Consider the following 55,020-nt stretch of genomic DNA (forward strand, 5'->3'; position numbering starts at 1 on the left):
CGACCGTGGCCAAACTGCACGGCTTCGCCGTGGCGGGCGGCAGCGACATCGCCCTGTTCGCCGATCAGATCATCTGCGCCGACGACACCAAGATCGGCTACCCGCCCACCCGGGTCTGGGGTGTCCCGGCGGCGGGCATGTGGGCGCATCGCCTCGGCGACCAGCGCGCCAAGCGTCTGCTGTTCACCGGCGACTGCCTTACGGGCAGGCAAGCGGTGGAATGGGGCCTGGCGATCGAATCCTGGCCGGCCGACGAACTCGACGCGCGCACCGAGGAATTCGTCGCGCGGATCGCGCGCATGCCGATCAACCAGCTGATGATGGCCAAACTGGCGCTGAACTCGGCGCTGTACGCCCAGGGTGTGGCGAACTCCGGCATGATCAGCACCGTCTTCGACGGGATCTCCCGGCACACCACGGAGGGTTACGCCTTCCAAACCCGCGCTGCTACCGCCGGTTTCCGCACGGCGGTCCGGGAACGCGACGAACCATTCGGCGACCACAAACGCGGCCGGCCGGAGGGATGATTCGCTTCTGAGCCGAGTGAGAATCGGCCGAATCCACCGGCGCGAACGGCGAGGGGCGGTGGTCCGGTGACCACCGCCCCTCCTCCGTACGCCGGAAAATCCGTCAGCGGACGGGCGGGACCTTCCCGGTCGCCTCGTCCTCGAGGTCGTAGCCCAGCCGCACGTCGTGGGCCATCTCGCCGCCGCTCACCGTGATCCGGCTGGTCACCGCGGGATAGCCCCGGGCGACGACCGTGTAGTCGCCTTCGGCGAGATCCGCGACGACATAGCGGCCGTTCTCGTCGGTGCGCGTCGTCGCGGTCAGCACGCCCGCCGCGTCGAGCACGCTGATCTGCACGTCCGCGACCGCCCGGCCGCCGTCCGCCCACGCCGACCCGGCCAGCACCGCCATCGGCGTGAGAACGATGTCGTGGTGCAGCAATCCGCTGTCCGGCACGGTCAGCGCGGTCGCGCTGGGACGCATGTGCTCGGCGACCGCCACGACGGTGTATGTGCCTGGCACCACGCCGTGGCAAACGTAGCCGCCGTCGCCCTCGGCGGTCGCGGATCCGACGACCTCGCCGTCCAGATCGGTCAGCGTGATGGTCGCGCCCGGCAGCGGCTCGCCCAGGGTGCTGGACCGGACCACGCCGGACACCTCGCCGGAGCCGAGCAAGGTGATGTCGAATTGCTGCGGCCGGTCTGCGACGGTCACGTTGACCGCGGCGGGCTGATGTCCCGCGGCCGACACGATCAGCACGTAGTTGCCCGCGTCGGGCACGCCGACGAGGTAACTGCCGTCCGCACCGCCGTTCGTCCGCGCGGCCTGCCGCCCCTGATGGTCGATCAGCGTGAGTGCGGCGGCGGGCACCGGCCTGCCGTCCTCGCGATGGACGTAGCCGTTGAGCGAACGGCCTTCGTGCTCGGCGCCGTCGAAATTCGCCCGCGGCTCGCGCAGGTACGCGCCGTTGGCCGCCGGTTCGCCCGAGGCGTAGCCGCCCGCGGCCGCGGCGAGCACCGGTTCCGGCTCCGACAGCGCCTGCGCGGCGCCCTCCCAGACCTGATCCGCGTCCCAGTGCGACTCGGCGGCCTCGGTCTGCTCGACCGGCGTCTGCGCGGCGGGCGCCGGAGTGTCCTGGAGCGGGATCTCTTTCATGAACATCAGCACCACGCAGGCCAGCAGCGCGACCGCGCCCGCCGCGTAGAACACCCCGTGCATGGAGTTGGTGAAGCCGGTGAGGATCGGCACCTTCAGCGCGTCGGGCAGCGCCGCGATGCCGCTGGTGTTGGACTGCATGCCGCTGAGCTGCTCGGTCCCGAACCCGGGTGGCAGCGCGCCGCCGAACGCGTCGGTGATCCGGTGCGGCAGCAGATTGAACAGAATGGTCAGGAACACCGCGACGCCGAGCGTGCCGCCCATCTGCCGGAAGAAGGTGGCCGACGCGGTGGAAACACCCATGTCGGAGCGCGGACCGGCGTTCTGCGCGGCGATGATCAGCGTCTGCATACAACAGCCGAGCCCGAGCCCGATCAGTCCGCCGATGGCCAGCGGCTGCCACAGCGGGCTGTCGTAGTGCACCTGCGCGTACAGGACCGCGCCGACCGCGACGATGAACGTGCCCGTCACCGGCAGGATCTTGTAGCGGCCCGTGCTCTTGGTGATCCGCCCCGCGGCCTGCGAGCCGATCATGATGCCGAGCACCAAGGGCAGCATCAGCAGACCGGCCTTGGTCGGCGAGTAGCCGCGCACGACCTGGAAGTACTGCGGAACCATGGTGATCGCGCCGAACATCGCGACGCCGACGATGAATCCGCCCGCGATGGTGACGCTGAAGGTCGAATTCTTGAACAGCCGCAACGGGATCAGCGCGGAGTCCTTCATGAAGAACTCGACCAGGAGGAACAGCACCAGACCCGCCGCGCCGATGCCGTAGCAGAGCAGCGAGCGGTGCGAGGACCATCCCCAGTGCCTGCCTTGTTCGGCGACGATCAGCAGCGGCACCACGCAGATGGTCAGCGTCAGCGCGCCGAACCAGTCGATCCGGTGATGCTGGCGCTGGTGCGGCACGTTGAGCACCTTGGCGACCACGAGCAGGGCGAGCACGCCGACCGGGACGTTCACCAGGAACACCCACCGCCAGCCCTCGATGCCGCCGAGCTGTTCGTAGTCGGAGAAGAAGCCGCCGAGCACCGGGCCCAGCACCGTGGCCGTGCCGAAGACCATCATGAAATAGCCCTGGTAACGCACTCGTTCGCGCGCCGGGACGATGTCGCCGATGATGGTGAACGCCAGCGACATCAGGCCGCCCGCGCCCAGGCCCTGGAACGCGCGGAACGCGGCGAGCTGGTACATCGAGGTGGCGAAGGTGCACGCCACCGAACCGATCACGAACAGGCTGATCGCCGTGAGGTAGAACGGCTTACGGCCGTAGATGTCGGCCAATTTGCCGTACAGCGGCGTGGTGATCGTGGCGGTGATCAGGTAAGCGGTGGTCGCCCAGGCCTGTTCGTCGAAACCGTGCAGGCTGTTGGCGATCTTGACGATCGCGACGCTGACGATGTTCTGGTCGAGCGCGGCCAGGAACATGCCGAGCAGCAGCCCGGACAGGATGGTCAGGATCTGCCGGTGCGACAGTGACGTGTCCGCGCCTGCGGCCGGGTTCCGCGGAGCCCGGGTGGTGGAAGTCGTCATGAATGAGCCCTATTTCGGATCGGCTGGGTGTCGGGTGGTGGTCTCTATTCCTGCGGTGAGCCGGTCGAGCAGCGCGGTCAAGGTGTCGCGGTCCGATGCGGGCCAGTCGGCCAGGATGTCGGCCAGCCACCGGTTGCGCTGGGCGCGATTCTCCTCGAAGACGCGAACGCCTTCCGCGGTGGCCGCAAGCACGCACGCCCGGCCGTCGACCGGGTCGGCCCGGCGCTCGACCAGGCCGTGTGCCACGAGTTGTCTGCTCTGTCTGCTGATGGTGGATGCCTCGGCGTGCAGCAGTTCGGCGAGCCTGCCCGCGCGCTGCGGTCCCTCGTGCACGAGGGAGAACAGCACGGCGTAGGCGAGTCGCTCCAGTCCGTCCGGACCCGGCCGGACGGGCTGCCATTTCGCCCGGTTGACCGCGCGCATGAACCGGACCAGCCGCTGACCGAGTTCGTCGGCGGCCGCGAGTTCGGCCGCCGTGATCCGGCGCTCGCGAGCGGTTGCGGACATGACACTCACCTCGATGTTCCCCACCAGCACATTGATGGCAACCACAACTAGTTGCTTTAAGCAACTATACATCCGGGTTGCCGGGGGTCTGCGAGGTGGGTCACGCGCCGGTTCCGTTGCTACCGTCGATGGCGTGTCCGAGTCGCTTGTCCGCTTCCGTGCCGCCTTGCCGTCCGATTGCCGATGGGCGCCGGTCGGCAGCGGGGAGTCCGGCGCCGAGGTGTTCCGGTCCGCCGACGGCTCCCGCTACGCCAAGTGTGCCGATCCCGGTGGGGTCGCGGACCTCGCGCTGGAGCGGGACAAGATCGTCTGGCTCGACAGCCACGATATGCCCGGCCCCCGGGTGCTGGACTGGCGGGACGGCGACGATGGCGCCTGCCTGGTGACCAGCGCGGTCCCGGGCGTGCCCGCGGACGCGGTATCCGGCGAGACACTGGGCCGCGCTTGGGAATCCATCGCGGACACGGTGCGGCGCCTGCACGAGGTGCCCACCGAGCAGTGCCCGTTCGATCGTGGCCTGGCGCGGATGTTCGCGATGGCCCAGGACGTGGTGGTCCGGGGTGCGGTGCACACCGAGTTCCTCCCCGAGGAACAGCAGGGCACTCCGCCCACCGTCCTGCTCACCAGGCTGGCCGGTGAGCTGGAGCCGAGGATGACTCAGGAGTTCGCCGAAGCCGTGGTGTGCCACGGCGATCTGTGCCTGCCCAACATCATCCTCGATCCGGAAACGCACACGGTGGCCGGTTTCGTCGACCTCGGGCGTCTCGGCATCGCCGACCCCTACGCCGATATCGCCTTGCTGCTCGCCAATTCCCGGGAGTCATGGCAAGACGAGCGGCGCGCCGAACAGGCCGACCGGACATTCGCCGCCCGCTACGGCATCGAGCTGGATGCCGATCGTCAGCGCTTCTTCCTCCATCTGGACCCGCTGACCTGGGGTTAGCTCGATCACGCAGAGGGTTTGAGCAGAACGGCGGTGCCGTACGCCGCCACCTCGCTCATCGTCCCGGCGATCTCGTTGCAGTCGAAGCGCATCGCGATGACCGCGTTCGCGCCGAACGACATGGCGTGCTGACACATCCGCATGATCGCCTCGTGCCGCGACTGGTAGAGCAGCTGGGTGTACTCGGGGATCTCTCCGCCGCCCAGCGAACGGAAACCGGCGCTGAAGTTCGAGCCGAAGCTGCGGCTGCGCACGGTCAGCCCGGCGACCTCGCCGAAGACCCGGGCGATCTCCTGTCCGGGAACGTCGTTCATGGTCGAGACCAGGATGGGGAACTGCGGTCCCGGCGGCGGGGGCGGAGGATACGGCTGCGGCGGCTGGTGCGCGGGATGTTGCGGATAGGGCGGCGGCATCGGCTGGCTCATGTGCGGGATGCTACGGCGGCAGGGCGGCCGCGTCGCTTCCGTCCGCGGCGAGATCGCCCGGAGGCCCGGAATCGCACCGACCGCCCGGTCCCGATCGGCCGGTTTCGCGTGTTCCGGGACTGTCGTGGCGGAGTTCGTCCTTGCCTGTTGAGCATTCGACCGACAGAATCCGAAGAGATATGCAATGTTGTTATTGCGCAACGGCATTGAGAGGGAACCCACGGTGGCCGAATAGGCACCGGTAAAAGGGGGTGCGGCGAGATCATGTCGTCGAACACGTCCGAGCCCGGCGGCCGACGCGCCCGCCCGGGCCAGGTCGGGGCCGGACGCGTGCCCACGTGGCCCGGGATGATCTCCGCCGACGAGCCGCCGCCGCGCCGGGAACGCGACCGGCATCGGACCCACCGCGATCGACGCCGTGCCCGGCGCGGCGCTCGGCGCGCGTGGCTGGTCGGCGGTGCCGGGCTGGCCGCCTCGCTCGCCGCGGCCGCGCTGGTCCTGGTCTACACCGACGCGGCGTCGGCTCCCCGGCAATCGGCCACGGTAGCGGACCCGGTGCTCGGCGGCGGTCCCGGCTGTGAGCCGACCCGGGGCGCACAGTTGGTGCGCGGCAACGGGACCGGCTCCACGGCCTCGGGGCCGGACGTGATCCTGGCCTTCCAGCACGCCTACTACGCGACCCGGTCCGGAGCGGTAGCGCGATCGTTGACGGCGCCCGACGCCGTGGTGCCGCCGGTCGCCGTAATCGATGCGGGCATCGCCTCCGTCCCCACCGGAACGCAGCACTGCGTCATGATCACCCCCATGCTCGACGGACGCTACGACGTGGTCATCACCGAGTTGCGCCCCGACGCCACGAGCCGCACCTACCGGCAGTTCGTCACCGTGGTCACCGCCGACGGCGGATCCACCATCGCCAAGATCACCGCACCGAACTGAGTCCGATCTCCCGTTCGAGCGCGGGGACTTTCGTTACGATGCCACTGCCGGGGCGGTCGATCGGCGCGAAATGCGGTGCATAAGCGATCGATTCCAAGGGGAGGTCGTCGGTGGTGTTCGCACGGTGGTGCGCGGTTGTCGGAACCGCTCTTTCGGTGCTGCTGGCGATACCGGGCCCGCCGTCACAGGCGGAGCCGCAACTCCCGGCGGTGGCGGATCCGGCGCCGCCGGAGCAGGACCCCTTCTATCGGCCGCCCGCCGAGCTGATCGGCGCCCAGCGGCCCGGCGGAATCCTCGCCGCGCGGCCGGTCACCATCGCGAACCAGGCGCCAGGGGCGCTGGATGCCGAGGCATGGCAGATCTCCTACCGGTCGAACAACAGCGCCGACCAGCCCATCGCCGCCGTCGCGACGCTGCTGAAACCGCCCGCGGCGAACGGGAAGCTGGTGTCGCTGCACGCCGCCGAGGATTCCACCGGACTGTTCTGCGCGCCGTCCTATACCGTGCGCCGGTCGATGGGGGCCGGTCTGCTGGACGGGCAGATCGACCCGTTGCGCAGCGCTGCGGCGCTGTTGGCGCAGGGGTGGACGGTCGTGGTGCCGGATCATCAAGGGCCGAACTCGGCGTTCGCCCACGGCCCGCTGGCCGCGCGGATCGCCCTGGACGGCATCCGCGCCGCGGAGCGGTTCGGTCCGCTGGGACTGCCTGGACCGGATACCGAGGTGGCGATGTGGGGCTATTCCGGAGGTTCGGTCCCCACGTTGCACGGCGCCGAGTCGCGCAGCTCCTACGCGCCGGAGGTGAACCTGGTCGGCGTCGTCTCCGGCGGTACCGACGTCGACCTCGAGGCGCTGTCGCTGGCGGCGAACAAGGGGCCGGGCGCGGGCCTGGTCGCGGCCGCCATCATCGGTCTGGCCCGCGAGGAGCCGGAATTGGACGCCTACCTGCGGGCGAACGCGACGCCGACGGGACGGCGGTTGCTCGACGCGAAGGACAGCGGCTGCGTGCTGTATCAGGCCGCGACGGAACCGTTCCTCGACATCGACAGCCTGGTCCAGGGCGGTCTACTGCACACGCCGGTGCTGCGCGCGGTCTTCGACCGCACCAGAATGGGCAAGTCGGTGCCCGACGCACCGGTCTTCCTCTACCACGCGACCGCGGACTGGCTCGTCCCGATCGGTCCCGCCGACGCACTCGCCGCCGCCTACTGCCGCGACCCCGCCGCTCGCGTCACCTACATCCGTGACCACGCGAGCGAACATCTGACCCTCAACACCCTTGCCGAGCAGAGCGTGGTCGCTTGGCTGCGCGACCGATTCGCCGGGATACCGGTCGCCAACGGCTGCGCCGTCGCGGATATGGGGTCCATCGCGCTCGGTCGATGACGGAGTTCGCGTGACGTGTTACTCGAGGCCCGCGACCTTCCGGCAGCGGAAATCCAGGTAGTTGATCATCTTCCAGAAATCCTTGAACGCCGGGTTCGTGGTCTGGCCGTGGTGGTAGCGGTAGTAGATCTGCTGGGCGATGACGGCCAGGCGGAACAGCCCGAAGACCTCGTAGAACGGCCAGTTCTCGGCGGAACGGCCGGTGCGCGCGCAATAGTGTTCGACGATCTGCGCGCGGGTCAGCATGCCGGGCAGGTGACTCGGCTGGCGGCGGGAGGCCCGCATGACCTCGTCGTCGTCCGCCTGCACCCAATAGGCCAGCGCGCCACCGAGATCCATCAGCGGGTCGCCCAGCGTCGCCATTTCCCAATCGAGCACACCGACGATCGCGCCGGAGCCCGACGGATCCAGCACCAGATTGTCGAGCCGGAAGTCGTTGTGGATGACAGTGGTGGCGACGTCCGCGGGCTGGTTGGCATCGAGCCAGGCCATCACCGCGGCGAAATCGCTGACATTGTCGGTGCGCGCGTTCACGAAGCGCCGCGACCACCCCGCGACTTGGCGGCCGACATAGCCCGCGCCTTTGCCGATTCCGGTGAGACCGGCCGCCTCGGGGTCGACCTGGTGCAATTCGATCAGGCAGTCGAAAGCCGTGGTGGACAACCGCTTCGCCTGATCGGGGGACAGGCTGGTGCCCTCAGGCAGATCGCCGCGCAGGATCGTCCCCGCCACCCGCTCCATCACGTAGAAATCGCTGCCGATCACGTCCGGATCGGCGCACCGGGCCACCATCCGCGGCACGTAGCGATAGTGCGGACGCAGCCGCTCCTGCACCAGGAACTCGCGGCCCATGTCGTGCGCGGAAGCCGCCTTCGTTCCGCTCGGCGGACGGCGCAGGATCAGGTCACGATCCGGGTAGCGCAGCAGATACGTCAGATTGGACGCGCCGCCGGAGAATTGGCGCACCTCGGGCGGCTGGCTCAGACCGGGAACCCGCTCGGCGAGCCAGATGTGCAGGGCGGCGACGTCGAAGGCGTCCTCCGCGCGGACGGCGGTGGCCTCCGGAGCGCTCACCGGTCGGTCCCGTATTTACGCAGCTCCTGCCGGGCGATCACGCCGAGGTGCACCTCGTCGGGGCCGTCGGCGAAGCGCAGCGAACGAATGCCGGCGAACGCGCGCGCCAGCGGGAAGTCATCGGAAAGCCCCGCCCCGCCGTGCAATTGGATCGCCATGTCCAGCACCTCTTGGGTCATCCTCGGCACGACCGCTTTGATCTGGGAGACCTCGCTGCGCGCGCCGGCCAAGCCCTTGGTGTCCAGCAGCCAGGCGGTGTGCAGGACCAGCAACCGCGCCTGATCGATCGCGACGCGCGCGTTGGCGATGCGCTCGCGGTTCCCGCCGAGGTTGGCCAGCGGCTTGCCGAACGCGGTGCGCGACAGGGCGCGGCGACAGCCCAGTTCGAGCGCGCGCTCGGCTAGGCCGATGGCGCGCATGCAGTGGTGGATGCGGCCGGGACCGAGACGGCCCTGCGCGATCTCGAAGCCACGTCCCGGCCCGGCGATCACGGCGTCCAGCGGCAGCCGCACGTCGGTGAAAGTGACCTCGCCGTGGCCGAAGGGCTCGTCCAGGTAGCCGAAGGTGGTGAGCATCCGTTCGACCCGCACGCCCGGGGTGTCCAGCGGAACCAGCACCATCGAATGCCGCTGGTAGGGGTGCGCCTCCGGGTCGGTGAGGCCCATGAAGATGACGAACTTGCAGTTCGGGTGGCCGATGCCGGTGCTCCACCATTTGCGGCCGTTGAGCACGATCTCCTCACCGTCCACCACGGCGGTCGCGGCCATATTGGTCGCGTCGGAGGAGGCCACCTCGGGTTCGGTCATGCAGAACGCCGAGCGGATCGTGCCGTCCAGCAGCGGTCGCAGCCACTGCTGCCGCTGCTCGATGCTGCCGTAGTGCAGCAGGACCTCGGCGTTGCCGGTGTCGGGTGCGTTGCAGTTGAACACTTCCGGCGCCCACCCGGAACTGCCCATCGCCTCCGCCATCGGGGCGTAGTCGACGTTGCCCAGGCCCGCGCCGAGTTCCGGATCGGGCAGGAAGAGGTTCCACAGACCCGCGTCCCGCGCCTTCTTCTTGAGCTCCTCGACCACCGGCGGAACCGCCCATGGCGATTCCCGCAGGGCGGCGGCGTGCTCCTCGTCGCGCGGCTCGATCTCGTCGCGCACGAACTGCCGCACCTGATCGGTGAGGCGGACGGCTCGATCGGAGTGCGTGAAGTCCATACCCATCCTCGAGGTCTGCTGAGCATTGCTCAACTTCCGGTCAGGTCATTGGTAGCATATTGTTGAGCATTGCTCAATAGAGGAGGGTGGATGACCGAGGTCGCCGTGGAGCCGGGCGGCCGGCGCTCGGCGGACGACCGGCGCAGGCAGCTGATCGGAATCGGCCTGGGCATGCTGATCGACCGGCCCTGGCACCGGATCACCGTCGACGCGGTCGCGCAGCAGGCGGGCATCTCGCGCGGGCTGCTGTTCCATTACTTCCCGACCAAGCAGGACTATTACGCGCAACTCGTCCGCGCCGCGTCGCAGCGATTCCTGCGCGCCACCGGCCCGGACCCCGACGCCGCGGACCCGCTCGCTTCGATGATCGCGAACTTCGTGAGCTACATGCGCAAGCGCAGCGGACCGCTGGTGGGGCTGCTGCGCGCCGCCGGGCAGGACCCGGTCCTCGAATCGATCATGGAGCGGATGCACGACGAACTGACCGATCGGGTGTTCGCCGCGCTCGGCAGGCCCGCGCGGTCGACCGCCGAGCGCCTGGTGGTGCGTTCGTGGTGGGCGATGGCCGAGGACCTGACGGTGCAGTGGTTGTCCCGCGACGACGTCGACCAGGACCGGCTGGACTCGTTGCTGTTCGACACGTTGTCGCGGGTGCTCGACTCGGTGGACGCCGAATGTCGGGCGGATCCGCCTGCGGAGTGAGCCGCCCGGTGCGAGAAGGCCTCCGCGATTCGGCGGGCCGGAATGGCCGCGCGAAATACTCGGTGCACGTAAATGGCGGAACGCGGTCGGCCCGGTGCCGCCGAGGGGCGAATCTCGACGGCACCGGCGTATCCGAACGCGCTGCGGGAGCGCACGCGCCGCCGCGAAGGGAAAGCGCGCCAGTTCAGCATAGAGCGATCAATGGTCTGGCGCGCGGGGAAGGAAGTGCCTGCGACCGCCGGGAAATCACGTCGCACAGCGTGTGTCGTCCGCGGCACGCCGAATAGTTTTGCGAGATGGCAAATGAACAGTTTCGCCGGTAGCGGTGGATCGACTATGAATGAAACGTGCCGTTGCCATACGTGATCACTTGTCTGCCATCGCGTCTCCCGTGCGGGGAGCGCTGATGGTCATCGAACATCCCATCGAGGACGAGGTTACACAGCTGGCGAGGCGGGTCGAGAAGGCCCGTGGACGGCTCGCCTACCAGTTCGATCCCGCGCTCACCGAGGCGCTGTCGGAGGACGAACTGTATGCCGAACGTGAGCTCGCCGAACGGATTCGCACCCAGGAGCGCGGACAGCGCTGGAAAGAGGCGCAGGCTGCCGCCGCGGCATCCGACCGCGCCAGGCAGACCACCGAAGCGATCGAGAAGGCCGACATGCGAGATCTCCTGCTCGCCCGCAAGGCGATTGCCGCGCAGCGACGCGAATCCAGCCCGCACGCGAAGCTGGCCTCGCTGTATCGGCATCGGTCCTGGTCGCTGCGCGCGCTGGCGGGTGTCGTCGCGGCGGGCATGTTGTGGTCGGCGGTCAACGTCCAGCACAACATCGCTCCCGGCGGCGCGACCGATCCGCTCTACTGGTTCAGCTACCTGCTCGAAGGCATGATCAGCGTCTGTCTGATCATCATCATGATCGGCACGAACAAGGTCGCCGAATGGGGTGTGATCGACAACCGCCGCCAGGTCGCGACGGCCGAAGTCGCCCTGCTGGCGCTGACCGTCAGCCTCAACACCTATCCCTACTTGCGCGCGGGCGCCTGGTACGACGCGGCCGTGCACGCCATCGCGCCGGTGATGATCGGTGTCGCGCTGCTCATCCACGACGCCGCGAGCGCTCGCTACGGCCTCGCCATCGCCAGGGCCACCGAGCAGGTCCGTGACCTGCCCGACCCGGCCGAGCAGATCCGGCTCACGCTGCCCAGATACCGCGCGCCGGTCGCGCCCGAGGCGCCGAGCGCTCCACCCGAACAGAGGCACTACGAACCGCCTCCTGTTGTCGCGGCGCCCCCGGAGGAGATCGTCGAGCAGGACGTGGTCGAGGTCGCCGAAATCCAGTTCCTGCCGGAGGTCTCCGACGAGCAGCCCGTGGCCACGGTGAAAGCCGAGAAGAAGCGGCCGCCGGTCGAGGCGCCCCGCAAGCCCGTGCTGCCCGAGTCCATCGAAGATCTCGACGCGATGGCGGCTTTCGACGCGCGCCCCACATCGCCGGTGCAGGTCAAGGACACCGACGTCATCGTCACCAATGGCGGTGCGCCCGCCGCCAACGGGAAGAAGCTCGCTGCGAACGAGCCCGCACCGGTATCGGCCGCGAAGGCCGAGTCCCGGCCGGCCGCGCGCGTGCCCGCCGAAGACTCCGCGGCGAAGGTGGTCGTCCGGCAGACGCCGCCGGCCAAGCCGCGTACGCCGGTGGCCGAGGCGGAGGTCTCGACGGCCGAGATCCCGGCCGTCACCCGGCAACCGCTGGCGGACAGCAAGAGCGACAGCTCGACGCCGGAGCCGAAGAACGGCAAGGACAGCCCCGCGCCCGACGTCGCGCAAGCGCCGACGGCTCGCCCGCCGGACATCTACGACACCGGTTCGTTCCGCGTCGCCGACATCCTCGAGCAGGAACTCGCCGAACTGCAGGCCGAACGCCGCCGCGCCCGCACCAGCAGGCAGCGTTCCGCCTCCACCGCGGGTCGCGAGTCCTAGCGAGTACGCCCCCGGTAAGGATGCCCGCCGGCGCACCACGCGCCCGGCGGGCATCGGCGTATTCCGGTCGGAATACGCTGGGATCGTCAGGATTCCGGGTCGGACAAAGGCGCTGTCTTCGCCCACTCCGCCCACTCGGCGAGGGCGTCGTACAGTCGGACCGCGGCTTCGACCGTGACACGCATCGAGCGGGTCTGCGGGGAGTCGCCGAAGTCCCCGCGGTCTTTGGCGTTCGCGTACTCGCGGTAGATTTCCGCCTTCTCCCGGTAGAACCGGGCTTCCCTGGTGAGGTGCGCCTCCAGTTCGTCGGAGTTCAACAGCCAGAAGAACAACGAGCGCAGGACCGGTTCCAGACGGATGGTGTGGTCCACATCGACGTGCACCAGCCAGCGGCGCAACTCGGCGACGCCGTCGTCGGTGATGCGGTACTCCTTGCGCCGGCGCGGGCCCTCCGCCGCCGCCTCGACCAGTCCTTCTTCCGCGAGCCTGGTCAGCTCCCCGTAGATCTGGGGATGCCTGGCGGGCCAGATCGCGCCGAGCATCTCCTCGAATCGGCGCGTCAGGTCGTAGCCACTGCCGGGCTGGTCGGCGAGAAGTCCGAGTAACCCGTGACGCAGTGACATCGACGCTCCCTATTCCGTGATCAGTGGCCCGGCTGGAGCGTACCTCTGTCGTTCTGCCGTAGTTCACCGTCTTGACTGTTCCAACATGTAGATTTATACATGTTGCAAAGAACATGTGGTTGCCTACTTATGGAGGCTGATATGACGACTCAGGGTTCGAAGGCGGTGCTGATCACCGGTGCGGGCGGCGGAATCGGTTCCGCCACCGTCGAGGCATTCGCCGCGCGGGGCTACCGCGTCTACGCCGGAGTGCGGACGCTGCGAAACGCCCCCCGGTTCGGGCACGCGAACGTCGTGCCGGTGGAACTCGATGTGACCGACAGCGCGGGCGTTCGCCATGCGCTCGACGCGGTCGCGGCCGACCGTGGCCCAGCCGGATTGCAGGTGCTGGTGAACAACGCGGGCGTCATCGTGCAGGGGCCGCTGGAGCTGGTCCCCGACGCGGAACTGCACCGGCAGTTCGACATCAACGTCTACGGCCCGCACCGGGTCCTGGTGGCCGCACTTCCGCTGTTGCGGGCTGGCGGCGGCCGGGTGATCAACATCAGCGCGGCGAGCGCTCGCACCGCGATGCCGTACCTGGGACCGATCTCGGCGAGCAAGGCCGCGCTCGAATCGTTGTCCCACGCGGCCCGCGTCGAGCTCGCGCCCTGGGGCATCCCGGTCTCTGTGGTGGAGCCGGGCGCGCTCGAGACGACGATCTTCGCCAAGGCCGAATCGGCTGCGCGCGAAGCACTCTTGCTGGCCGACGCCGACCGTGTCGAGCTCTACCGCGCACAATTGGCCGCCGTCGATAAGGCGCTGGCGGAACAGAAGACACGGCCGGTCGGCACGGTGGTCGACGCGATCGTGCGGGCAGCCGAGGCCAGGCGGCCCAAAGACTGCTACGTCGCGAGTTCGGACGCACGCATGCTGCGGATGCTCGCGTATCTGCCTTTCCGCCTGCGCGATCGGGTGATCGCCGGTGCATTGGGCTTGGGTAAATCCGACGTAGCGGCCGGAGCGGCGCGATGAGCCGGATCGTGTTCGCCGGAGCCACGTCCGGGCTGGGACGGCAAGCGGCACTGCGGCTGGCGAAGGACGGCCACGACCTCGTGCTGGTCGGCCGCGACGCGGACAAAGGCGCGCGGCTGGCTCGCGAGACCGGTGGCCGGTTCGTGCGCGCCGATCTGGCGGTCTCGACGGGTATCGACCACGTCGCGGAGCAGGTCGCCGAGCGGTTCGACGGCGTGGACATCTTGATCAACAACGCCGGTGTCATGACGCCCGAACGTCGCGTGACCGGCGAGGGAATCGAGCTGAATCTCGCCGTCCATCATCTCGCGCCGTTCTCCCTGACCGGACGACTGCTGCCGTTGCTGTGTCGCGGCGGCGGCCGGGTGGTCAACGTCAATTCCGAAGGCCACCGGCAGTCGATGTTCCGCGCGGGCCCGGTGCGCATCGACTTCGACGACTTGCCGAGCGAGCGGAACTTCGACCCGTTCGTGACCTACAGCCGTACCAAGTTGGCCAACCTGTTGTTCACCTACGAACTGCGTCGCAGGTACCCGCAATTGACTGTGGCCGCATTGCATCCCGGCTTCGTGCGCACCGACCTCGGCCGAGAATTCCCACGGGCGCGGGTGGCGATGCTGCACCTGACGGCATTGTCCGCGCGGCAAGGCGCCGCGCCGGTCGTCCACCTGGCGACGACGCGGGATCTGGTGAACGGGGCCTATTACAACCGCTTCACCGAGACGCGCAGCTCGGACGCGTCCTACGACCGGGATACCGCGCTGCGGCTGTGGGAGGTGACCGAACGGCTGCGTGGCCCGTTCGCCGCCCCGGTTCGGGATCCCTCGCTCGACTGCTGAGAGCGGATCTGCCGAGGGCAGCAGGGGAACGGTCCGGCGCCACGCGTGCGGCACCGTGGAGCCATGGCTCACGATGACAAGACTCCGATGTTCAGCTGGCGGGCACGCGAGCAACTGCTCAGTCGCCGCATCGTCGTGCTCGACGGCGCGCTCGACGACGACAACGGGACGCTGCTGATGACCCAGCTGCTCACGCTCGCCGCCGAGGATCCCGAGGCGGGTATCTCACTGTGGATCCATTCGCCGGGCGGATCGGTCCCCTCGATGCTCGCCATCCGCGACGTCATGCGGCTGGTGCCGTGCGAAGTCTCCACGCTCGCGCTCGGATTGGCTTGCAGCGCAGGACAATTTCTCTTGTCGTCGGGCACCAAGGGTAAACGTTTCGCGCTGCCGCACGCCCGGGTGCTGATGCACCAGGGATCGGCGGGCATCGGCGGCACGGCCGTCGACGTCGAGGTCCAGGCCGACGATCTGCGCTACACCGTGGACACCGTGCTCGGGATCATCGCCGAGGACACCGGCCAGCCGTTCGATCGGATCTACGAGGATTCGCTGCACGACCGATGGTTCACGGCCGCGCAGGCCAAGGAGTACGGCTTCATCGACCACATCGTCGACTCGTTCGGGCAGGTCGTCCCGCAACGCCAGCGAATCGGGATCTCGGCATGATCGGTCAGCCCCGGAGGCGGCAGCGCGGCGTGACCACGGAGGGGCCCGATCATGCCGGAAGCGGGCACAGCATGATCGGTCAGCCCCGGAGGCGGCAGCGCGGCGTGACCACGGAGGGGCCCGATCATGCCGGAAAGGACACAGCATGAGCACCTACACCATCCCGAATGTGATCGCGCAGCATCCGCGTGGCGGGGAGCGGATCACCGACATCTACTCCCACCTGCTCGCCGAGCGCATCGTCTACCTCGGCACGCCGATCGACTCCGGGGTCGCCAACGCGCTCATCGCGCAGCTGCTGCACCTGGAATCGGAGAGCCCGGAGCAGGAGATCAACCTCTACATCAACTGCGAGGGCGGCGATCTGTCCTCCATGCTCGCCGTGTACGACACCATGCAGCACATTCGTTCGCCCATCCAGACCACCTGCGTCGGCCAGGCGATCGCGGTCGGCGCGGTGCTGCTTGCGGGCGGCGAGCCGGGCCGTCGCGCCATGCTCCCGCACGCCAGGGTGGTGCTGCACCAACCCGCCGCACGTGGACAGGGCGCGATTCCCGACCTGATCCTGCAGGCCGACGAGCTGGTGCGGTTGCGGGCGGAGATCGAGTCGATCCTGTCCCGGCACACCGGGCAGTCGGTGGAGCGACTTCGGCACGACACCGACCGCGACCGGGTCTTCACCGCGTCGGCCGCGATCGAGTACGGCCTGGTCGACCAGGTCCTGGGACGGCGCGACTGATCAGGCCGCCAGCGCCATCAGCGTGGGCCCGGTGCCGGAAAGCGGCGCCGACCGCGGCAGGAGGGCGATCCTGCGGCGCGCGCGGAGTTCGTCCGCCACCTGGCCGGTGAGCTCACCCAGCGTGGTGGCGAGGGATCCGGCCAGGGCGGCGATCATCTCGCTCGACGGCTCCTTGCGTCCCCGCTCGACCTCCGACAGATACTGCGGGGAGATGCCCGCCCGCCGGGCCGTCTCGACCAGCGTCTCGCCGCGGTCCTGCCGCAGGGTGCGCAACTGTTCGCCGAGCACCTCGCGCCACAAGGGTTCCGGCGGCGTTCGCGAGTCCGGTTGAGGGGTGCGGTCATCGCGTCCACCGGGAATCGAGTGCAGTCTCGGGTGCTCGCTCATGAGCAGAGCGTACGGTTCCGGGCCGCCGGAGTGCCCGGCATTACGCTCAGGGCGGACGAGCGGCGGGTCTTCGCGAATTCGGCGTGGTCGTCGCGGTAATCGGCGCGGAGGCGAGCATGATGGGAAACCGTGCCCGAGAACTCGAAAGTCCCCGATCTGAAACCGCGCAGCCGTGACGTCACCGACGGGCTGGAGAAGACCGCCGCTCGCGGGATGTTGCGCGCGGTCGGCATGGGCGACGACGACTGGGAGAAGCCGCAGATCGGCGTGGCCTCCTCGTGGAACGAGATCACGCCCTGCAATCTGTCTCTGGAGCGACTCGCCCGGGGCTGCAAGGACGGCGTCTTCTCCGGCGGCGGCTTCCCCATGCAGTTCGGCACCATCTCGGTGTCCGACGGCATCTCCATGGGACACGAGGGGATGCACTTCTCCCTGGTCTCACGTGAGGTGATCGCCGACTCCGTCGAGACGGTGATGCAGGCCGAGCGGCTCGACGGTTCGGTGCTGCTGGCCGGCTGTGACAAATCGCTGCCCGGGATGCTGATGGCCGCGGCCCGGCTGAACCTGGCGAGCGTGTTCCTGTACGCGGGGTCGATCCTGCCCGGCATCGCGAAGCTCTCCGACGGCAGCGAGCGCGAAGTGACGATCATCGACGCCTTCGAAGCGGTCGGCGCCTGCGCCCGAGGGTTGATGAGCCGTGACGACGTCGCCGCGATCGAGCGGGCGATCTGTCCCGGCGAAGGCGCATGCGGCGGCATGTACACCGCCAACACCATGGCCAGCGCGGCCGAGGCGCTGGGCATGTCGCTGCCCGGCAGCGCGGCGCCGCCCGCGACCGACCGGCGCCGCGACGGTTACGCCCGCCGCAGCGGCGAGGCCGTGGTCGAGTTGATCCGCCAGGGCATCACCCCGTCGGACATTCTCACCAAACCCGCTTTCGAGAACGCGATCGCGGTCGTCATGGCGTTCGGCGGCTCAACCAATGCCGTGCTGCACCTATTGGCCATCGCGCACGAGGCGAATGTCGACCTGTCGCTGGACGACTTCGCGCGCATCGGTCGCCGTGTGCCGCACCTGGCGGACGTCAAGCCCTTCGGCAACCACGTGATGACCGATGTGGACCGGATCGGCGGCGTGCCGGTCATGATGAAAGCCTTGCTCGATGCCGGGTTGCTGCACGGCGACTGCCTGACCGTGACGGGACGGACGGTGGCGGAGAACCTGGCCGACATCACCCCGCCGGACCCCGACGGCAAGGTGATCCGCGCGATGGCCGCGCCGATCCATCCGACCGGTGGCATCACCATCCTCTCCGGTTCTCTCGCGCCGGATGGCGCCGTGGTCAAGTCGGCGGGTTTCGACTCCGACGTGTTCACCGGCACGGCACGGGTTTTCGATCGGGAACGGGCCGCGATGGACGCCCTCGAAGACGGCACGATCGCGGCCGGCGACGTGGTCGTCATCCGGTACGAGGGGCCGAAGGGCGGTCCCGGGATGCGCGAGATGCTGGCCATCACCGCGGCCATCAAAGGCGCGGGCCTGGGCAAGGACGTGTTGCTGCTCACCGACGGGCGGTTCTCCGGCGGCACCACGGGCCTGTGCGTCGGGCACGTCGCGCCGGAAGCCGTCGACGGCGGCCCGATCGCCTTCGTGCGTGACGGCGACCCCATTCGGCTCGATGTCGCCGAGGGCACGCTCGACCTGCTGGTCGATGCCGACGAACTCGCCCGCCGCCGCGCCGGCTGGGAACCGTTGCCGCCCCGCTACACCCGCGGCGTCCTGGCCAAGTACACGAAGCTGGTGGGCTCGGCTTCGATCGGTGCCGTCTGCGGCTGACGGATGCTCGATGCCGCGCACGACAGGGCCGAGTATCGAGGCCGCGCAGGCTGAGAACCGTTGCCGCCGATTGCATCGCAATGTCGTATCGAAGTACGCGGAGCTGGTGGCCCGGGCTCGATCAGGGCTGTGCGGCTGAGGAATTCGGTGCAGTGCAAGGCATCCGGTCTAGTACTGCGACCGCGCCTAGCTCTGTGAACTGGTTGTACGGCTCGACGGCTCGCCGCCAGTCGAGCTACGGAGGAGGGGATGGGTCGGGCCCGCGCGGGGGAATCTCCCACCGCGCGGGCCGCTTTGCGTGACCGCGCGGATCCCTAGCCGGCGGCGGCTCGGGCGATCAACTCACCGACTGCGTCGGGAGCGGACACCGAGACCGCGTGCGAGGCCGAGACCTCGACGATTTCGGCGCTCGCGCGTTCGGCCATGAACCGCTGCGCTTCCACCGGAATGTTCTTGTCCTCGCCGGTGACCAGCGCGAACGACCGGATGTCCCGCCAAGCGGTGGCGGTCGCGGGCTGTTGCAACGCGTCGAGGGCGACCGGTCGCTGGGTCGCGGCCATCAGCTCGGCCGTGGCGGCGGGCACGTCGGCGGCGAACTGCCGGTGGAATTCCGCCTGCCGGATGTAGAGCTCGGTACCGGTGCCCCCGTCGGGAAGCGGATAGGACGCGGCCCGGGTAGTGGGCCCGAGCGTCGATCCGGGGAACTTGTCGGTCAATTGCAGTGCGCTCTCGCCTACATCCGGAATGAACGCGGCGATATAGACGAGCGCTTCGACGTCGCTCCGTCCGGCGGCGGCCACCGTGATGACGCTTCCGCCGTAGGAATGGCCGACCAGAACGCTCGGCCCTTCCACGGAATCGAGTACCGACGCGACATAGGCCGCGTCACTGTCCAGACCGCGCAGTGGATTAGCGGCCGCGATCACGGGATGTCCCTGTGCGCGCAGCCGTTCGATGACCCCGTTCCAGCTGGACGAGTCGGCGAACGCGCCGTGGACCAGCACGATGGTCGGCGTGGAAGGACTGACGGGCTCGGTGCTCACAAGTGTGGTTCCTTCGAATCGGGTGGTCGGGGACCGGTCAGTCGGTGTACAGCGCGGACCGCAACGTCGCGACGGCCTGCGCCACCGCGGCTTTGGCGGCATGGGTGTCGTGCAGCGAGTTGACCATCACGAAGTCGTGGACGATCCCGCCGTAGCGCACCTGGGTGACCGGTACGCCCGCGGCGCGCAACTTGCCCGCGAAGGCCTCGCCCTCGTCGCGCAGCACGTCGGCTTCGGCGGTGATGACCAGCGCGGGCGGCAGCCCGGCCAGTTGCTCGGTGGTCGCCCGCAGCGGTGAGACGGTGATCTGCGCGCGCTCGTCGGCACTGGTGGTGTACTGATCCCAGAACCACTTCATGCCCTCGCGGGTGAGGAAGTAGCCCTCGGCGAACTGCTGGTAGGAGCCGGTGTCGAAGTTGGCGTCGGTGACCGGGTAGAACAGCACCTGCTGAACGAAGGAGACGTCGCCGCGCTCCTTGGCCATCAGGGTCAGCGCGATGGCCATGTTGCCACCGACCGAGTCACCCGCGATCGCGATCCGGGACGAGTCGAGGCCCTTCGCCGCGCCCTCCGCGGTAACCCACTGCGCCACCCGGTAGGACTGCTCGTTGGCCACGGGATACCGCACATCGGGCGACCGGTCGTATTCGGGGAAGACCACGGCGGCGTGCGTGCCGACGGCCAGGTCGCGAACCAGGCGGTCGTGGGTGTGCGCGTCGCCGAAAACCCATCCCGCGCCGTGGGTATAGATGATCACCGGCAGCGTTTCGGTGACGCCCTGCGGCTTGACGATCCGAACCCGCACCGAGCCCGTCGGGCCGCCCTCGACCGTGATCCACTCCTCGTCGACCTCGGGCTTGAAGATCGGCGCGTCCTGCACGGAGTCCACCGCCTTGCGCCCCTCTTCGGGCGGGAGCTGGCAGAGGAACGGCGGCTGCGAGGTCGCGTCGACGAACTCCTGCGCCGCCGGTTCGAGCGAGATGCCCAGCGGGTTACCTGACATGATCGTGCCTCTCGTAGAAGTGGTGGAAACTGCGGTTATTCAGGCGGATTGATCGATCGCGCCGGTGATGACGGCCACGACTTCGTCAGGGTGGGTCTGCATCACCAGGTGTGGTCCGTCGATCTCGACCACCGCGCGCATTCCGGCTCGCTGGTAGCCGAATCGTTCGACGTCGGGATTGATGGTGCGGTCGGCGCCGGACACGATGCCCCAGGCCGGTTTCGTCTTCCACGCGGCCGCCGAGGCGGGCTCGGTGAACGCGAACGCCGACAGCGGCCGCTGCGAGACCGCGAGGACCGCGGCCTTCGCCGGGTCCAGGCCCGCGGCGAAGACATCGGGGAAGGCGTCGATGGCGACCGAGACGTCCGTGCCGGGCTCGTCACCCTCGATCGGGTACGGCGCGTAGACGAGGTTGGCCGCCAGATCGGAATCCGGGAATCCGCCCTGTAATTGCCCGAGGCTCTCGCCTTCTTCCAGGGCGTAACCGGACACGTAGACCAAGCCCACCACGTTGTCGGCGACGCCTGCCACGGTGATGACGGCGCCGCCGTAGGAGTGGCCGGCCAGCAGGACGGGGCCGTCGATCCGTTCCACGAACGACTTGATGTAGGCCGCGTCCGCCGACAGGCTGCGGTTGAACACCGGCGGAACCACGACGCGATGGCCCTGGTCGAGCAGCCGTGCGGTGACGGGGGACCAGCTCGAGGCGTCGGCGAAGGCGCCGTGCACCAGAACGATGGTCGGACTTGCCGGGGCGGACATCGGTTTCCTTTCTCCAGCGCTCGGTGAGCGGCGCTGTGGCCGACTCAGTCTCGGCCGTAGGCCCCGCCGCGCGCCCCTCCCCACGGGCCACAAAAGCCTCCGTTCAGGACACGGCCTGCTCCAGCGCCGGATCGATCCGGGCGGTCGACCGGAAACGCTGCTGGTACTTGCGCGGGGAAATGCCAACGCGTGCTACGAAGGCCCTGCGCAACGCCTCGCTGGTGCCGTACCCCGCGGCCATGGCGGTCTCCGTCACGCTGTATCCGGCGTGCAGCATGTCCCTGGCCGTGCCGAAGCGGATGAACGCGACGTATTCCGCGGGCGAGCGTTCCAGTTCCGCGCGGAACAGCCGGGTCAGATGCCGGACGCTGACCCGCGCGTGGGCGGCCAGCGTCTGCACCGTATGCGGATACGCCGGGTCCGCGCAGATCAGATCCACCACCCCGCGCACCAGCGGGCTGCGCGGCGCCGGTCCGGTCAGCGACGCGGAGAACTGTGACTGACCGCCCGCGCGCTGCATGTAGACCACCAGCGCCTGCGCGACGCGCCGCGCGACGTCGGCGCCGTGGTCCTCTTCGACCAGCGCCAGCGCGAGATCGACGCCCGCGGCGACCCCGGCCGAGCTGTACAGATTGCCGTCCCGCACGAAGATCGCGTCCGGGTCCACCTCGATCGACGGATAGCGTCGCGCGAGCTCGGTCGTGAATTTCCAGTGCGTCGTCGCGCGGCGCCCGTCGAACAGGCCCAGATCGGCCAGGACGAACGCACCGCTGCAAATGGACGCCAGCCTGCGGGTGTTGCAGGAAAGATGCCGCGCGGCCGCCAAGACCTCCGGTGTCATGAACTTGCCTGGTGGCAGCTCGCTGCCCGGAATCACCACGGTGTCGAAACGACCCGCGTCGGCCGCCGCGCAGCTCACCTCCACCCGCGCGCCGATCGAGGTCTGCGCGTCCTTGCCGTCGGCCGAGACCAGCACCACCTCGTACCCCGCCACCGACTGATCGGCCTCGACGAACACCTCGGCGGGCCCGACGAAGTCGAGCATCTTCACGCCGTCGAATACCAGGATGCCCACCCGTTTGCTGGGCGAGGCGGCGAAGTTGTTGGACATGTCACCATTATTGTGGAGGCACGGCTCCAGAACAAGCGATGTGCCGCAGTTCGCACGCCGATTGGTACGGTGAGCACATGGGACGGCCGCGACGATTCGACGAGTCGAACCTGCTCGACGCCGCGACCGAGTTGTTCTGGTCGAAGGGTTTCGACAGCACTTCGGTGGAAGACGTCTCGCTCGCGACCGGCGTCGGGAACGGGAGCATCTACGCCGCCTACGGCAGCAAGCGCGGACTGTTCCTGGCCGCGTTCGAACGCTATTGCGAGGGCCGTGCGCGTCTGGTGCGCGATGCCATCGGTTCGGCGGGCGGTTCGGCGCGCTCCGCGGTGCGCGCGCTGTATCAAGCGATCATCGAAGACTGCGCGGCGCAACCGGATCGGCGCGGTTGCCTGATGATCAACAGCATCGCGCAGCTCGGCACTCGGATCCCCGAAGTCGCCACCATCGGCAGCCGCACCACCACCGAGATGGAGCGGGGCGTCGCCGACCGGCTGCGGCCCGCGATGCACGACGCGGGAGACGACGACGAAGCCACGCTCTCGGCGGTCAGCGCCGCTGTCGTGGTGGTCGCCCAGGGCCTGATCCAGCTCAGTCGTCAGGGATTTCCAGCACAGCGGCTGCACGAGATCGCCGATGTGTCGAGCGCGGCCTTACCGCGGGAATGGGCCGATCAGCTCGTGCACTGACCCGGGACGTCGATCGCCGTGCGTTCAGGGCAGTGTGCCCGCCGCGCGCCCGTTGGTGACCCGCAGGAGGTCGAGCTTCCCCGCGTCCTCGCTGCCGCCTGCCGCCGTGTAGGTGACCATGCGGAGGTCGGCGCCCGGAACGACGAGGACGTCGCAGTCGAGGGTGATGTCGCCGAGCTCGGGATGCCGGACCGTCTTCCGATCGCTGGTGTGCTGCGACGCTGTCGCCGTCGTCCACAGCTGGGCGAATGCGGCGGAGGTGTCGCGCAATTCCCGCACGAGACGATCGAGTCCCGCGTCGGCGGGATAGCGGGACACCGCGTCCCTGAGATCGGCCACGATCGACGCCGTGAAGGCGCCGTGCGCGCGGTCGGACCGGAACGGACGCATCGAGGCGCGGGCCGCGCCGGTGCCGAAAACCGCACGGGCGAGGTTGCGCTCGCCGACCGGGACCAGCGCGGGGTCACCGTGCAGCCCGCTCCACATGCCGTTCCACCACAGCAGCGTCCAGTCGGCGCCGAACACCCCGATCGGGACGTCGCCGAGGCGGGCGGTGAGCCGTTGGATGCCCGGCGGGACATGCGTGCCGATCGTCCCGTCCCGCGGGGGCAGCAATCCGGCTGCGCGATACAGCTCGTCGCGCTCGGTCCTGGACAGTTGCAGGGCCCGCGCGAGGGCGCCGACCACCTGCGCGGAGGGGTTGCGCGCGCGACCCTGCTCCAAGCGCAAGACGTAGTCGACCGAGAGTCCGGCCAGCTGCGCGAGCTCCTCACGGCGCAATCCCGGAGCACGACGGCCGCCGGTCACCGGGAACCCGGCGTCGGCGGGCGCGAGACGATCCCGCCAGGCGTGCAGGAGCGCGCCGAAAGCGGAGCGAGCGGAAGCCATGCGCTCATTCTCGCCGCCGCGCGCCGCATCAGCCTGGGTACTGTCAGTCCTGGTGACGGGCGCGGCACTGGCTGCCGAGGGCCGCGGCGGCGACCATCGAGGCGACCGACGGGCTGTCATCAAGTGAAGGAGCCGCTATGCCCTCGACCATCGTGATGACCGGGGCGAGTCGCGGGATCGGCCGCGTCGCCGCGGAGCGCATCGTGCACGCGGCGCCGCAGGCGCATCTCGTCGTCGCCGCACGCGGGTCCACCGGTGCGCGACTCGCGGCCGAACTCGGCGCGGGCGGACACCGGGTCTCGCACGTCCCGGCGGACCTCGATTCGCTGGACAGCGTGCGATCGGCCGCGGACGAGATCCGCAGCAGGCTCGACCTGGGCGAGCTGCCGCCGCTGCACGGTTTCGTGGGCAATGCGGGAATCCAGTACACGAACGCGCTCACCGAAGGGCCGGACGGATTCGAGTCCACCTTCACCGTCAATGTGCTCGCCAACCACCTGTTCATCCGCCTGCTCGAGGATCGCTTCCGCACTCCGTCGCGCATCGTGATCACCGTGAGCGACACTCACTTCGGCGACTTCCGGCACAACTTGGGCATGGTGCCAGGCCCGGTCTGGCGGTCCGCGGACGTCCTCGCCCGCCCCGGCGCGTTCTCCGAGCCGGGCACCACCGCCGCCGGGCGCACCGCGTACTCGACGAGCAAACTCGCCGCCATCCACCTCCTGCACGAGTACGCCCGCCGCCTGCCGGACGGCATCGATGCCATCGGCTTCAACCCGGGCTTCGTCCCCGGCACCGACCTCGCTCGCAACGCGGGTCGGGTCTCCCGGTTCGCGATGCGCCGCGTCCTGCCGGTATTGACCCGCACGCCGTTCGCGACCAGCCGCGCTGCCGCCGGGCGCCATCTCGCGGACGTCGTCCTCGGCGCCACCGCCGCGCCGACCGGCTCCTACGTCGACCGCGACCGGGTCGCCCGCTCGTCGGAGGAGTCGTACGATCCGCCGCGCGAAGCCGAACTCTGGGACGCTGTCGAGCGGCTCATCGCGCCTTACGCGGCCTGAGCCGGCGCAACTGCCCCTCCTGATCGGCAGAACCGGCCGGGTGGTCGGAGAGAACTCGACGCAGGTCTTCGGAGCCGGGTAGGTCGAACCGCTCCGGGTCACCGAGCGTCTCTCCGCGAGTCACCTCACAGGTAGGGGAAGCAATCGATATCGCGGTGCGTCAGGCAGGGTTGCTCGACGGGCCGCAGCCAGCGGGCGGGGACTCGCAGCGGTTCGACTTCGGGCAGGCGCACGGGCCGATCCTCGCCGTCGAACAAGGTCCCGCGCACCCGGAACACACCCATCGGCAGTCCGAGCGCGTCGGCTTGCTCGCTGGTCAGGACCACCGCGATGCGGGAGTTCGCGGTGATCCGCAGCCCTTCGACGGTGGTCGGCTCGCTGGTGTGGTCGATGCCGGTGACGGTGAGCCGGAACCGGCCGCCGCGCAGCCACGACCACGCCCACGTGAGCGAACCCGGCTGGTCGCAGTCGGGGTAGCGACTGCGTGGCAAGCGCTGCGGGACCAACACCATATAGGTGCACCCGACCTCGATATCGCGGGTCCGCATACCTTTCAGGGTGGCCGCAGCATCGGCTCATCGCAAGGAAACCAGCAAATCAGCGCTACACCGGGGCGGACCCGAAGGCGTAGGCGCAACCGGCCGCCGAAACCGCGCCGGAGTCGAGTATGAAAGCCGCCGCGCGGGGTAGGCGACAGGTGTGCGACTGGGTGTGCTGGACATCGGTTCGAATTCCGCGCAGTTTCTGGTGGACGCCTCTCGCGGGGCGCCTCCGTTGCCACTGCGCGCGTTGAAGGAGCCGGTGCTGCTCGGCGAAGACATCGACGCGGCCCGGGGTGATCACCGCGGACGGGGCGCAGCGGGTCGCCGACGCCGTCGAGCGGGTGCTGTCGGGCGGCCCTGCGCGGGGTCTCACCGGCACGCGCGAGTCAGATCCTGGCCGGAGCGATGGTGGCGGACGCGACCATGGCGGCACTGGACATCGACTGCCTGGAAGTGAGCCCGTGGGCCTTGCGAGAAGGGGTCGTCCTGGAACACATCTCCACGCGCGTCGACAGTGACCGGACGCTGCCGTTGCACGCGCTCGAGCTGCCGCGGCACGGCCCGGAGTCCCCGGCCAGCGTGCTCCCGCGACGGGTGTGATCAGGGGGATCAGCGGTTGCCGAACACTTTGCCGCCGAATCGTCCGAATGCGGCATTCATCAGTGGCGAGCGGGTGACCGTCACTTTGAGGCGGTTCAGAATGGGGGCGATGGGGCGGGGGTCGACGTCGCGAAGCGCCTCGGTGAGCAGGCGGACGGGTTCGGCGCAGGAGTCGTAGCGGTCACCGGGGGCTTTCGCGAGTGCCCGGTGCAGGATCGCGTCGACCTCGGGCGGGATCCAGCGGTGCTGCGCGGAGAGCGCCGGGGGAGGCTCCTGCAGCTGCGCTTCGGCGGTGGCCATGAGGTTCACGCGAGAGAACGGCGTGTGGCCGGTGAGCAGCTCGACGGCGGAACAGGCCAACGCGTACTGGTCGGTGGCCGGTGACACCGTCTCCGCCCGCAGCAGTTCCGGCGCGGCATACGGCACCGATACGACGACGAACCCGTTGGTGGCCAAAGGCGGTTCCGGCCGATCCAGCCACCGCGCCGAATCGAAATCCGAGATCTTCACCGTCGACTCGTCCGTCCCGACCAGCACGTTCGCCGGTTTCACGTCGAGATGGACCACTCCGTTGGCGTGCGCGAAATCCAATCCCGCCGCGACTTGCGTCAGTACGTGGAGCACCCGCCGCAGGTCCGGGTACCGATGCGGTGAACGCACCAATGTCGAACCCGTCGCGCCCGCCACGTACTCGTGTGCCGACCACAGCCTGCCGTCGGTTTCCCCGTGCGTGTACATCCGCACGATGTCGGGGTGTCGCAACGCCGACAAGATGTCGAACTCGTGCACGAATCGGGCGCGCGCCTCGGGTGACCGACTGTCCTCGGGCCCCAAGATCTTCAAGGACACCGGGCGTGACCACTCCGGATCCTCGGCCAGGTACACGTGGCTGCTGCCACCGTGTCCCAGCGGGGCCCGCACGACGAAGCCCGCGAACTGGTCACCTGGTTCTAGCAGCACCGCCTCACCATAGTGCGACGACCCCAGCCGCACGCCGGTGTTTGCCTTCGGTGTGCCCAACGGCACTGCGCCCGCCCGGTAAGCGCGATGATGCCCGCCGACGCGCGGCCTGCGGGACGCGAGACTGCTCCCGCCGGCCCGAAGGTCGTGGCACGACACATCAGGCCGACGGGCAGCACGGCGGTGGGTCAGACGAGGGTGATCTTGAGGGTGTAACCGGCCGCCGAGCCGTCGGCGGAGGTGACGAGGATCTGGTAGTCGTTGCCGTCGGCGACGAGATCGGCGTGCGGTGCCTCGTTGGCGACCTGCGGCCCGATCAGCGGGGCCACCGAGACGCGGGCATTGCCCGCGACGTCGAAGCTCAGGCGCTGCCCCGGCGCGGTGGCGATGGAGTAGCTGTCGGCCTTGCCCTGCCCGACGTTGCCGCTGATCTCGGCACTGTTCTGGCCGGGAGCGATCTGCAGGCGTTGCACGACGCCGGGAACCGAAGGAATACCGGGCGCGGCCTGGGCGGTCGCCGCCCCTCCGGCCGCGGTGAAGCTGACGACGGCGAGCACCGCGGGCACGGCACCCACCAACGAACGAATCAGTCGAGAAGCGGTCATGGGCACCATCTTTCCTCAGCGCGGGTGCGAGATCTCATGCGGCTGCGGTAAACCGATGGCTACGCCTGGGGATCACGCGTGATCACCGCACAGACGAAGGCGCCCCAGTGACCGATCACGGATGGAAACACCGGCAATGAACGGGAGATGTCGGTGCCTCATGCCACACTGGCGGTGTAGTCACCTGGCCAGAGGAGAACGAATTGGCCGACATTGATGACCGCCCCGTGGTGCGACTGGTCGCGCATTGCCGTCGCTATCACGGTTGGCTGCTGTCGCCACAATCGGTCGCACAAGGAATCGGCCCGACCTGTGCGATACGTGAGCGCGCGGAGCTGCGCGCCCAATCTACCCGAGAGCTCACTCTTTTCGATGTCGCGGCGTAGCCGGGGTTCGGTGCGTTGTCCGGCCGACCCGGAGATGCTGACCGGGCCGTCCCGCATCGAGTCCATAGCCGAGCTGTGGCATGGGGAGCGAGACGGCCCGGCGGGCCGATGCGTTCAGGTCGTCGCGATCAGAATCTGTTCCGATTCGGCCGGTCGCAGCCCGTCGGTCCGGTCGGCGAAGTAGCGGCCGGTCAGCTCCGCGGCGGGGACGTGACGGGTGGCGGCGAATCCCGCGTCTTCGGCCAGCCGCACCATTTCCTCGGGACGGAAGAAACTGATGAACGGCGTGCCGGATCGGCGGGCGCCCTCCTCGGCGAATCCGCGCATGACCTGTTCATCGGCGTCGACGAGTTCGAGCGGCAGCAGGAAGGTCGTGACCAGAGCGGAGCCCGGCGCGAGCGCCGAAAGTTGCCGCAGAGTAGCGATATTCGCCTCGCGGGTCAGGTACATCGATACACCGGTGGAGGCGACGAGCGCCGGACGGGCGGGGTCGAAACCGGCCTCGAGGAGCCGCTGCCACCACGCGTCCACTTCGAAATCGACCGGAACCAGCCGCAACCACGGCGGGATGTCGAAGCCGAGTTCGCTGAGGCGCTGCCGTTTCCATGCCTGCGGTCCGGGTTGATCGACCTCGAAGACGGTGAACCGTGCGGCCAGCTCCGGTCTGCGCTGGGCGAAGGTGTCCAGTCCCGCGCCGAGTACCACGTACTGATCCACGCCGCGCTCGGCCTGCTCGGCCAGCAGATCCTCTACGAAACGAGCCCGCGACACGATGCCCGCGCGCATCGGCGCGGTGGACCGCGGATCCATGTCCGGGCGGTCCCGCCAGCCGTCCTCGGGCGCGGCCAGGCGTAGGCCGACGCGGTCGTCGAACACGTGCGGTGCCTGGTCGTGCAGCGCGTGCACGGCTCGCCACAGCGCTACCCGGACCGCGGTGCTGTCCGGCGCGATCGTCTCGGGTGTCATTCGGCTCACTCCTCTCCCGGGGCCTGCAGGCTCCATACCCGCCCGTCCGGGTCGTGGACGGTCATCTCCCTCGTCCCGTAATGGGTCGGCTCGAAGTCGGTGCGGATCTCGACACCGTCACCCGGACGTACCTCTGGGCTCGCCACCTTCAGCACCAACCGGGTGCTCGTCTGCTGTGTCGGCGGCACCTCGGCCACGAAGACGTAAGCTCCCTCGCCGTTGCGGAACTGGCCGGAGTTGTGATCGGTCTCGAAGTCGACCGTGAAGCCCAGCCCTTGCAGGAATTTCGCCATCCGGCCCCAGTTGTGGGTCTCCAGGAACACGGCCTCGATGCCATCGGTGGTCATTGTCGATCCTCTCCTTCGTCGTCGAGGTAGGCGCGCAGCGCGGCGGTGACCAGCGCCGACAACGACATCTCCGACTCGATCGCCCGATACTTGACCTGCTTGATCAGCTCGATCGGCAGGTAGACGTTGAACTGCTTCACTTCCTCGGCCACGAGGCAATGCTAGCAAACTAGCATGCTAAGGGACAGGGTTCCAGCATCGCCCGTCGATCGGGTCATCGAACCCGAGTTCGAGCACGACGCCGGTCGCTGTGGTTAAGATGAGCGACGCTCATTTTCCGTGGACGGGCGGGAGGAAGTCATGCCGCCGAAGGCTGTCGGTCAACGTCGTCGCCCCGCGCAGGCGCGGGCCAAAGCGACCAGGGAGCACATCCTGGACACAGCGGCGCGGCTGTTCGGTGAGCGCGGTATCGCCAATACCTCCACGAACAAGATCGCGGCGGAAGCGGGCGTGAGCATCGGCACGGTCTACCGGTACTTCGCCGATCGCGGTGTCCTGGTCGAAGAACTGCTCGAGCGGTTGCTCGAAACGGTGGAGCGGCGTTTCACCCAGCGTGTCTTCGACTTGTCGGGAAAAACGATGCATCAGGTCGCCGCCGACATCCTGGGCGTGATCACCGAAGAGCTGGTGGCCAATGCGAAGTTGGTGCGCGCGCTCGTCGCAGGCGTGCAGTTCTACAGCAGTGGCATTCCCGAGTTCGAACCGCGGCTGCGCCTGCTGGTGAAAGTGATGCTGATCCAAGTGCTCGGTCCGGGCGACGATCACGAGTACGACGTGATGACCTTCGTCGTGATCAATACCGGTTTCGCGGCTGTTTTGCGCGCGTCCGCCCTGGAGGTCGACGACCCCGCGCGGGCGGAGGCGATCGACATGACAGCGCGGATGATCGGCGCCTGGGCCGAAGCCGAGGCGGCGGCGCGCGCCGCCGTTTGAGCAGCTGTGGCGCTCTGCGCAAAAAAGTGAGCACCTGACCATGTATGTGGTGCGCATGAGCTTCCCAAATCGGGCTTTCCTTCATGATCTTTGCTGGTCAGAGCTTATTTTTCCGTTACTTCCCCAGTCGCCGGAAGCGGAGTAGCAGCTGAGTCGGCCTGCGGTTTACCGTTTTTCCACGGACCGAACGGCAGATAGTGCCGCGGACACCGCGAGGTAGTCACGGTCGCCGATCGAGCGCGAACCCGACGCTCCCTCGGTTCCACGGCGACAAGGAGGTCACCAGTGACGATCGAGAGCATCGCCCACGTCGAATCCAACAAGGCGCGGCGCGTCACGCCGCATACACCGAAAACCCATCGGGCCGCCGCGAAGGTCGTCGCGCACCTCATCGATTCCGCCGCGTTGCCCGGGGGCACGGCCGAGGCGGAAGCCGCTGCCGTGGTTCGGATGTGCTTGGAGTGGTCCGTCCAGCGATTGAACGGGCAGGAATCGACCGGACGAACCGACATTCTGCAGACAGCGGCGGCGGGATGGGCCAGGAAGGGGATCCCGATCGACGGCATCCTCCATGCGATCCACGCCGGGTTCAAATTCGGATTGGGCATGCTGTTCGCCGACGAAGACGGCCGCGCCGACCTCATCGCGGGCGCCGCCGTCACGCTCGAGCTCTTGAACCTGATCACCGCGACGGTCAGTAAAGCGTATGTGCGAGAGTGCAAAGCCGTGGCGGCCGAGGACCACGCCGCGACGCACACCTTGACTTCGGCGCTGCTCGGCGGGCACGCGTCCTCGATGATGGCTCGCGAATGCGGAATACCGGTCGCCGACGAGTATTTCGTGCTCGCGGTCGCGGTGCCCGCGCATCCCGACGAAAGCCTTCCCCAGCTCGACAGCCGAGTCGTCGCCCGGCGTAAGCTGCGCCGCCTGCAGTCCGGCCTCGCCGACCTGTTCGACGGCCGGGCGCTGTCGCTGCTGTCGGTCGACGGAGGAACGATCCTCATTCCCACCACCCAGCTCAACGCCCTCGATCTCGACAGCGTGGTCGACAAGCTGTCCGCGGCGGCGCGCGTGCCGGTCACCGCCACCGTCGTGACCGCCGGTCCCCGACAGGTCTCCGTCGCCGCTGCCCAAGCCCATGAGTTGCTCGACACCGTAGAGCAACTCGGACGCGAACCCGGGTTGTACAGATTCACCGAACTGGCGCTGCAATATCAGCTCACCCGGCCCGGCATCGGCCGCGATGTGCTCGGCACCCGGGTCGCGCCGCTGATGGAACATCCGGACCTGTTGGAGACGCTGCGGATCCACATCGACAACGACCTCAACCGCCAGCGCACAGCTCGGCAACTCCATGTGCATCCGAACACGGTCGATTACCGGCTGCGCCGAATCGCGCAGCTCACCGGACTCGATCCCGCCGACGCCAGGGGACTGTGGTACCTGCGTTCAGCGCTGATCGTCTGGACCGACGACGGCACCCGGCGGCTCCCCGCCGATGCCAGGCGAATGGCCGACTCGCGGTAGTCCGCAGGCCGCCTCGCCCCCTCGACAATTCGCGATGGAGGTGCGAAGAATATCCGGACGCGCGACGCACGCGCGGATGCTCATGGAGGTGCGTGCCGTGGCCGATCGAGTGCCCGGAGGACGTCTGGTCAGGAGCGGTCGGTTGGGCAGACTGGCCGCAGGCCAAGCCGTGCGTGGGGTCGGAGCCCGGTTGTCGATGATCGGCCGGACCGAAGAGGCCCGGCGCGTACTCGCCGAACGTTCCACACTCGCGACCGCGCAGCAGGTTGTCACGGTGCTCGGCAGCATGAAAGGCGCGGCGATGAAGCTGGGCCAGATGCTGTCGGTCCTCGATGTCGACCTCGTTCCGGAATCGCATCGCGAGCTCTTTCGGACCAAGCTGGCCGAACTCCGCGATCAGGCGCCGGCCGTGCCGTTCGCGGAGATGCTGAAAGTCATCGAGGACGATCTCGGGCCGCCTGCGCGCGTATTCGCCGACTTCGACGAGACACCGATCGCCGCGGCATCGATCGGCCAGGTCTATCGGGCACGACTGCACGACGGGCGCACCGTCGCGGTCAAGGTGCAATATCCCGGCGTCGATCGAGCCGTCCACGCGGACATGCGCAATCTCGAGATGCTCAGCAAGCTGTGGAAGTCCATGTTGCCCAGCGCCGCCGACAATGCCGTGCTGGACGAGATCTCGCGCAATATCGGTAACGAACTCGACTATCCGCGGGAAGCCAGGACCCAGCATCGGGTCGCGATGCGTTATCGGGGGCATCCTTTCATCACGGTTCCCGACAGTATCGAAGAGTACTGCGCGCGCAGAGTTCTCGTAACCGAGTTCGTCGAAGGCGGCACTTTTCAGCAGATCCGGACGCTGCCCGACACCGAGCGTGACCGGCTCGGTGAGTTGATCTACCGCTTCTATATCAGTTCGCTGTTCTGCGACAACGAATTCTGCGGTGATCCGCATCCGGGAAATATCCTGTTGGCGGCCGACGGCAGGCTCGCGTTCGTCGATTTCGGACTCTACGACCGGATGGACCCCCTGCATGTCGACTTCGAACGCGCGTGTCTGCGTGCGGCCGGGGAGCACCGCGCCCAAGACCTCTACGAGGCCTGGGTCGGGCGCGGCATCATCGACCCGGATGTGGAGGTCACTGCGGAGGAATGCTTGGAATACGTATGGGCCGCGACGGGATGGCATTTGCTCGACGAGCGAATAACGATCACCCCCGAGGTCGCGACCGGTGCGGTGATTCTGGCTGTCGACCCTCGTGCCGCCCAGTTCAAAGGCATGCGGCAGCAGTTGCTTCCGCCCGAGCATGTGTTCTCGCGACGCGCGGATCTGTTCACCTTCGCCGTGCTCGGTCAGTTGCGGGCCACCAACAATTGGCATCGGCTCGCGCGTGAGTGGCTCTATCAGGAGGCCCCCGTCACCGAGATCGGGCAGGCCATCGCAAAATGGCGGGCCGACTTGTGACGGACCCCGCAATCCACTGATGCGCTGAATCCGGTGACCGACTCCGACGCCTTGCGCTTCGGATTTCGGTCCGGAAACGGGACTGCGTGACCGCGGTATCTCGTCGGCGGCCCGTGCCATGTGGTCGATCTCGGTTTCTCTCGTTCTGTGGCCGCTCATATAGGTAGCCGCAACTTCGCAGTGAGCCGCCCAGAATCCGTTGCTGACCAGCATCTTTCGCCGAATTCCGTCCTATCGTTGCTGCCGTTCGACATTGCGAGGCGCGCCTGCCGGCAAGGACAACCATGCCGAAATACGGAAAGGCATTCGATGAGATCAAGCGTCAGTCGGCGAATATTGCGCACCGCCGTATTCACCGTAACCGCGACCATGACGATGGGGTTGAGCGTGCTGACCGTGCACGCGGCCCCGGAGACGGGTCCGACGGAGCAGCAGTTGGCCGATTACATCGCGGCGGGCCGTAAGGCAGCGCCGGTTGCGGATTCGGGGAGCGCGGGGTCGGGGTCGGCGTGTACGTCGGGGAGTGGTGCGGGTTCCGGGAATGGATCCGGTGACTGCTACGGGGGTTCGGGCAGTAGTTCCGGGTCGTCGGGTGGCTATGCCAGTGACACCGTGGGATTCGGTCCGCCGATGACGTCGTGGTTGGCGGCGTTCGGGTACGGATTGACTCATCCGGATGTCGCGCCGCCGGGAGCGAACGACTGGAACTGCAAGCCGACGGCGGAGCATCCGCGTCCGGTGGTGTTGGTGCACGGGACGTGGATGAACGCCTACAACGGATTCGCGTTCATGGGGCAGCCGATCAAGGATGCGGGGTTCTGCACGTTCACGTTCAACTATGGACGGTCGAATCTGTTGGAGGGCGGCGGTCTGGGGTCGGTGTTGCCGGGGGTGATGGGCACCGGTTACATCCAGGATTCGGCCAAGCAGTTGGCGGTCTTCGTGGATCGCGTGCTGGCGGCGACGGGGGCCTCGGAGGTGGATCTCGTGGCGCATTCCCAGGGTGGGTCGATGTCGAACTGGTACACGAAGTTCGAAGGCGGCGCGGCGAAGGTGAAGAACTTGGTCACTTTCGGTGCGACGCATCATGGGACGAGTCTCGACGGGATCGGCGCGCTGGGGCGGGCGATCAACAACTTCGGAATCGACGTGCTGGGTTTCATCGAGATTTTCGTGGGGCATGCGGGAATTCAGCAGACGATCGGTTCCGACTTCGTCAACAAGCTGAACGAACACGGTGACACGATCGCGGGGGTGGACTACACCGTGGTCGGTACCCGGTATGACGAGATCACCAATCCGTATGACCTGACGTTCCTGAAGGCGGCGCCGGGGGTGTCGGTGCAGAACATCACGTTGCAGGACGGGTGTGAGCAGGATGTGTCGGATCATCTGACGATGATGTATTCGCCGCGAGCGTTGTCGATCGCGTTGCGGGCATTGGACCCGGTAGGTCATCCGAATCTGGAGTGCACGTTCAACCCGTGGCTGCTGGGCGGGGGAGGCTCGCTGTAATCACCGCGGCGAAGTGCCCATCGAGCGACCTGGATCCTCGCTCGATGGGCACACCCATGCGGTCAGTGAGCATGTCCGGCGAGCACCGGCCGACCGACCGGCTCAGACCGCCGCCTCCCAGGCGAACCCGTCCGGGTCCACGAAAGGGCCGATATTGCCGCGGATGGCGATCCGGTGCGACCCGGTGCCTTCCGGTGCGATGCCGGCGTCCTTGGCAGCGGCACGGCGCCCGTAGAGCGCCAGTTTGACCGACGCGGCCGGGGTGGCGAACTCCACGTACTTGCTGCCGAAGCTCTTCGCCACAGCCAGGCCGTGGTCGATGTAGAACTGCTTGGTCGCCTTGACGTCGTCGACCCCGAGGAGCACGACGAAATCATCGACTTCCCGGGTGGCCGGGCCGGTGTCCTTCTTCGATGACGTCGCCACCTTCCAGAGCGCGCCGTCCGGCGCCTGGACGACACCGCCGTAGCCCCAGAAGCTCTTCTTGACGGGCTTGAGCGTCGTCGCACCTGCGTCGACAGCGGTACCGACGAGGCTGTCGACGGTGCTCGGCTGAGACACCACCAGCGACAGCACATAGCCGCGGAAACCGCTGGTCGGAGCGTCGGAGGCGCGGAAGCGCAACTTGCCGCCGAGTCCGAACGCGGCGGCGTAGAAAGCCTCGGCAGCGCCCGGATCGGGCACCTCGAGCACGACGGAATCGATTGCGGCCTGATCAGTGGTGAGGTTCATGGCACCAACGCTAGGCGGCGCGCGGCGAGCGCCGCTTCTCGATTCCTGACCGGTCGGTTCCGGCGGCCCGAGATCCCGCCCGAGACCGTCCGGCGGATGTGCCACAGCTACCTGGCGGCCGCGGTGATCAGCCGCTGAATCCCTCGTCGGACCCGAGGCGGCCGTCGGGGGCGCAAGGCGCGCCTGGTCGCCAGCTGCGGCGGGGCGCAGGGATCGGCTTGCTCACGTACGCCATGGGTGTTTACTGAAGGAGCGGTTCGGTTCGCCCACCCTTCGATGGCGGTTCGAGGTGCGTATGCCGGTATGGCGGATTCGCGAGTTTCGTGACGCTGATCTGGATCAGGCGATCCAGATCTGGGAGCAGAGCCGTATGGACACCGCGGGTGAGCCGGTGTTCGCGTTGGCGGAGGTGCTTGCGTCCGCGCGGGCGGGGCAGCCGGCGGTGGTGGCCGAGGTCGGCGAAGAGATGGTGGGTATGGCCGTCGCGCAGGTCCAAGGTGAGCGGGCGTGGGTGTTGCTGGTGGCGCTCGGTGCGCAGTGGCGGCGGCGCGGTATCGGCAGTGCGTTGCTGACCGAACTGGAGAGGCGGCTGCGGGCGGATGGGGTGCGGCGGATCTGCACGCTCGTTCCCGAGGGCGCCACCGGGTCGGTCGCGTTCGAGAATTCCGGCTATCTGCGCAGGACGGGTTTGGTCTTCTACGAGCTGGTCGAACCGTTGGCGCCCGCGCAGTCCAGTCTGCTGAGCGAGTTGGGCGGTCGGCTGTTGCCACCGGGGTTGTGGGAGTCGATGGCGGGCATGGACCGAGAGAAAGAGGTCATCGAGCGGCGGATCGTGTTGCCGTTGGCGCGCCCGGATGTCGCGGAACGTTATCGGGTCAGGCCACCCAAGAGCGTGATCTTGTTCGGACCGCCGGGTACCGGCAAGACCAGTTTCGCGAAAGCGGTCGCTTCACGGCTGGGTTGGCCGTTCGTGGAGTTGTTCCCGTCTCGGCTGGCCGCGACGGCCAGCGGTGGTCTCGCGGCCTCGCTGCGTGAGGTGTTCGCGGATTTGAGCGACCTCGATGAACTGCTGTTGTTCATCGATGAGGTCGAGGAGATCGCCGGTGCGCGCGAGGGGACGGCGACCAGCCCGGCGCACGGGGTGACGAACGAGTTGCTGAAGCTGATCCCGGTTTTCCGGGAGGACTACAGCCGGTTGCTGATCTGCGCGACCAACTCGGTCCGGACTCTGGATTCGGCATTCCTGCGGCCGGGCCGCTTCGACTACGTGATACCGGTCGGCCCGCCCGACGAGCCTGCCCGCAAGGCGATCTGGCGGCGCTACCTGGGTCCGGCAGCCGAGACCATCGATCTCGCACGCCTGGTCCGCGCGACAGTCCACTTCACTCCCGCGGACATCGAGTTCGCCGCGCGTGCCGGTGCGCAGTCGGCGTTCGAACGCGCGGTCCGCGAGGAAACGAGCGAACCCGCCGACGTCGAGGACTATCTGGCCGCCGTCGCCAACACTCGCCTGACGCTGACACCGGAAATCCTGACAGCGTTCGAGCAGGACCAGGCCAACTACACCCGACTATGAGATTCGGCCACATTTGAGGCGTGCTTGCGGAGATTCAGGACTCGATACCGAGGAGTGGTCCGCAGCCTGTGGTGGACGCCTTCGCCGATCACCTCTCCGAGGCCCGCCGAAGGGAGTGCGACTCCATCAACAGTTCATAAGATCTGCGGCGGTCGCTCGGGTCGTACAGGTCGGTCTTGATCAACAACTCGTCGGCACCGGTGGCATCGAGCAGCGCTTGCAACTGCGGTAGCACCGTGGCGGCGCACCCGACGAACACACCGGTCAGCTTGTCATCGGTGTTCCGACTATCCATATACCCGTGTGCTTCAGCGGTTTGCGGGCTGGGCAGTTGTATCGGTCGGCCCTGCCGTCGCCGGGCGACCTTCATTCTCAGCGATCCGGCCAGCCACTGGGCTTGCTCGTCGCTGTCGGCGACGATAACCGCCACACTGATGACGATGCGCGGAGCGGGGCACAGCGATGACGGCTGGATGGCCACCGGCTCTATCCACCTCGAACAGCGCGAGCAGTTCTCGAACCTGATCTTCGAACGATTCGGCGGTGCGGTCGTGCTCGCTGCGCACGAGGTCGGTGATCTCGCGAGGTCCGCCGAGGGCTCGTCCGAGTCCGAGATCGATTCGCCCCGGGTGAAAAGCCTCCAAGGTGCCGAACTGTTCGGCGACCACGATCGGAGCGTGATTCGGCAACATCACCCCGCCGGCGCCGACCCGAATCCGCCGCGTCACCGAGGCCACGCGTTCGACAACGACTGCCGGTGCCGCGCAAGCCACACCCGCCATCCCGTGGTGCTCGGGCACCCAGTACCGGTAGTAACCGAGATCGTCGACGAGCTGTGCCAGCTCAACGCTATTGCGCAGCGCCATCCTCGCGTTCGATCCCTGCGTGACAGGAGCCGTGTCCAGAACCGAGATACGAACCTCACGACGGTCTTCGACCATTCAGAGCACCTTTCCGCAGCGACATCCCGCGCTTGCTCGGCTCCCGCCGGCCGTTGAGCATCCGTCGTGCTCGATGCCGCGACGGTATCCGAGCTGACGCTGTGGATATCGTTGCACTGCCTCTTGCAGTCGCACCGGGCCGCAGCGTCCCCTCCCACGAATGCGGGTTCTCGGAGAGGCCAGCGGCCGCGGTAGTTCCTCCCGGTCAGGAACCCCCGAACTCGCGTATGGAATCGCGGTCGGGGTTCCGTCGCGGGCTCTCGACAGTTCACCCGATAGGGGCGGCGACGAGTGTGCGGAGGGTCATCGGCTCGGCGAGCACGAGTTCGAGCACCTGCTCCACATGTCGGAAGTGCGCTGTCGTGAAGTGGTCGGCGAGAGACTGAGCGCTGGTCCACTCCTCGACGATCACCATCCGGCCGACGTGGTTCGGGTCGAGGTAGGGCCGGTAGGCCAGGCAGCCTGGCTCCTCCAGCGAAGGCTCGATCATCGCTTCCAGCGCGGTGCGAAGCCGATCCTCCTGTCCAGGCGCGGCCAGGCACTCGGCGATGACGGTGAGCGACATATGATCTCCTGTGCGGTAGAGGTTCTCACGGCTGAGCGGGACCGGCGCCCGCGCCGGAGGCGGTGATCGCCGCGGCGATCTCGGCCAGGTCCGACGGCGTCAACGCCACCGAGTCGGCGCCGATCCAGCCGTCGACCTGGTCGGACTTGCGCGCACCGACGATGGCTCCGGTGATACCGGGCCAGGCAAGCACCCAGGCGATGGCCACCTCGGCGACGGTCACGCCGTGTCGTGCGGCGATGGGGCGCAGCGCGTCCGCCAACTGGAGGTTGGCGGTCAGGCCGGTGGTGAAGTCGTGGTGGGCGGTCCGCCAGTCCTCTGCGGGCAGACCGGCCACACGCTCGGCGGAAAAGGCCCCGGTCAGCAGGCCGGACTGCAACGGCGAGTAGACGATCACGCCGGTTTCGTGGGCGTGTGCCCAAGCGATCTCGGCGGCGGACGACCGGTTGATCGCCGAGAACGGCGGCTGGATGACGTCGACGTGAGCGATCCGCTCGGCGGCCTCGAGCAGGTCGGGCGTGTGGTTCGACAATCCGATCGCCCGAACCTTGCCCTCGGCCTTCAGGTCGGCCATGACCTGCCAGTACTCCTCCAAGGGGGTGGCGTTGGGCGACACCGCCCCGAAGCCGCCGCCGGCGTACTCCAGCGATTCGCCGGTGTCGGGATAGTGCACCTGGTACAGGTCGATGTGGTCGACCCCCAGTCGCCGCAGGGAGTCTTCGACCTCGCGGCGCACGCTCGCGGGTTTCATGATCCGCCGAGGCGCGGCCGATGGGTTCTCCGGGTCCCAGACCAGGCCGACCTTGGTGAAGATGTACGGGCGGTCGGCCTGCGGCAGGCCGGAGATGGCCTTGCCGACCAGTTCCTCCGAATGGCCCAGGCCGTACACGGCGGCGGTATCGATCCAGTTGACGCCCGCGTCGAGCGCGTGGCGGATCGCGGCGACCGATTCGGCGTCGTCCGTGGCGCCCCAGCTGAAGGTCCAGCCCGATCCTGAAACGGCCCACGAACCGAAGCCGAGCCGGGTGATGTCCATACCGGTGGTGCCGAGGGGGACGGCGGTCAGGGTGGTCATTGCGCAGTGCTCTTTTCTTGTCGGCGTTCGTTTTCGGTGCCTCCAACCTTGGCGGCCGCGTCCCGGGCTACCCAGTGCCAGCTGGAGCCTGGGCACCGCATGACCAGGCTCGCGTCCGGCAGGCGCGGGGATACTGGCCGCATGCCATTGGACAGACGGGCGGAACTAGGCGAATTCCTGCGCTCCCGGCGGGCCCGCTTGCGGCCCGAGGAACTCGGCCTGCCGGACTACGGCGGTCGCCGCCGCGTTCCCGGGCTGCGCCGGGAGGAACTCGCGCAGCTCGCCGGGGTGAGCGTCGACCACTACGTGCGGCTGGAACAGGGGCGCACCCTGCACTTTTCCGAAGCGGTACTGGATGCGGTCGCCCGGGCGCTGCGCCTGAACGATGTCGAGCGGCAACACCTCTACCGGCTCGCACGACCTTGGTCGGAAGGCGACCGCGCGGATGCGCCGCAGCGGGTCCGGCCGGGGTTGCGGCGGCTGCTGGACTCGGCCGCCGACGTGCCCGCGTACATCGTCGGCCGCAACACCGATGTCCTGGCCTGGAACCGACTCGCCGCCGCGCTGATCACGGACTTCGGCGCACTGCCACCCGCACAGCGGAACCTGGCCCGCCTCGTCTTCCTGGACGAAGGCATGCGCAGCCTCTACGCCGACTGGCCGGAGAAGACCCGCGACGTGGCCGCCTACCTCCGACTCGACGCCGGGCGGCACCCGGACGACCCGGAAACGGCGGCGTTGCTCGACGAGCTTGCCGCGAGCAGCGCGGAATTCCGGAAAGCGTGGGCAGAGCACCAGATCAAGGACAAGACCCACGGCCGGTACGTCTACCGACACCCGGTGGTCGGCGAACTGGACCTCGGCTTCGAAACCCTGCGCTTCCCGGACGATCCGGACCAAGCGCTGATCGCGCACACCGTCGAAGACGGGTCGGCCTCGCAAACCGCCTTGCGGTTACTGGCGAGCTGGGCTGAGGAAACGCGGCCGGTGAGTTGAGACCACTCTTGCCATCGCGAGTTCCCCTCGTCGAGCAGCGCGCCACCACCGCCGTCCGGAGTCGATGGCACGCCGGATCTTGCGCACAGTGGGTATCTGTGTGAGCAGGTGTTGCTGATATCGCCACGGCATTTGTGGCCCGTGCCGAGCCGCCATCGCATAGGCGAGTTGCACGGGGCTGCGGTCGAGATACCGGTCAGCGTGTTGGAACCAGATCATGCTGGTGCGGGCGGCCGCCTGGATCGGGCGTAGCGCAGCGCGGCGCTGCGCATCGTAGTTCTCCAGCGCGTCGGTGAGCTCGGCATGCTCGTACAGGTTCTGTGCGAGCACGACGGCGTCGACAATTGCCAACCGGGTGCCGGAACCGATGGTGAAGTGCGTCGTGTGCGCCGCGTCGCCGAGCAGCACCACGTTGTCGTGATACCAGATCTTGTTGGTCACCTCGAGAAAGCGGCTCCACCTCGCCGCTTCGCCTCGTGTGGTGTTGAGCAAGGAGTGATCGTCGAGAGTGCGCGCGAATATGTTCTCCAAAACGCGCAAGTTCTCCAGATTGTCCTGGGAATCGAATCCCAGTCCACGCCAAGTCTGCGGTTGGCACTCGACGATGCAGGTGCTGATTTTCCCGGCAATCGACGGGTAGGCATGGAACCAGATCCATCCGGCCGAGGTGTGTTCGAAGGCGAAGGTGAATCGGGTGAAGACCTTGTCCGTACCGAGCCAGACATATCGATTCTCGCCGAGTGTGACGGACGTGCCGAAACGATCGTCAACCAGCCGCCGTACCCGGCTGTTCGCGCCGTCGGAGGCGACGATGAGATCGGTGTCGCCGAAGCCGGACAGATCGTGCACCTCTCGCCCATGCTGGACATCGACGCCCAGGTCGCTCGCCCGCCGGGAAAGTACGTCCAGCAATGCCGCGCGCCCCATGCTGAACCCGTAGCCCCCGAAATACGCGGCTCGGTCGTCACGCACATGAATTTCCTGCTCACGCCATAGGACCGACCCGGCCCGCACCGCCTGGGCGCTGTCGGGGTCATTCCGATACAGAATGTCGAGCAGGTCGTCCCAATACACGACGCCCCAGCCATAGGTGGACCCAGCGGGATCGCGGTCGATCACCGTGATGTCATGAGCCGGGTCGCGCCGCTTCATCGAAATCGCGAAGTACAGTCCGGCCGGCCCGCCACCGACGCACACGATCTTCATTTCGTCACCAGCTCCAGCCCGGTCGGTCGAACTCGGCTTCAGATGAGCCCTGCTCGATGCGACCGAGCCCGGCACGCTGTACGTGTCCGGGCTCGGTCACCGGCGCTAGAAGCTGCCCCAGCCACCCCAGCCGGGGTTCCACCACCCCCAGCCACCGTTACCCCAGCCACCGCCCCAACCCCAACCCCAACCGCCGCGGCCCCAGCCGCCACCGCCCCACCCCCAGCCGCCGCGGCCCCAGCCGCCGCCGCCCCAACCCCAGCCGCCGCCGTGACCCCAACCAGGGCTGTCGACGAGCTGGGTCGCAGACGTGGGCGTCGTTGCGCGGGCGGTAGGCGCTTGCGCCGCGGCTGCGACGACCGGAACTGCGGCAACTGCGGCTATACCGGCGGCGGCCGCTAACCGGGCGAACTTTGTATGTGAATTCTTTCTGTCGAACATGATAGGGCTCCAGGGACAGTCCCGACCTGCCCGAATTGTACGCGTTTTCGCGGAATTGTAGAAGTTTCCGTGTTGCCCAATTTATAATGCTCGCCGCATTCCCTACCGTTTCCTGATCCGAGGATGCCCGCGTGCCCTGTGGAGGGGGGAATCGTCAGTAAGGCCGGTGTATTCGGTGGCCGGGATCGATGAGGATCTTGCCTTCGATCCGGCCGGCGGCCAGCTGGTCCAGTGCGTCGTCCAGCTCGGCGAGCGCTATCGGGGGTCGGGCGAATTCGTTGCCCAGTTCCGGGGTGGCGGTGAGGATGTCCAATGCCGCCGGAAGGTCGGTGTCGCAGATGTGGGCCAAGGTCGTGTCGAGGGTGATCTCGCGGAAGATCATCGAGTGCAGGTCGAGTGTGGGATGTTGTTTCGGGATGCCGACGGCTTGGACTCGACCGCCGTCGGCGACCATGTCGAGGGCGGCGGCCAGTTGGCCCGGCGCGCCACTGGCTTCGATCACCACATCGGGCTTGCGGCCGCCGAGCGCGTCGCGGACGTCGGCGCTCAGCGCTGAGGAGGGCGGCAGGGTTCGGGCGGCGCCGAGCCGTCTGGCGCGTTCGAGGCGGGCGCCGGGGAAGTCGATGACGGTGATGTCGTAGTCGCCGAGATGTTTCAGGCCGGCCAGGACGAACGAGCCGATCGCTCCGGCGCCGATGACCACGACATGGTCGCCGTCGCGTACCCCGGCTCGGCGGGCGGCGTGGATGCCGACGGCCAAGGGCTGCGCGAGTGCGGCGTGGTCGAGGGGGAGGCCGGGCGGCAGTCGGCGCAATGTTCGCACCGGAACGGCGACGTATTCGGCCATGCCGCCGTCGAGGTCGAGCCCGAGGGTCTGGTATCGCGCGCACCGGTTGGTGCGGCCTTCGTGGCAGCGTCGGCAGGTGCCGCACCAGATCCCGGCTCCGCTGGCCACGAGTGTGCCGGAGGCGAGGTCTGTTCCGGTGTCGACTTCCACGATCTCGCCGACGAATTCGTGCCCGGGAATGATCGGGCCGAGGTGGCGGCTGTGGGGGTGACGGTGGTGGACGGGAAAGATCTTCGGCCCGGCTGTCCACTCGGCGGCGTCGGTTCCGCAGATGCCCGAGCGCAGCACACGCACCAGCGCTTCGGTCGCGCCCGGGGTGGGGATGGCGACGTGTCGCAGACGGATATCGCGGGCGCCGTGGTAGACGGCGGCTTGCATCGTCGATGGCACAGAAGGTCCTCTAGGTCGGGGCGTGTTGCCGGACAGCGCCGTCGGGCCGGTCGTATGACGAGCGGCCCGACGGCGTTTCATACGGTGACGGGTGCGTCGTCGCGAGGGTCGGTCATCGGTCGGATGACGACCGTGTCGTCGGTGGCGCCGGAACGGGGCAGCAGCAGGGCGACGACGGCGGCGAGTCCGAAGAAGCAGGCACACAGGATGAGTCCGCCGCTGAAACCGATGTCGGCGGCCAGTCCGGCCAAGGCGAACGGCGCGAGCGCGGAGATGCCGCGGCCGACGTTGAAGCAGAATCCGGCTCCGGTGGCGCGGGCTCGGGTGGGGAACAGTTCACCGAGGTAGGAGCCGAACAGGCCGAAGAAGGCGGTGAACGCGCCGAACAGCGGTCCCAGCCACAGCAGACTGGTTTGGTGGGTGGTCACCGCGTAGATCGGCAGTGTCAGCGAGACCCCGGCCAGGGTCAGGATGATGGTCCGGTGGCGGCCGATGTGGTCTGCGAGGAACCCGAATCCGTTGTAACCGGCGAACATTCCCAGGTTCAGGATCGTCACGAAGACCGCGACCGAACTCGAGGGCAGGTCGCGTTCGGTCGTGAGGTAGGTGGGCAGCCAGGTCGTCGCGCCCCAGTAGCCGAACAGCGCGAGGGCCGCCATCAGGGTGCCGAGCAGGGTCGTGCGGCGCAGGCCGGGGCCGAGGACATCGCGCACGGAGACGACCTCGCCGGTGTCGGCGGCCTTGTGCACCGCCCAACCCGCGGATTCGGTGAAGAAGATCAGAACCACGACGACGGGGAGTGCGACCGCGGCGCCCGCCACGAGGAACATCAGTCGCCAGTCCGGCAGGAACCAGCCGGAGATGGTGGCGGCCATCGCGCCACCGGCGGGGAAGGCGCTGATGACGAAGGCGGCGGCGCGGCCTCTGCTGTGTTCGGGCCAGGTCTCCACGACGTAGGCCGAGACCACGCTCCACACCGCGCCCAGGCCGATGCCGGCGAGGAACCGCAGCAGCAGGACGGTCTCGAAGTTCGGGGCGACGGCGATCACGGCGGTGAAGACACCGAAGGTGACCAGCGACGCGATCAGTGCCTTCTTACGTCCGAAGTTGTCGGCGACGTAACCGCCCAGGACGCTGCTGACGCCGATGCCTATCAAGGTGGCGGTGGCCAGCAGTCCGCCCTGGGTGACCGACAGCCCCATTTCCTTGCGGATGGTTGGCAGGGCCATGGACAGCAGCACTATCTCGAGCGCGTCGAACAGGTAGGCGAGAAAACACCCGCCGAGCACGATCCAACGACTACGTCGCATCGCGACACCTCCAAAGTGGCCTGCCGCGGACATGACTGCGCGGCAGGGAAAATCGTGTTCGCAGGGAATGAAGCCCGCCCTGCCGGGCAGATCCGGGATCCGCGTGCGCGGACGGCGCGGTGTGCGGCCCGCGATAGCCGGCTAGGAGCCGTCGTGGGCGGCCAGGACGAGGTCGAAGTCGATGCTCGTCCAGCCGCGTTCGGAACGGGTGCCATCGGGCGTGGGGTCGACGGCGTCGTGGCTCACGACGTCGACCACAAGGTTCTGCTTCACCCCGAACACCGCGTCACTGTCCAGGTACGGGTCGCCGGCGACGAAGATGTGGGTGATCAGGGTCCGGTATCCGGGTGCGGTGACCATGAAGTGCAGGTGGGCGGGCCGCATGGGGCCGCGGGCAGTGGCCGCGAGCAGGTCGCCGACCGGGCCGTCGTGCGGGATCGGATACGGCGCGGGGAGAATCGAGCGGAAACGGTATTCGCCGTCGTGGCCGGACCGCAGCCAACCGCGACCCGCCGAGCGGCCGTCGGGATACTGGACGTCGTAGAAGCCGTCTTCGTCGGCCTCCCACACCTCGATGCGCGCACCCTCGATGGGGACGCCGGTGACCGAGCGCACCTGGCCGGACACATAGCAGGGGATTCCGGCCGCACCGCGGGCGATGTCACCGCCGAGCGGCACTTCAGGGGCTGTGTCGACGAAGAACGGGCCGAAGACTGTGGATTCGGTGGCTCCGGGTTCGCGCGGTTCGTTGATGGCGATGGTCAGCATCGACAGGCCGAGCACGTCGGAGAGCAAGATGAACTCCTGGCGGCGCTGGTCGGTGATGTGCCCGGCGCGGGTCAGGAAGCCGATGGCGACCTCCCACTCGCGTTCGCTGAGCCGCACGTCGCGGGCGAAGGCGTGCAGGTGCTCCACAAGGCTGTGCATGATCTCGCGCAGGCGGGGATCGGGGGTGGCGTCGAAGCTGGCCAGCACCTCCTCGGTGACGGCTTCCTCGCGGTCGGTGGTCAGGGTTCGGTCGATGCTCATGTGGTGTGCCTCGAAGGGTCGGATCCCGACCATGCGGCGTGCAGCAGGGCACGGAGGCCGGCAGGAGTGACCGGAGTGGGGTTGTCGGCGGGTGCGATCGCGAGGATGTCGTCGCCGACCGCGGCAATGTCGAGTTCGGTGACGCCGAGTTCGCATAATCCTTTGGGAATTTCGAGCTTCTCGCCGAGTTCGCGCAACGCGGTCACCGCGTCGGGGCGGGCGAGCGCGTTGGCGATCCGGTCTCCGGCCTGCGGCGCGTTGGGCAGGTTGTAGGCCAGCACGTACGGCAGGACGATGGCGTGTGTCTGCGCGTGAGGCAGATCGAACGCGCCACCCAGGACGTGGCAGATCTTGTGGTGCAGACCGGATCCGGCGACGGCGAACGCCGATCCTGCGAGGTAGGCGCCGAGCAACAGTTCACCGCGTGCCGCGAGATCCGAGGGCGCGGCGTGGACGGTGGGTAATCCGTTGATCAGATGGCGAATACCGGCTTCGGCGACAGCACTCGAGATCGGGTTGCGCTGCGGCGCCCAGAACGCTTCGACGCAGTGGGCCATCGCGTTGAGACCGCTGGCGACCGAGAGGTCCACCGGGAGCGAAACAGTCAGTTCGGGGTCGTAGATCACCGTGCGGGGCAGGACCCGTTGATCGGTGCCGGTGGTCTTGCGGCCTCGATCGGTCAGCCCCCACACCGGCGTGACTTCCGAGCCCGCGTAGGTGGTGGGCACCGCGAGGATCGGCAGCCCGGTGGTCAGGGCGACGGCCTTGGCGGTTCCGGTGGTCGACCCGCCGCCGACCGACAGCACGAGATCGGCACGTTCGGCGGCGGCGCGGGCGCGTTCGGCGACCTCGGTGGGCACGTGCGGACGCACGTCGGTGAATGTCGCGATCACCCTGTCGGCGAACGGCGCGCACAACCGCGCCCCGATCACACCTTCCTGGCCGGTGCCGATGAGCAGGATCCGTTCCGCGCCGAGACGGTCGATCTCGCCGAGCAGCTGGGTGCGCGCTGCGCCCGCACCGAAGACGACGCGGCCGGGCAACCCGTCGTAGGTGAAACTCGTCATCGGCGTTCACCCGCCGGGATGACGGTGGGCTGGAATGCGAGCAACAGCCATTCGTCGTTCTCGTACACCCAGACCGCGAGTACTCGGTTGGCCAGCGTCTTGCGGACGCCGCCGGCGGTGATCTCGGCGTGCATCTCACCGGCGACGATCGCGGTGTCCGCGGCGACGACGACCCGTGTGACCGGGTGGTCGATGCGGTGGTAGCGGTAGTGACCGGTGCGGAGTTTCTCGAGGTAGCTGTCGCGGGTGTCGACCTCGGCGGTGGAATGGGTGTAGACGAGGTCGGGGTGGGCCAGCGCGGCGAAACGGTCGAACTCGCCGGTGAGGACCGCGGCGTAGCGCCGATCCTCGAGTCCCCGGATGGCGGTCTCGATGCTGGCAGCGGTCATGGTTGCGCCGGTCATGGGCGCGCTCCTGTCTGTTCGAGTTCGGCAGCGGTCGTGTGGTTCGGTTTCTCCGCGCGATCGCGCAGTGCGGTGAGTACTCGGGCCATGTCGGCCTCGGCGAGGCCGGCGTCCACGGCTTTGTCGAGGACGGACAGCGCCGCTTCGGAGCCGGGCAGGTCGAGCCCGTGCCGGTGGGCGAGATCCAGGGCCAGACCGAGGTCTTTGCGGATGAGGGAGACCGGGGCCGCGACGGCGGTGGACTCCGGTGTGAGATATGTCTGGCGTTTGTAGCCGACGTACGGGGCTCCGGCGGCGCTGCCGCTCAGGATGTCGTAGAAGACACCGAGGTCGAGATCGGCGGCCTCGGCGATCAGCAGGCCTTCGGCGACAGCCTGGTTGAGCCCGGCCAGCACCGCGTTGACGGCGAGTTTGGCCGCCGAGCCCGCACCGACCGGGCCCGCGTGGAACTGGGCCGCGGTCATCGCGGCCAGTACCGGACGGGCACGCTCGAACTGGTCGGCCGACGCGCCGACCATCGTGGTGATGGACGCGGTCTCGGCCATGGAGACGCTGCCCGAGACCGGCGCGTCGATGAGCTGGAGGTGGGGCAGTTCGCCGAGTGCGCGCACGGCTTCGGGGCCGATGGTGCCCATCACGATGTGCAGGTGACCGGGCCGCGCGGCGCGCAGCACTTCGCTCACCACGGTGAAGGTGGAGGGACCGTCTGGCAGCATGCTGATCGACAGCGAGGCGGCGGTGAGGTCCTGCGCGGAGGCGACCGCGGTCGCTCCCTGCGGAGTCAGTCCGGGAACGGGGTCGTAGGCGAGGACGGAGTGGCCCGCCCGGACCAGATGCGTCGCCATCGGATGTCCCATACGGCCCAGGCCGGCGAATCCGATCAGCATGACCGCCTCCCTCGTTCGGACATCGCGTGTCGCGCGAGCGGTGGCACGGCTGCCGTGGGGTGACGCGCTGCGAGGAAAGACATGGGTCTCCTTCGTCATCGGTGACCGGAATGGACGCACTCGTGAGAGTGACATTCAGTATCATGGAACAAAATTCCACATAGTGTCAAGTGGCACCAAACATGATGATTGATAGAAGATAGCTATTCGATCGGAGGATTTCCGCAATGTCGGACACTGGAAAGGACTTCTCGTCACTACGTAAACTGTTGTGCCGAAGCCAATTAGAGGCTTCGGTGGTCATGTTCGACGCGACTCGGTCCAGACGGCGCAGACGCGGATGCCTCAGCGGCGATGTAGCCGGACTGTTATGCCAGGCCGAACGCCGATCGCGCTGGCATGCGAACGACCCGCATAGTGTTCACTGTGAATGAATGATCGAGGGCGTCCGGATGAAAGGGTGAGCCGATGGAGGACAGGATCGGATCGGCGTTGCGGCAGGCTCGCCTCGAGCAGAAACTGAGTCTGCGCGGCTTGGCGGCCGCCGCAGGCATCTCGGCCAGCCAGCTCTCCCAGATCGAGACCGGCAAATCCCAGCCCTCGGTGAGCACTCTCTATGCCCTGGTGACCCACCTCGGCGTCTCACTCGACGAGTTGCTGGGGATCGGACAGACGCGCCCGGACGCCGACCGCGCCGCAGAACCCCGCCGCCAATCCACGGGGGTCGTGCAGCGGGCCGCCGACAACCCGGTGTTGGAGATGGCAAACGGGGTCCGGTGGGAACGGCTGGCGGTCGATCCGCGCGCCGACGTCGACGCACTGCTGGTGACCTATCAGCCGGGCGCGGCCAGTTCCGTCGACCGGACGATGATGCGCCACCAGGGAACCGAGTACGCCTACCTGCTCGCGGGTGAGTTGACGCTGCTGCTCGACTTCGACCGGCATCGTATCGCCGCAGGCGACTCGCTGTGCTTCGACTCCACCAGGCCGCACATGTACGTCAATCAGGGGGCCGAACCGGCGACGGGAGTGTGGTTCGTCTCCGGTCGCCACAATCCCGGTCCCTCGCGGACTTGGGTCGCCGAACAACTCGGCGAGGCCGGAGCGCAGGCGTCCCCGCGGGTCACCAACGCCGTCGACGTGCTGAGCCTGCTCGGAGCGGTCGGCGCGCCGCCCGGCGAACGCGACACGGAGGTCGCGCCGCACGGGGACGCCTGAGCAACCCTCGCTCAGGCGAATCCGAGCAGGCAAGGGCCTTCTCGGTGGCCGGGATCGTTCCGATGCCCATGGTGGCGGACGGAATTGCCGCCGTCGCCGCGGAGTTCTTGCCGCCCACGGTGATTCGATCGCGGGCGATGTGGTCGTGCAGAGCCGCGCCTTCGCCTCGGATGCCCCATCGGATGTCGGTGGCGTAGAACTCGCTGCGGCTCACAGATTCCAGGCCGCCGGCCACGATGGGGTCGCGGTCACCGAAGCGCACGTGCATGCACACGTCGAGCACGGCCTGCGAACACGATCCACAGCGTCGGTCCACCTGTTGACCCGGGCGCGATGACACCGAGGCCTACGTCCAGCGGGCCGATCCGCCCGATCGCGGGCGCCTCCCCGTTCGGGTTGAGCGCAGTCGCCGAATACGCGGACCTTCAGCGGGACACCCCGTGCAGGATGAGCGTGTGCTCGATGCAGCGCGCGATGAATTCGTCGTCGAGCGCACCATCGACCACCAGAAGACGGAAATATATAGGGGCTGAGAGGGTTTCGAGTACTTCGCGGGGATCGACGTCCGACGGCAGCTCGCCGCGCTCGACGGCCCTGCCGATGACGTGCGCGGTTCGGTCGAAGCGGTCGACCCAGAAGCGTCGGCGCGCCTCGGCGACCTCGGGATCGGCCGACAGCGCGATGGTCGTGCCGAGCAGCCGCGCGATTCCGGGTCGCGAGATCAGGTGGGAGATCTGTTCGGCGAGTTGCCGGAGATCGCCGCGCAACGTCCCGGTATCGGGTGCGGGGTTGCCCGCCGCCGCCAGTTCGGTGACGGTCTCGGCGATCAGGGCCGTGCGCGTGCCCCAGCGCCGGTAGATCGTCGTTTCCGCGACGCCCGCCCTGGCGGCGACATCGCCGATGGTGAGCCCCTCGATCCCGTGTTCGGCTACCTGCTCCAGGGTGGCGGTCAGTACCGCGTCGCGCACGCGCGCCGACCGTCCCCCGGTCCGCTTGCGCGGGGCCGGGGGCGGTGACGGTTCGTCGATGCTCGCGTCGCGTCCGCGCTGATTCATGCCCCTGTTCTACTCGATGCGCACCCGGCGATGGGCGGACCGGGCCGCGAACGGCTCGGTCAGCGCAGGTAGGCGGTGATCCAGTTGCCGAACTCGCAGGCCAGATGCCACTCGTGTTCGGCGATGTACAGGCCCGGAACGGCCGCCGGAAAGGCCACCGCGAGACGGCTGCGGAAGCCGCCGCCGGGCTCGTCGCGGAACTGGTGCCGCACGCCCCCGACGACAGTGCCATCGGCGAGTGCGGCGGTTCCGGCGACGGCGAGCGGATAGGCCGGGTCAGCGGAAACGGGAACTCCGGTCGAGTCGGCGTAGTCGACGAAGAAGCGGCTGGCCAGGACCGCTCCACCGGTCACCTCGACGACTTCCTGACGTCCGTCCGCCAAGGTGGCGATGATGTAGTGGTCGGGGCACGCGTCGGTCCAGATCGCGCGCGCGTCGGTCGTGCGCGCGAGGCCGAACCACTCGACGAAACCGGCGGCGCTGCCTCGGTCGCTGACGATCTCGGTGGTCGAGATCGCCCATTGCCCGCCCGAGGCGGCGAGCGCGGTCCGCGTGGCCGCCTCGGAGGCGGCGAGTTCGGCGGCGAGCAGTTCCCGCAGTCCTTCCGAGCCGATCAGGGCGCGCGCCTTCGACAGGGCCGATCGCGCGGCGGCGATGTCGTCCACGGCGACGGCGAACCGACCGAGCAGGGAATCGAGCTCACCCCGCAACAGTCCGGCGAAGTCGGTCGACAGTCGTGCCGCCGCCACCGACAGTCATCGACGCTCCCATTCCACGACCCCGGACGGCTCGACCGGCGCACCGCCGATGAAGGTCCGCAGCCCGGTCCTGAAGGCCGGGGACCCAGGATTCGCCCCCGCCGCGCCGCAGGCCAGGTACATCGCGGTCGCCGCGGTCGCGGCCGCTCCTGCGGTCCGGTTCATGAAGTTTCGCCTGGTCAGCATTGACCGATTCCTCTCGCCTGCCGCCCTGTTCGCGCGCGTCGACGACGTGTTCGAACGGGGATGAAATGTTAATGCAAGATGAACTTGCGTTAACATAGTATGGGTGACTCGGGTCACTCTGTCAACAGTTCCGGGACATTAAAGCTAGGAAAGCTTGCGTTTGCGAGGGGGCGGGATTACGTTGACGCTGGTCTGCTCGGCGTTAGCCACCGCGCTTCCCGAGCAGGCGGACGTTGGTTCATCCCCCGCCGACGGGAAGTGGTCGGGACGGAAACGGAGAGGAAGGCGAGGCTCATGGGCGAGTCCATCGCGATTCGGACGTATATCGGCGGCGAGCAAGTCTCGCGGGAACAAGTACGAGCATGGGAAGCCCGCCGGGCCGCGGTGGTGTTGACCAAGCTCGCCCGTCGTCTGGGAGCGCGAGCCTTCGCCGAACTCGCGCCGGGAAAGCGTTTGGACGACCTGCTCGGCGCTCCGCTCGACGCGCAACGATCCGCGTTGACCTCGATGAAGACCCGCCTGGGTCACGCGGGCGTGTACGCCGCCCTCAGGCGTGACCTCGAGATCTCCGAGCGGATGACGCGCACCGGCGTCGCGCTCAGCCGGGGCCGCACCGAGCACGCCGTCACCCGCCTCGAGGTTCCCGGTTGCAGCGCCGAACGATTCGCCGCCTGGTTCTCCGACCTCACCGCCACCAACGCCGAGACCGATATGGTCGACGCCTGCCCCGACCACTACCTCCTGCGCGGCCTCTCCGACGGCCGCCAGGAAGTCGTCGAAACCACCGGCGGGTCACCCCTTGCCACCCGATTTCTCGTCGACTACGGCAGAACCGAAGCGCTCACCATCCCCGCCGACCCCCGCTACCCCCAGCAGATCGCGGGACAGGCCCTGCTCGACGACGGCCTCGTGATCGGCGGTGTACGACACCAATTCCTCGACCGCCGCGGAACGATGGAAGCCCTGCTGACCGTGCAGTTCCCGGCGAGTGTGCCCGCTCGGTTCATCCGCGAGCACCGATGGCACCTGGCGGTGGAATTCGGCAACTGGATCATCGCCGCCGCGCCCACAGCCTTCACGTCGTGAGCCGACTTCGGCTTGACGCCGATCCCTCCGCGGGCATGCAAATTGAAACTTGCAGCGCTGCAACGCAGTACTGTCCGCAACTTCGGCGCCCGTGTTGATGTGAGGCGGCCCGGCAACGGAGTCATCGGCGCAGTCTCCCTCCTGTGGCAGACCTGAACAGCCCGACAGCGACGCGATCCGCGGGGAAGATGCCCATCTGGTTCAACACCAGGCGTGCCGCGGCGAGCGTTTCTGCGCTGACTGCCGGTGTGGTCATCGGCGCACCTCCTCGAGCAGTCGCCGGCTGGCCACGCACAACTCATCGAGAGCGTGGGTGGGTCAGCAGCCTTCCGGCATCGAGCCGAGTCGGTTCCAGGCGAATGCTCGGCCGCCGGTCGAGGGCGGCGACGGGATGCTTGTCGAGGATGCGGCCTCAGTCTCCGGGTGTGCAGATTCCGTGGACGACATCGCCGTCGGCGGTACGAACCACGCGGTTCGTGACCTGCGGTCGGTGAACACGTTCCTGCAACGGCGACTGTGGCGGGATGACCGGCGCGATCACGGCTGACCGCCACCGCCAGCAAACTTTTCGCAGAAGGCAAATGTGTCGCGATCCGGCACATGTGGCATGGATCGCAGCAGGTCAGAGTGTGTTCAGCTGGTCGACTCCGTGTGTGCGCCTGCGCTCCCACACGCGGCTCGGGAAGGTGTCACGACTGACGGGAATCTGTGCGCGAGAGGGGACTTGAACCCCTACGTCCGTGGACACCAGAACCTAAATCTGGCGCGTCTGCCAATTTCGCCACTCGCGCTTGATGGTACGACCGTCCAAACTCTACCGGGCCAATCGGTCATCGCGAAGCATTGGGTTGGCGTGGCGTACTCGTCAGTAACCTCACCTGGGATTATAACGATTTGGCAAACGTCAATGTGAGGGGCACTCATGTTTCGTACGTGTTGGTAACCCGATGGACCAGCGTGTTCAAACATGAGGCGGAGTCATGTTTACGACTATTCTGGTACGTACGTACTCAAATACTCTCTAGTAGTGGGCGCGCCCAGGGGTAAACGTGAGGATTTCCTCATGATTCTGTGTCATCCTCGCCCGTATCAGGCCGATCAACCGCGATCACTCGTGAACCGGTAGGGACCGGCGTGTCGCCGAGGCATGTCGCATGGAGAAGGAAGTCGAAGCGTCTTGACGATCAACGAGAGCACCAAGACCGAAGCCGGACAGAGCACGAAGGTGGCTGCCGCCGCCGGGAAGGCCGCGTCGGGCGGGGCGCGGTCGCCGCTGTTGGATCGTCTGCTCGGCGGCGTGTCGTACGCGCTCGCCTTCGGTGGGCAGGGTGCGCAGTGGCTGAGCGAGCTGGAGGAGATCGCGCGCGACAGTGCGCTGGAGCCGGAGCTGACCGCGCTGGTCAACGAGGCGGCGGCGCTGTTGGAGCCGGTCGCGGCGCAGTTGCTGGTGGTTCGTCCGGTCGGCTTCGACCCGATCGGCTGGATGCTGGAGAACGAACTCGCCGACGGTGACGAGGGCGAGATCTCCGCGGCCCCGTCCGACGCTGTACTGCGCTCGGCGGCGGTGTCCATGCCCGGTGTGCTGCTGACCCAGGTGGCGGCCGTGCGGGCGCTGCGGCTGCAAGGCTTGGATCCGGCCGAGCACGCGCCGGTCGCGATCGTCGGGCATTCGCAGGGTCTGCTCGCCGCCGCCGCGGTCGAAGCCGGTGGCGCCCGCGACGCGGAGCTGCTCGCGGTAGCCCAGATGATCGGCGCCGCAGCGGGTTTGGTCGCGCGGCGGCGCGGGCTGATGCCGGTGGGCGAGCGCTCGCCGATGGTCGCGGTGTCCAATGTCGATCCCGAGCAGCTCGGCGCCGTGGTGGCCGAGGTGTGTGACGGATCCGATCCCGCTGCGGCCGTGGTGGTCTCGATCCGCAACGGACGTCGGCGCGCGGTGCTGTCCGGGCCGCCCGCGCAGCTGGAGCGGGTGCGGCAGCGGTGCGCGCAGATCCACGACGAGCAGGCGCGCGAGCGCGACGCGAAGGTGCGCGGCGGCTCGGTGTTCGCTCCGGTCTTCGAGGACGTGGCCGTCGACGTGGCTTTCCACCACCCGGCGCTGGCCGACACCGTCGACCTGGTGAGCAGCTGGGCCGACCAGTGCGGCCTGGACAAGGAGCTGGCGGGCGAGCTGGCGCGGCAGATCCTGGTCGATCCGATCGACTGGGTGGCCGTCGTCGAGGGCGTGATCTCCGCGGGCGCGGAGTGGATCCTTGACCTGGGCCCGGGCGACCTGCTCTCCCGCGTCACGGGGGGCACGCTGAAGGGCACCGGCCTCGGCATCATCGCGGCCGCTACCCGCGCCGGACAGCGCAGCCTGCTCACCCCCGGTGCCGCGCCGGAGCCCGC

At 68.1% G+C, this 55,020-nt stretch carries 57 protein-coding genes and 1 tRNA gene (2 of these 58 cut by a window edge); 23 read left to right on the forward strand and 35 right to left on the reverse strand.

The window, feature by feature from the left end; translation table 11 throughout:
- A protein-coding gene (locus tag ACIHAX_RS21360) for a crotonase/enoyl-CoA hydratase family protein (RefSeq protein WP_355075750.1) crosses the window boundary here: on the forward strand, positions 1 to 527 show its 3' portion. The gene continues 493 nt to the left of window position 1, outside the view; only the last 527 of its 1,020 coding nucleotides appear in the window; the start codon falls outside the window, past its left edge; its stop codon occupies positions 525 to 527.
- 103 nt (positions 528 to 630) lie between these two features.
- Here the strand turns inward: ACIHAX_RS21360 and ACIHAX_RS21365 are convergent, their stop codons facing one another.
- Together ACIHAX_RS21365 and ACIHAX_RS21370 are read right to left on the reverse strand one after the other, a co-directional pair.
- Positions 631 to 3,198: an MFS transporter gene (locus ACIHAX_RS21365; protein WP_364429955.1), complete on the reverse strand. Its 2,568-nt coding sequence runs from the start codon at positions 3,196 to 3,198 to the stop codon at positions 631 to 633.
- Positions 3,199 to 3,207: 9 nt separating this feature from the next.
- Positions 3,208 to 3,705, reverse strand: a complete 498-nt coding sequence (locus ACIHAX_RS21370; RefSeq protein ID WP_355075754.1) for a MarR family winged helix-turn-helix transcriptional regulator — start codon at positions 3,703 to 3,705, stop codon at positions 3,208 to 3,210.
- A gap of 133 nt (positions 3,706 to 3,838) precedes the next feature.
- Here ACIHAX_RS21370 and ACIHAX_RS21375 point away from each other — a divergent pair, with 133 nt between their 5' ends.
- Positions 3,839 to 4,648 (forward strand): APH(3'') family aminoglycoside O-phosphotransferase, encoded by an 810-nt coding sequence (locus ACIHAX_RS21375; RefSeq protein WP_355075756.1) that lies wholly within the window; start codon positions 3,839 to 3,841, stop codon positions 4,646 to 4,648.
- Between the two features lie 5 nt (positions 4,649 to 4,653).
- Here the strand turns inward: ACIHAX_RS21375 and ACIHAX_RS21380 are convergent, their stop codons facing one another.
- A complete protein-coding gene (locus tag ACIHAX_RS21380; RefSeq protein ID WP_355075979.1) occupies positions 4,654 to 4,977 on the reverse strand; it encodes a YbjQ family protein in 324 nt (107 codons plus the stop codon).
- Positions 4,978 to 5,337: 360 nt separating this feature from the next.
- On the opposite strand from ACIHAX_RS21380, the gene ACIHAX_RS21385 reads away from it, so the two are divergent.
- A complete protein-coding gene (locus tag ACIHAX_RS21385; RefSeq protein WP_364429950.1) occupies positions 5,338 to 6,012 on the forward strand; it encodes a hypothetical protein in 675 nt (224 codons plus the stop codon).
- Between the two features lie 110 nt (positions 6,013 to 6,122).
- Positions 6,123 to 7,397 (forward strand): lipase family protein, encoded by a 1,275-nt coding sequence (locus ACIHAX_RS21390; protein ID WP_397279196.1) that lies wholly within the window; start codon positions 6,123 to 6,125, stop codon positions 7,395 to 7,397.
- Between the two features lie 18 nt (positions 7,398 to 7,415).
- Here the strand turns inward: ACIHAX_RS21390 and ACIHAX_RS21395 are convergent, their stop codons facing one another.
- A complete protein-coding gene (locus ACIHAX_RS21395) occupies positions 7,416 to 8,471 on the reverse strand; it encodes a phosphotransferase family protein (RefSeq protein WP_364429944.1) in 1,056 nt (351 codons plus the stop codon).
- Complete coding sequence (locus tag ACIHAX_RS21400; protein ID WP_397279199.1) at positions 8,468 to 9,676, reverse strand: acyl-CoA dehydrogenase family protein; 1,209 nt, start codon at positions 9,674 to 9,676, stop codon at positions 8,468 to 8,470. The genes ACIHAX_RS21395 and ACIHAX_RS21400 overlap by 4 nt, the downstream gene beginning before the upstream one ends.
- Before the next feature lie 90 nt (positions 9,677 to 9,766).
- On the opposite strand from ACIHAX_RS21400, the gene ACIHAX_RS21405 reads away from it, so the two are divergent.
- A complete protein-coding gene (locus tag ACIHAX_RS21405; RefSeq protein WP_356967033.1) occupies positions 9,767 to 10,378 on the forward strand; it encodes a TetR/AcrR family transcriptional regulator in 612 nt (203 codons plus the stop codon).
- Between the two features lie 406 nt (positions 10,379 to 10,784).
- The gene (locus tag ACIHAX_RS21410) at positions 10,785 to 12,353 is read left to right on the forward strand and encodes a hypothetical protein (protein WP_397279201.1); all 1,569 of its coding nucleotides are present in this window, start codon (positions 10,785 to 10,787) and stop codon (positions 12,351 to 12,353) included.
- Positions 12,354 to 12,439: 86 nt separating this feature from the next.
- Here ACIHAX_RS21410 and ACIHAX_RS21415 read toward each other — a convergent pair whose 3' ends face one another.
- Positions 12,440 to 12,976 carry a PadR family transcriptional regulator gene (locus ACIHAX_RS21415; RefSeq protein WP_397279203.1) on the reverse strand — a complete coding sequence of 179 codons (537 nt, stop codon included), beginning with the start codon at positions 12,974 to 12,976 and terminating at the stop codon, positions 12,440 to 12,442.
- Between the two features lie 141 nt (positions 12,977 to 13,117).
- On the opposite strand from ACIHAX_RS21415, the gene ACIHAX_RS21420 reads away from it, so the two are divergent.
- From ACIHAX_RS21420 to ACIHAX_RS21435, 4 genes are all read left to right on the forward strand, one after another.
- The gene (locus tag ACIHAX_RS21420) at positions 13,118 to 13,990 is read left to right on the forward strand and encodes an SDR family NAD(P)-dependent oxidoreductase (protein WP_355075769.1); all 873 of its coding nucleotides are present in this window, start codon (positions 13,118 to 13,120) and stop codon (positions 13,988 to 13,990) included.
- A complete protein-coding gene (locus tag ACIHAX_RS21425; protein WP_364429931.1) occupies positions 13,987 to 14,829 on the forward strand; it encodes an SDR family NAD(P)-dependent oxidoreductase in 843 nt (280 codons plus the stop codon). Before ACIHAX_RS21420 ends, ACIHAX_RS21425 begins: the two co-directional genes overlap by 4 nt.
- Before the next feature lie 63 nt (positions 14,830 to 14,892).
- A complete protein-coding gene (locus tag ACIHAX_RS21430) occupies positions 14,893 to 15,498 on the forward strand; it encodes an ATP-dependent Clp protease proteolytic subunit (protein ID WP_364429928.1) in 606 nt (201 codons plus the stop codon).
- 145 nt (positions 15,499 to 15,643) lie between these two features.
- Positions 15,644 to 16,237, forward strand: coding sequence for an ATP-dependent Clp protease proteolytic subunit (locus ACIHAX_RS21435; RefSeq protein WP_355075775.1), 594 nt, complete (start codon positions 15,644 to 15,646; stop codon positions 16,235 to 16,237).
- Here ACIHAX_RS21435 and ACIHAX_RS21440 read toward each other — a convergent pair whose 3' ends face one another.
- Positions 16,238 to 16,624, reverse strand: a complete 387-nt coding sequence (locus ACIHAX_RS21440; RefSeq protein ID WP_364429924.1) for a helix-turn-helix transcriptional regulator — start codon at positions 16,622 to 16,624, stop codon at positions 16,238 to 16,240.
- 129 nt (positions 16,625 to 16,753) lie between these two features.
- Between ACIHAX_RS21440 and ilvD the strand changes: the two genes are divergently transcribed.
- Positions 16,754 to 18,460 (forward strand): dihydroxy-acid dehydratase, encoded by a 1,707-nt coding sequence (ilvD, locus tag ACIHAX_RS21445; RefSeq protein ID WP_355075779.1) that lies wholly within the window; start codon positions 16,754 to 16,756, stop codon positions 18,458 to 18,460.
- Between the two features lie 314 nt (positions 18,461 to 18,774).
- Here ilvD and ACIHAX_RS21450 read toward each other — a convergent pair whose 3' ends face one another.
- The 4 genes from ACIHAX_RS21450 to ACIHAX_RS21465 form a co-directional block, all read right to left on the reverse strand.
- Positions 18,775 to 19,503 carry an alpha/beta fold hydrolase gene (locus ACIHAX_RS21450; RefSeq protein WP_397279207.1) on the reverse strand — a complete coding sequence of 243 codons (729 nt, stop codon included), beginning with the start codon at positions 19,501 to 19,503 and terminating at the stop codon, positions 18,775 to 18,777.
- A gap of 37 nt (positions 19,504 to 19,540) precedes the next feature.
- A complete protein-coding gene (locus tag ACIHAX_RS21455; RefSeq protein ID WP_397279209.1) occupies positions 19,541 to 20,506 on the reverse strand; it encodes an alpha/beta hydrolase in 966 nt (321 codons plus the stop codon).
- A 39-nt stretch (positions 20,507 to 20,545) separates the two neighbouring features.
- The gene (locus tag ACIHAX_RS21460) at positions 20,546 to 21,268 is read right to left on the reverse strand and encodes an alpha/beta hydrolase (RefSeq protein WP_355075785.1); all 723 of its coding nucleotides are present in this window, start codon (positions 21,266 to 21,268) and stop codon (positions 20,546 to 20,548) included.
- A gap of 103 nt (positions 21,269 to 21,371) precedes the next feature.
- Complete coding sequence (locus ACIHAX_RS21465; RefSeq protein WP_356967050.1) at positions 21,372 to 22,379, reverse strand: DJ-1/PfpI family protein; 1,008 nt, start codon at positions 22,377 to 22,379, stop codon at positions 21,372 to 21,374.
- Between the two features lie 77 nt (positions 22,380 to 22,456).
- On the opposite strand from ACIHAX_RS21465, the gene ACIHAX_RS21470 reads away from it, so the two are divergent.
- Positions 22,457 to 23,068, forward strand: coding sequence for a TetR/AcrR family transcriptional regulator (locus tag ACIHAX_RS21470; RefSeq protein WP_397279212.1), 612 nt, complete (start codon positions 22,457 to 22,459; stop codon positions 23,066 to 23,068).
- Between the two features lie 24 nt (positions 23,069 to 23,092).
- Here the strand turns inward: ACIHAX_RS21470 and ACIHAX_RS21475 are convergent, their stop codons facing one another.
- A complete protein-coding gene (locus tag ACIHAX_RS21475; protein WP_397279214.1) occupies positions 23,093 to 23,956 on the reverse strand; it encodes a helix-turn-helix transcriptional regulator in 864 nt (287 codons plus the stop codon).
- 137 nt (positions 23,957 to 24,093) lie between these two features.
- Here ACIHAX_RS21475 and ACIHAX_RS21480 point away from each other — a divergent pair, with 137 nt between their 5' ends.
- Entirely contained in the window at positions 24,094 to 25,017 is a 924-nt protein-coding gene (locus ACIHAX_RS21480) for an SDR family NAD(P)-dependent oxidoreductase (RefSeq protein ID WP_364429909.1), read from the forward strand.
- A gap of 125 nt (positions 25,018 to 25,142) precedes the next feature.
- Here the strand turns inward: ACIHAX_RS21480 and ACIHAX_RS21485 are convergent, their stop codons facing one another.
- Positions 25,143 to 25,565 (reverse strand): hypothetical protein, encoded by a 423-nt coding sequence (locus tag ACIHAX_RS21485; RefSeq protein ID WP_379254193.1) that lies wholly within the window; start codon positions 25,563 to 25,565, stop codon positions 25,143 to 25,145.
- A gap of 402 nt (positions 25,566 to 25,967) precedes the next feature.
- Here ACIHAX_RS21485 and ACIHAX_RS21490 point away from each other — a divergent pair, with 402 nt between their 5' ends.
- Entirely contained in the window at positions 25,968 to 26,159 is a 192-nt protein-coding gene (locus ACIHAX_RS21490) for a hypothetical protein (RefSeq protein ID WP_397279216.1), read from the forward strand.
- 9 nt (positions 26,160 to 26,168) lie between these two features.
- Here the strand turns inward: ACIHAX_RS21490 and ACIHAX_RS21495 are convergent, their stop codons facing one another.
- From ACIHAX_RS21495 to ACIHAX_RS21515, 5 genes are all read right to left on the reverse strand, one after another.
- A complete protein-coding gene (locus tag ACIHAX_RS21495) occupies positions 26,169 to 27,119 on the reverse strand; it encodes a serine/threonine-protein kinase (protein ID WP_364429900.1) in 951 nt (316 codons plus the stop codon).
- Positions 27,120 to 27,307: 188 nt separating this feature from the next.
- Positions 27,308 to 27,724, reverse strand: a complete 417-nt coding sequence (locus tag ACIHAX_RS21500; RefSeq protein ID WP_397279218.1) for a hypothetical protein — start codon at positions 27,722 to 27,724, stop codon at positions 27,308 to 27,310.
- A gap of 500 nt (positions 27,725 to 28,224) precedes the next feature.
- Positions 28,225 to 29,076, reverse strand: a complete 852-nt coding sequence (locus ACIHAX_RS21505; RefSeq protein WP_355075800.1) for a class I SAM-dependent methyltransferase — start codon at positions 29,074 to 29,076, stop codon at positions 28,225 to 28,227.
- A gap of 5 nt (positions 29,077 to 29,081) precedes the next feature.
- Positions 29,082 to 29,423, reverse strand: coding sequence for a VOC family protein (locus ACIHAX_RS21510; RefSeq protein ID WP_356967066.1), 342 nt, complete (start codon positions 29,421 to 29,423; stop codon positions 29,082 to 29,084).
- The gene (locus ACIHAX_RS21515) at positions 29,420 to 29,575 is read right to left on the reverse strand and encodes a CopG family transcriptional regulator (protein WP_355075803.1); all 156 of its coding nucleotides are present in this window, start codon (positions 29,573 to 29,575) and stop codon (positions 29,420 to 29,422) included. The genes ACIHAX_RS21510 and ACIHAX_RS21515 overlap by 4 nt, the downstream gene beginning before the upstream one ends.
- A 148-nt stretch (positions 29,576 to 29,723) precedes the next feature.
- Between ACIHAX_RS21515 and ACIHAX_RS21520 the strand changes: the two genes are divergently transcribed.
- The 4 genes from ACIHAX_RS21520 (at position 29,724) to ACIHAX_RS21535 (ending at position 34,866) form a co-directional block, all read left to right on the forward strand.
- Positions 29,724 to 30,356, forward strand: coding sequence for a helix-turn-helix domain-containing protein (locus ACIHAX_RS21520; RefSeq protein ID WP_355075804.1), 633 nt, complete (start codon positions 29,724 to 29,726; stop codon positions 30,354 to 30,356).
- 285 nt (positions 30,357 to 30,641) lie between these two features.
- Positions 30,642 to 31,883 carry a helix-turn-helix domain-containing protein gene (locus ACIHAX_RS21525; RefSeq protein WP_364429891.1) on the forward strand — a complete coding sequence of 414 codons (1,242 nt, stop codon included), beginning with the start codon at positions 30,642 to 30,644 and terminating at the stop codon, positions 31,881 to 31,883.
- Positions 31,884 to 31,980: 97 nt separating this feature from the next.
- Positions 31,981 to 33,351, forward strand: a complete 1,371-nt coding sequence (locus tag ACIHAX_RS21530; protein ID WP_397279222.1) for an ABC1 kinase family protein — start codon at positions 31,981 to 31,983, stop codon at positions 33,349 to 33,351.
- A gap of 369 nt (positions 33,352 to 33,720) precedes the next feature.
- Positions 33,721 to 34,866 carry an alpha/beta fold hydrolase gene (locus ACIHAX_RS21535; protein WP_355075809.1) on the forward strand — a complete coding sequence of 382 codons (1,146 nt, stop codon included), beginning with the start codon at positions 33,721 to 33,723 and terminating at the stop codon, positions 34,864 to 34,866.
- A gap of 102 nt (positions 34,867 to 34,968) precedes the next feature.
- Here the strand turns inward: ACIHAX_RS21535 and ACIHAX_RS21540 are convergent, their stop codons facing one another.
- Positions 34,969 to 35,598: a glyoxalase gene (locus ACIHAX_RS21540; RefSeq protein WP_356967072.1), complete on the reverse strand. Its 630-nt coding sequence runs from the start codon at positions 35,596 to 35,598 to the stop codon at positions 34,969 to 34,971.
- 295 nt (positions 35,599 to 35,893) lie between these two features.
- On the opposite strand from ACIHAX_RS21540, the gene ACIHAX_RS21545 reads away from it, so the two are divergent.
- Complete coding sequence (locus tag ACIHAX_RS21545; protein WP_397279224.1) at positions 35,894 to 37,174, forward strand: ATP-binding protein; 1,281 nt, start codon at positions 35,894 to 35,896, stop codon at positions 37,172 to 37,174.
- An 88-nt stretch (positions 37,175 to 37,262) separates the two neighbouring features.
- On the opposite strand, the gene ACIHAX_RS21550 is transcribed toward ACIHAX_RS21545, so the two are convergent.
- The 4 genes from ACIHAX_RS21550 to ACIHAX_RS21565 all read right to left on the reverse strand — a co-directional run bounded on the left by ACIHAX_RS21550 (position 37,263) and on the right by ACIHAX_RS21565 (position 39,755).
- Positions 37,263 to 37,469, reverse strand: coding sequence for a hypothetical protein (locus ACIHAX_RS21550; protein WP_397279226.1), 207 nt, complete (start codon positions 37,467 to 37,469; stop codon positions 37,263 to 37,265).
- Between the two features lie 13 nt (positions 37,470 to 37,482).
- Positions 37,483 to 38,115: an MsnO8 family LLM class oxidoreductase gene (locus ACIHAX_RS21555; RefSeq protein WP_397279228.1), complete on the reverse strand. Its 633-nt coding sequence runs from the start codon at positions 38,113 to 38,115 to the stop codon at positions 37,483 to 37,485.
- Between the two features lie 268 nt (positions 38,116 to 38,383).
- Positions 38,384 to 38,680 carry a putative quinol monooxygenase gene (locus tag ACIHAX_RS21560; protein ID WP_355075815.1) on the reverse strand — a complete coding sequence of 99 codons (297 nt, stop codon included), beginning with the start codon at positions 38,678 to 38,680 and terminating at the stop codon, positions 38,384 to 38,386.
- A 25-nt stretch (positions 38,681 to 38,705) separates the two neighbouring features.
- A complete protein-coding gene (locus tag ACIHAX_RS21565; RefSeq protein ID WP_397279230.1) occupies positions 38,706 to 39,755 on the reverse strand; it encodes an aldo/keto reductase in 1,050 nt (349 codons plus the stop codon).
- Between the two features lie 141 nt (positions 39,756 to 39,896).
- Here ACIHAX_RS21565 and ACIHAX_RS21570 point away from each other — a divergent pair, with 141 nt between their 5' ends.
- On the forward strand, positions 39,897 to 40,751 hold the full coding sequence (locus ACIHAX_RS21570; RefSeq protein WP_364429873.1) for a helix-turn-helix transcriptional regulator: 855 nt from the start codon (positions 39,897 to 39,899) through the stop codon (positions 40,749 to 40,751).
- Here the strand turns inward: ACIHAX_RS21570 and ACIHAX_RS21575 are convergent.
- From ACIHAX_RS21575 to ACIHAX_RS21605, 7 genes are all read right to left on the reverse strand, one after another.
- The gene (locus ACIHAX_RS21575; RefSeq protein ID WP_397279232.1) at positions 40,710 to 41,957 is read right to left on the reverse strand and encodes an FAD-dependent monooxygenase; all 1,248 of its coding nucleotides are present in this window, start codon (positions 41,955 to 41,957) and stop codon (positions 40,710 to 40,712) included. The two genes, ACIHAX_RS21570 and ACIHAX_RS21575, sit on opposite strands and share 42 nt — an antisense overlap.
- Before the next feature lie 595 nt (positions 41,958 to 42,552).
- Positions 42,553 to 43,635 carry a zinc-binding dehydrogenase gene (locus ACIHAX_RS21580; RefSeq protein ID WP_397279234.1) on the reverse strand — a complete coding sequence of 361 codons (1,083 nt, stop codon included), beginning with the start codon at positions 43,633 to 43,635 and terminating at the stop codon, positions 42,553 to 42,555.
- Between the two features lie 77 nt (positions 43,636 to 43,712).
- Positions 43,713 to 44,945 carry an MFS transporter gene (locus ACIHAX_RS21585; protein WP_397279236.1) on the reverse strand — a complete coding sequence of 411 codons (1,233 nt, stop codon included), beginning with the start codon at positions 44,943 to 44,945 and terminating at the stop codon, positions 43,713 to 43,715.
- 141 nt (positions 44,946 to 45,086) lie between these two features.
- Positions 45,087 to 45,974: an intradiol ring-cleavage dioxygenase gene (locus ACIHAX_RS21590; protein WP_355075824.1), complete on the reverse strand. Its 888-nt coding sequence runs from the start codon at positions 45,972 to 45,974 to the stop codon at positions 45,087 to 45,089.
- Positions 45,971 to 47,041: a maleylacetate reductase gene (locus ACIHAX_RS21595; protein ID WP_397279238.1), complete on the reverse strand. Its 1,071-nt coding sequence runs from the start codon at positions 47,039 to 47,041 to the stop codon at positions 45,971 to 45,973. The genes ACIHAX_RS21590 and ACIHAX_RS21595 overlap by 4 nt, the downstream gene beginning before the upstream one ends.
- Positions 47,038 to 47,445, reverse strand: a complete 408-nt coding sequence (locus ACIHAX_RS21600) for a nuclear transport factor 2 family protein (RefSeq protein WP_364429857.1) — start codon at positions 47,443 to 47,445, stop codon at positions 47,038 to 47,040. The genes ACIHAX_RS21595 and ACIHAX_RS21600 overlap by 4 nt, the downstream gene beginning before the upstream one ends.
- Positions 47,442 to 48,332 carry an NAD(P)-dependent oxidoreductase gene (locus ACIHAX_RS21605; RefSeq protein WP_355075830.1) on the reverse strand — a complete coding sequence of 297 codons (891 nt, stop codon included), beginning with the start codon at positions 48,330 to 48,332 and terminating at the stop codon, positions 47,442 to 47,444. The genes ACIHAX_RS21600 and ACIHAX_RS21605 overlap by 4 nt, the downstream gene beginning before the upstream one ends.
- Positions 48,333 to 48,800: 468 nt before the next feature.
- Between ACIHAX_RS21605 and ACIHAX_RS21610 the strand changes: the two genes are divergently transcribed.
- On the forward strand, positions 48,801 to 49,550 hold the full coding sequence (locus ACIHAX_RS21610) for a helix-turn-helix domain-containing protein (RefSeq protein ID WP_397279241.1): 750 nt from the start codon (positions 48,801 to 48,803) through the stop codon (positions 49,548 to 49,550).
- Here the strand turns inward: ACIHAX_RS21610 and ACIHAX_RS21615 are convergent.
- The 4 genes from ACIHAX_RS21615 to ACIHAX_RS21630 form a co-directional block, all read right to left on the reverse strand.
- Positions 49,456 to 49,890: a hypothetical protein gene (locus ACIHAX_RS21615; protein WP_397279243.1), complete on the reverse strand. Its 435-nt coding sequence runs from the start codon at positions 49,888 to 49,890 to the stop codon at positions 49,456 to 49,458. The two genes, ACIHAX_RS21610 and ACIHAX_RS21615, sit on opposite strands and share 95 nt — an antisense overlap.
- 85 nt (positions 49,891 to 49,975) lie before the next feature.
- Positions 49,976 to 50,605, reverse strand: a complete 630-nt coding sequence (locus ACIHAX_RS21620) for a TetR/AcrR family transcriptional regulator (RefSeq protein WP_364429848.1) — start codon at positions 50,603 to 50,605, stop codon at positions 49,976 to 49,978.
- 59 nt (positions 50,606 to 50,664) lie between these two features.
- A complete protein-coding gene (locus tag ACIHAX_RS21625; RefSeq protein WP_397279245.1) occupies positions 50,665 to 51,354 on the reverse strand; it encodes a hypothetical protein in 690 nt (229 codons plus the stop codon).
- Positions 51,355 to 51,360: 6 nt separating this feature from the next.
- Positions 51,361 to 51,549 carry a hypothetical protein gene (locus tag ACIHAX_RS21630; protein WP_397279247.1) on the reverse strand — a complete coding sequence of 63 codons (189 nt, stop codon included), beginning with the start codon at positions 51,547 to 51,549 and terminating at the stop codon, positions 51,361 to 51,363.
- 294 nt (positions 51,550 to 51,843) lie between these two features.
- Between ACIHAX_RS21630 and ACIHAX_RS21635 the strand changes: the two genes are divergently transcribed.
- Complete coding sequence (locus ACIHAX_RS21635; RefSeq protein ID WP_364429842.1) at positions 51,844 to 52,635, forward strand: hypothetical protein; 792 nt, start codon at positions 51,844 to 51,846, stop codon at positions 52,633 to 52,635.
- 709 nt (positions 52,636 to 53,344) lie between these two features.
- On the opposite strand, the gene ACIHAX_RS21640 is transcribed toward ACIHAX_RS21635, so the two are convergent.
- A tRNA-Leu gene (locus ACIHAX_RS21640) sits at positions 53,345 to 53,426 on the reverse strand.
- Positions 53,427 to 53,812: 386 nt separating this feature from the next.
- Between ACIHAX_RS21640 and ACIHAX_RS21645 the strand changes: the two genes are divergently transcribed.
- Positions 53,813 to 55,020 carry the start of a fatty acid synthase subunit beta domain-containing protein gene (locus tag ACIHAX_RS21645; RefSeq protein ID WP_397279249.1) on the forward strand. 8,110 nt of this gene lie beyond the right edge of the window, so the window shows 1,208 of its 9,318 coding nt (coding positions 1-1,208); its start codon is at positions 53,813 to 53,815; its stop codon lies beyond the right edge, outside the window.

It is taken from the genome of Nocardia sp. NPDC051929 (genome assembly GCF_044548645.1).
Classification (GTDB): Bacteria; Actinomycetota; Actinomycetes; order Mycobacteriales; family Mycobacteriaceae; genus Nocardia; species Nocardia sichangensis.

Coding starts and splice junctions, on each gene's coding strand:
- ACIHAX_RS21480 (WP_364429909.1), top strand. CDS start 24,094: ATGCCCTCGACCATCGTGATGACCGGGGCGAGTCGCGGGATCGGCCGC.
- ACIHAX_RS21440 (WP_364429924.1), bottom strand. CDS start 16,624: ATGAGCGAGCACCCGAGACTGCACTCGATTCCCGGTGGACGCGATGAC.
- ACIHAX_RS21570 (WP_364429873.1), top strand. CDS start 39,897: ATGCCATTGGACAGACGGGCGGAACTAGGCGAATTCCTGCGCTCCCGG.
- ACIHAX_RS21635 (WP_364429842.1), top strand. CDS start 51,844: ATGGGCGAGTCCATCGCGATTCGGACGTATATCGGCGGCGAGCAAGTC.
- ACIHAX_RS21540 (WP_356967072.1), bottom strand. CDS start 35,598: ATGAACCTCACCACTGATCAGGCCGCAATCGATTCCGTCGTGCTCGAG.
- ACIHAX_RS21425 (WP_364429931.1), top strand. CDS start 13,987: ATGAGCCGGATCGTGTTCGCCGGAGCCACGTCCGGGCTGGGACGGCAA.
- ACIHAX_RS21365 (WP_364429955.1), bottom strand. CDS start 3,198: ATGACGACTTCCACCACCCGGGCTCCGCGGAACCCGGCCGCAGGCGCG.
- ACIHAX_RS21590 (WP_355075824.1), bottom strand. CDS start 45,974: ATGAGCATCGACCGAACCCTGACCACCGACCGCGAGGAAGCCGTCACC.
- ACIHAX_RS21520 (WP_355075804.1), top strand. CDS start 29,724: ATGCCGCCGAAGGCTGTCGGTCAACGTCGTCGCCCCGCGCAGGCGCGG.
- ACIHAX_RS21610 (WP_397279241.1), top strand. CDS start 48,801: ATGGAGGACAGGATCGGATCGGCGTTGCGGCAGGCTCGCCTCGAGCAG.
- ACIHAX_RS21560 (WP_355075815.1), bottom strand. CDS start 38,680: ATGTCGCTCACCGTCATCGCCGAGTGCCTGGCCGCGCCTGGACAGGAG.
- ACIHAX_RS21620 (WP_364429848.1), bottom strand. CDS start 50,605: ATGAATCAGCGCGGACGCGACGCGAGCATCGACGAACCGTCACCGCCC.
- ACIHAX_RS21465 (WP_356967050.1), bottom strand. CDS start 22,379: ATGTCCAACAACTTCGCCGCCTCGCCCAGCAAACGGGTGGGCATCCTG.
- ACIHAX_RS21585 (WP_397279236.1), bottom strand. CDS start 44,945: ATGCGACGTAGTCGTTGGATCGTGCTCGGCGGGTGTTTTCTCGCCTAC.
- ACIHAX_RS21370 (WP_355075754.1), bottom strand. CDS start 3,705: ATGTCCGCAACCGCTCGCGAGCGCCGGATCACGGCGGCCGAACTCGCG.
- ACIHAX_RS21510 (WP_356967066.1), bottom strand. CDS start 29,423: ATGACCACCGATGGCATCGAGGCCGTGTTCCTGGAGACCCACAACTGG.
- ACIHAX_RS21485 (WP_379254193.1), bottom strand. CDS start 25,565: ATGCGGACCCGCGATATCGAGGTCGGGTGCACCTATATGGTGTTGGTC.
- ACIHAX_RS21435 (WP_355075775.1), top strand. CDS start 15,644: ATGAGCACCTACACCATCCCGAATGTGATCGCGCAGCATCCGCGTGGC.
- ACIHAX_RS21415 (WP_397279203.1), bottom strand. CDS start 12,976: ATGTCACTGCGTCACGGGTTACTCGGACTTCTCGCCGACCAGCCCGGC.
- ACIHAX_RS21460 (WP_355075785.1), bottom strand. CDS start 21,268: ATGTCCGCCCCGGCAAGTCCGACCATCGTTCTGGTGCACGGCGCCTTC.
- ACIHAX_RS21630 (WP_397279247.1), bottom strand. CDS start 51,549: ATGCTGACCAGGCGAAACTTCATGAACCGGACCGCAGGAGCGGCCGCG.
- ACIHAX_RS21405 (WP_356967033.1), top strand. CDS start 9,767: ATGACCGAGGTCGCCGTGGAGCCGGGCGGCCGGCGCTCGGCGGACGAC.
- ACIHAX_RS21470 (WP_397279212.1), top strand. CDS start 22,457: ATGGGACGGCCGCGACGATTCGACGAGTCGAACCTGCTCGACGCCGCG.
- ACIHAX_RS21400 (WP_397279199.1), bottom strand. CDS start 9,676: ATGGACTTCACGCACTCCGATCGAGCCGTCCGCCTCACCGATCAGGTG.
- ACIHAX_RS21545 (WP_397279224.1), top strand. CDS start 35,894: ATGCCGGTATGGCGGATTCGCGAGTTTCGTGACGCTGATCTGGATCAG.
- ACIHAX_RS21420 (WP_355075769.1), top strand. CDS start 13,118: ATGACGACTCAGGGTTCGAAGGCGGTGCTGATCACCGGTGCGGGCGGC.
- ACIHAX_RS21565 (WP_397279230.1), bottom strand. CDS start 39,755: ATGACCACCCTGACCGCCGTCCCCCTCGGCACCACCGGTATGGACATC.
- ACIHAX_RS21550 (WP_397279226.1), bottom strand. CDS start 37,469: ATGGATAGTCGGAACACCGATGACAAGCTGACCGGTGTGTTCGTCGGG.
- ACIHAX_RS21595 (WP_397279238.1), bottom strand. CDS start 47,041: ATGACGAGTTTCACCTACGACGGGTTGCCCGGCCGCGTCGTCTTCGGT.
- ACIHAX_RS21455 (WP_397279209.1), bottom strand. CDS start 20,506: ATGTCAGGTAACCCGCTGGGCATCTCGCTCGAACCGGCGGCGCAGGAG.
- ACIHAX_RS21535 (WP_355075809.1), top strand. CDS start 33,721: ATGACGATGGGGTTGAGCGTGCTGACCGTGCACGCGGCCCCGGAGACG.
- ACIHAX_RS21385 (WP_364429950.1), top strand. CDS start 5,338: ATGTCGTCGAACACGTCCGAGCCCGGCGGCCGACGCGCCCGCCCGGGC.
- ACIHAX_RS21600 (WP_364429857.1), bottom strand. CDS start 47,445: ATGACCGGCGCAACCATGACCGCTGCCAGCATCGAGACCGCCATCCGG.
- ACIHAX_RS21475 (WP_397279214.1), bottom strand. CDS start 23,956: ATGGCTTCCGCTCGCTCCGCTTTCGGCGCGCTCCTGCACGCCTGGCGG.
- ACIHAX_RS21500 (WP_397279218.1), bottom strand. CDS start 27,724: ATGACCGCTTCTCGACTGATTCGTTCGTTGGTGGGTGCCGTGCCCGCG.
- ACIHAX_RS21575 (WP_397279232.1), bottom strand. CDS start 41,957: ATGAAGATCGTGTGCGTCGGTGGCGGGCCGGCCGGACTGTACTTCGCG.
- ACIHAX_RS21410 (WP_397279201.1), top strand. CDS start 10,785: ATGGTCATCGAACATCCCATCGAGGACGAGGTTACACAGCTGGCGAGG.
- ACIHAX_RS21505 (WP_355075800.1), bottom strand. CDS start 29,076: ATGACACCCGAGACGATCGCGCCGGACAGCACCGCGGTCCGGGTAGCG.
- ACIHAX_RS21605 (WP_355075830.1), bottom strand. CDS start 48,332: ATGCTGATCGGATTCGCCGGCCTGGGCCGTATGGGACATCCGATGGCG.
- ACIHAX_RS21555 (WP_397279228.1), bottom strand. CDS start 38,115: ATGGTCGAAGACCGTCGTGAGGTTCGTATCTCGGTTCTGGACACGGCT.
- ACIHAX_RS21430 (WP_364429928.1), top strand. CDS start 14,893: ATGGCTCACGATGACAAGACTCCGATGTTCAGCTGGCGGGCACGCGAG.